Origin of the sequence: Rhizobium oryzicola (assembly GCF_030504645.1) — a bacterium.
Taxonomy (GTDB): domain Bacteria; phylum Pseudomonadota; class Alphaproteobacteria; order Rhizobiales; family Rhizobiaceae; genus Neorhizobium; species Neorhizobium oryzicola.
In genome coordinates, this window is the sequence record NZ_JAUKWQ010000006.1 from 166,578 (window position 1) to 215,713 (window position 49,136).

Annotated in this window: 44 protein-coding genes, 1 tRNA gene and 1 pseudogene; 27 read left to right on the forward strand and 19 right to left on the reverse strand. The window is 59.1% G+C overall.

Annotated elements, in window-relative coordinates; translation table 11 throughout:
* Window positions 1-89: 89 nt before the first annotated feature.
* The 3 genes from Q2T52_RS18640 to Q2T52_RS18650 all read left to right on the forward strand — a co-directional run bounded on the left by Q2T52_RS18640 (window position 90) and on the right by Q2T52_RS18650 (window position 1,843).
* The gene (locus Q2T52_RS18640; protein ID WP_302078324.1) at window positions 90-764 is read left to right on the forward strand and encodes a hypothetical protein; all 675 of its coding nucleotides are present in this window, start codon (window positions 90-92) and stop codon (window positions 762-764) included.
* A gap of 40 nt (window positions 765-804) precedes the next feature.
* Window positions 805-1,347, forward strand: coding sequence for a hypoxanthine phosphoribosyltransferase (gene hpt, locus Q2T52_RS18645; protein WP_302078325.1), 543 nt, complete (start codon window positions 805-807; stop codon window positions 1,345-1,347).
* A gap of 118 nt (window positions 1,348-1,465) precedes the next feature.
* Window positions 1,466-1,843 (forward strand): response regulator, encoded by a 378-nt coding sequence (locus tag Q2T52_RS18650; RefSeq protein WP_302078326.1) that lies wholly within the window; start codon window positions 1,466-1,468, stop codon window positions 1,841-1,843.
* A gap of 25 nt (window positions 1,844-1,868) precedes the next feature.
* Here Q2T52_RS18650 and Q2T52_RS18655 read toward each other — a convergent pair whose 3' ends face one another.
* From Q2T52_RS18655 to argH, 4 genes are all read right to left on the reverse strand, one after another.
* Window positions 1,869-4,565, reverse strand: coding sequence for a TIGR02302 family protein (locus Q2T52_RS18655; protein WP_302078327.1), 2,697 nt, complete (start codon window positions 4,563-4,565; stop codon window positions 1,869-1,871).
* Window positions 4,566-4,726: 161 nt separating this feature from the next.
* A complete protein-coding gene (lysA, locus tag Q2T52_RS18660; protein ID WP_302078328.1) occupies window positions 4,727-5,995 on the reverse strand; it encodes a diaminopimelate decarboxylase in 1,269 nt (422 codons plus the stop codon).
* 11 nt (window positions 5,996-6,006) lie between these two features.
* Window positions 6,007-6,231: a hypothetical protein gene (locus tag Q2T52_RS18665; RefSeq protein ID WP_302078330.1), complete on the reverse strand. Its 225-nt coding sequence runs from the start codon at window positions 6,229-6,231 to the stop codon at window positions 6,007-6,009.
* 59 nt (window positions 6,232-6,290) lie between these two features.
* Window positions 6,291-7,694: an argininosuccinate lyase gene (gene argH, locus Q2T52_RS18670; RefSeq protein ID WP_302078331.1), complete on the reverse strand. Its 1,404-nt coding sequence runs from the start codon at window positions 7,692-7,694 to the stop codon at window positions 6,291-6,293.
* A gap of 22 nt (window positions 7,695-7,716) precedes the next feature.
* On the opposite strand from argH, the gene tlpA reads away from it, so the two are divergent.
* The gene (gene tlpA / locus Q2T52_RS18675) at window positions 7,717-8,376 is read left to right on the forward strand and encodes a thiol:disulfide interchange protein TlpA (RefSeq protein ID WP_302078332.1); all 660 of its coding nucleotides are present in this window, start codon (window positions 7,717-7,719) and stop codon (window positions 8,374-8,376) included.
* A gap of 6 nt (window positions 8,377-8,382) precedes the next feature.
* Here tlpA and Q2T52_RS18680 read toward each other — a convergent pair whose 3' ends face one another.
* On the reverse strand, window positions 8,383-9,255 hold the full coding sequence (locus Q2T52_RS18680) for a 3-hydroxybutyryl-CoA dehydrogenase (RefSeq protein WP_302078333.1): 873 nt from the start codon (window positions 9,253-9,255) through the stop codon (window positions 8,383-8,385).
* Between the two features lie 294 nt (window positions 9,256-9,549).
* Between Q2T52_RS18680 and Q2T52_RS18685 the strand changes: the two genes are divergently transcribed.
* Entirely contained in the window at window positions 9,550-12,012 is a 2,463-nt protein-coding gene (locus Q2T52_RS18685) for a methyl-accepting chemotaxis protein (RefSeq protein WP_302078334.1), read from the forward strand.
* 77 nt (window positions 12,013-12,089) lie between these two features.
* On the opposite strand, the gene Q2T52_RS18690 is transcribed toward Q2T52_RS18685, so the two are convergent.
* The 5 genes from Q2T52_RS18690 to Q2T52_RS18710 all read right to left on the reverse strand — a co-directional run bounded on the left by Q2T52_RS18690 (window position 12,090) and on the right by Q2T52_RS18710 (window position 15,606).
* Window positions 12,090-13,019 (reverse strand): electron transfer flavoprotein subunit alpha/FixB family protein, encoded by a 930-nt coding sequence (locus tag Q2T52_RS18690; protein WP_302078335.1) that lies wholly within the window; start codon window positions 13,017-13,019, stop codon window positions 12,090-12,092.
* Between the two features lie 24 nt (window positions 13,020-13,043).
* The gene (locus Q2T52_RS18695; RefSeq protein ID WP_302078336.1) at window positions 13,044-13,790 is read right to left on the reverse strand and encodes an electron transfer flavoprotein subunit beta/FixA family protein; all 747 of its coding nucleotides are present in this window, start codon (window positions 13,788-13,790) and stop codon (window positions 13,044-13,046) included.
* 185 nt (window positions 13,791-13,975) lie between these two features.
* Window positions 13,976-14,554, reverse strand: a complete 579-nt coding sequence (locus Q2T52_RS18700) for a cob(I)yrinic acid a,c-diamide adenosyltransferase (protein WP_302078337.1) — start codon at window positions 14,552-14,554, stop codon at window positions 13,976-13,978.
* Window positions 14,555-14,556: 2 nt separating this feature from the next.
* Entirely contained in the window at window positions 14,557-14,754 is a 198-nt protein-coding gene (locus Q2T52_RS18705) for a twin transmembrane helix small protein (RefSeq protein ID WP_302078338.1), read from the reverse strand.
* Window positions 14,755-14,772: 18 nt separating this feature from the next.
* On the reverse strand, window positions 14,773-15,606 hold the full coding sequence (locus Q2T52_RS18710; protein WP_302078339.1) for an SDR family oxidoreductase: 834 nt from the start codon (window positions 15,604-15,606) through the stop codon (window positions 14,773-14,775).
* Between Q2T52_RS18710 and Q2T52_RS18715 the strand changes: the two genes are divergently transcribed.
* On the forward strand, window positions 15,587-16,618 hold the full coding sequence (locus tag Q2T52_RS18715) for a YihY/virulence factor BrkB family protein (RefSeq protein WP_436799554.1): 1,032 nt from the start codon (window positions 15,587-15,589) through the stop codon (window positions 16,616-16,618). The two genes, Q2T52_RS18710 and Q2T52_RS18715, sit on opposite strands and share 20 nt — an antisense overlap.
* Here Q2T52_RS18715 and gluQRS read toward each other — a convergent pair.
* The gene (gene gluQRS / locus Q2T52_RS18720) at window positions 16,583-17,464 is read right to left on the reverse strand and encodes a tRNA glutamyl-Q(34) synthetase GluQRS (protein ID WP_302078380.1); all 882 of its coding nucleotides are present in this window, start codon (window positions 17,462-17,464) and stop codon (window positions 16,583-16,585) included. The genes Q2T52_RS18715 and gluQRS overlap by 36 nt on opposite strands.
* On the opposite strand from gluQRS, the gene Q2T52_RS18725 reads away from it, so the two are divergent.
* A complete protein-coding gene (locus Q2T52_RS18725) occupies window positions 17,463-18,140 on the forward strand; it encodes a DNA-3-methyladenine glycosylase family protein (protein ID WP_302078341.1) in 678 nt (225 codons plus the stop codon). The two genes, gluQRS and Q2T52_RS18725, sit on opposite strands and share 2 nt — an antisense overlap.
* A 98-nt stretch (window positions 18,141-18,238) precedes the next feature.
* The gene (locus Q2T52_RS18730; protein WP_302078343.1) at window positions 18,239-18,796 is read left to right on the forward strand and encodes an HNH endonuclease; all 558 of its coding nucleotides are present in this window, start codon (window positions 18,239-18,241) and stop codon (window positions 18,794-18,796) included.
* A gap of 13 nt (window positions 18,797-18,809) precedes the next feature.
* Here the strand turns inward: Q2T52_RS18730 and Q2T52_RS18735 are convergent, their stop codons facing one another.
* Window positions 18,810-19,322 (reverse strand): disulfide bond formation protein B, encoded by a 513-nt coding sequence (locus Q2T52_RS18735; RefSeq protein ID WP_302078344.1) that lies wholly within the window; start codon window positions 19,320-19,322, stop codon window positions 18,810-18,812.
* Window positions 19,323-19,510: 188 nt separating this feature from the next.
* Between Q2T52_RS18735 and Q2T52_RS18740 the strand changes: the two genes are divergently transcribed.
* Both Q2T52_RS18740 and Q2T52_RS18745 read left to right on the forward strand, forming a co-directional pair.
* Window positions 19,511-19,595 (forward strand) — tRNA-Leu (locus Q2T52_RS18740).
* A gap of 401 nt (window positions 19,596-19,996) precedes the next feature.
* Complete coding sequence (locus Q2T52_RS18745; protein ID WP_302078345.1) at window positions 19,997-20,995, forward strand: DUF4214 domain-containing protein; 999 nt, start codon at window positions 19,997-19,999, stop codon at window positions 20,993-20,995.
* 87 nt (window positions 20,996-21,082) lie between these two features.
* Here Q2T52_RS18745 and Q2T52_RS18750 read toward each other — a convergent pair whose 3' ends face one another.
* The 4 genes from Q2T52_RS18750 to secA all read right to left on the reverse strand — a co-directional run bounded on the left by Q2T52_RS18750 (window position 21,083) and on the right by secA (window position 27,534).
* The gene (locus tag Q2T52_RS18750) at window positions 21,083-21,502 is read right to left on the reverse strand and encodes a helix-turn-helix transcriptional regulator (protein ID WP_367187336.1); all 420 of its coding nucleotides are present in this window, start codon (window positions 21,500-21,502) and stop codon (window positions 21,083-21,085) included.
* Between the two features lie 439 nt (window positions 21,503-21,941).
* The gene (locus Q2T52_RS18755; protein ID WP_302078346.1) at window positions 21,942-23,225 is read right to left on the reverse strand and encodes a GNAT family N-acetyltransferase; all 1,284 of its coding nucleotides are present in this window, start codon (window positions 23,223-23,225) and stop codon (window positions 21,942-21,944) included.
* Window positions 23,222-24,643 carry a lipopolysaccharide biosynthesis protein gene (locus Q2T52_RS18760; protein ID WP_302078347.1) on the reverse strand — a complete coding sequence of 474 codons (1,422 nt, stop codon included), beginning with the start codon at window positions 24,641-24,643 and terminating at the stop codon, window positions 23,222-23,224. Before Q2T52_RS18760 ends, Q2T52_RS18755 begins: the two co-directional genes overlap by 4 nt.
* Window positions 24,644-24,822: 179 nt before the next feature.
* Window positions 24,823-27,534 carry a preprotein translocase subunit SecA gene (gene secA, locus Q2T52_RS18765; RefSeq protein WP_302078348.1) on the reverse strand — a complete coding sequence of 904 codons (2,712 nt, stop codon included), beginning with the start codon at window positions 27,532-27,534 and terminating at the stop codon, window positions 24,823-24,825.
* Window positions 27,535-27,793: 259 nt separating this feature from the next.
* Between secA and Q2T52_RS18770 the strand changes: the two genes are divergently transcribed.
* The 6 genes and pseudogenes from Q2T52_RS18770 (at window position 27,794) to Q2T52_RS18795 (ending at window position 31,768) form a co-directional block, all read left to right on the forward strand.
* Window positions 27,794-28,636, forward strand: a complete 843-nt coding sequence (locus tag Q2T52_RS18770) for a peptidylprolyl isomerase (RefSeq protein WP_302078350.1) — start codon at window positions 27,794-27,796, stop codon at window positions 28,634-28,636.
* 66 nt (window positions 28,637-28,702) lie between these two features.
* Entirely contained in the window at window positions 28,703-29,944 is a 1,242-nt protein-coding gene (gene argJ / locus Q2T52_RS18775) for a bifunctional glutamate N-acetyltransferase/amino-acid acetyltransferase ArgJ (RefSeq protein ID WP_302078351.1), read from the forward strand.
* A pseudogene (locus Q2T52_RS18780) lies at window positions 29,925-30,732 on the forward strand (GNAT family N-acetyltransferase). The gene argJ and the pseudogene Q2T52_RS18780 overlap by 20 nt, the downstream one beginning before the upstream one ends.
* Entirely contained in the window at window positions 30,729-31,139 is a 411-nt protein-coding gene (gene mutT, locus Q2T52_RS18785) for an 8-oxo-dGTP diphosphatase MutT (protein WP_302078352.1), read from the forward strand. The pseudogene Q2T52_RS18780 and the gene mutT overlap by 4 nt, the downstream one beginning before the upstream one ends.
* 99 nt (window positions 31,140-31,238) lie before the next feature.
* Window positions 31,239-31,559, forward strand: coding sequence for a hypothetical protein (locus Q2T52_RS18790; RefSeq protein WP_302078353.1), 321 nt, complete (start codon window positions 31,239-31,241; stop codon window positions 31,557-31,559).
* Between the two features lie 44 nt (window positions 31,560-31,603).
* Entirely contained in the window at window positions 31,604-31,768 is a 165-nt protein-coding gene (locus Q2T52_RS18795; protein ID WP_302078354.1) for a Flp family type IVb pilin, read from the forward strand.
* 4 nt (window positions 31,769-31,772) lie between these two features.
* Here Q2T52_RS18795 and Q2T52_RS18800 read toward each other — a convergent pair whose 3' ends face one another.
* On the reverse strand, window positions 31,773-32,666 hold the full coding sequence (locus Q2T52_RS18800; RefSeq protein WP_302078355.1) for a methyltransferase domain-containing protein: 894 nt from the start codon (window positions 32,664-32,666) through the stop codon (window positions 31,773-31,775).
* Window positions 32,667-32,726: 60 nt separating this feature from the next.
* Between Q2T52_RS18800 and Q2T52_RS18805 the strand changes: the two genes are divergently transcribed.
* The 4 genes from Q2T52_RS18805 (at window position 32,727) to Q2T52_RS18820 (ending at window position 35,129) form a co-directional block, all read left to right on the forward strand.
* A complete protein-coding gene (locus Q2T52_RS18805) occupies window positions 32,727-33,506 on the forward strand; it encodes a ComF family protein (protein ID WP_302078356.1) in 780 nt (259 codons plus the stop codon).
* Window positions 33,507-33,579: 73 nt separating this feature from the next.
* Window positions 33,580-33,837 (forward strand): glutaredoxin 3, encoded by a 258-nt coding sequence (gene grxC, locus Q2T52_RS18810; protein WP_302078357.1) that lies wholly within the window; start codon window positions 33,580-33,582, stop codon window positions 33,835-33,837.
* Between the two features lie 12 nt (window positions 33,838-33,849).
* Entirely contained in the window at window positions 33,850-34,704 is an 855-nt protein-coding gene (locus Q2T52_RS18815; protein ID WP_302078358.1) for a carbon-nitrogen hydrolase family protein, read from the forward strand.
* Window positions 34,701-35,129, forward strand: a complete 429-nt coding sequence (locus tag Q2T52_RS18820) for a DUF1178 family protein (protein WP_302078359.1) — start codon at window positions 34,701-34,703, stop codon at window positions 35,127-35,129. Before Q2T52_RS18815 ends, Q2T52_RS18820 begins: the two co-directional genes overlap by 4 nt.
* Window positions 35,130-35,141: 12 nt before the next feature.
* Here the strand turns inward: Q2T52_RS18820 and ubiG are convergent, their stop codons facing one another.
* Window positions 35,142-35,888 carry a bifunctional 2-polyprenyl-6-hydroxyphenol methylase/3-demethylubiquinol 3-O-methyltransferase UbiG gene (gene ubiG / locus Q2T52_RS18825; RefSeq protein WP_302078360.1) on the reverse strand — a complete coding sequence of 249 codons (747 nt, stop codon included), beginning with the start codon at window positions 35,886-35,888 and terminating at the stop codon, window positions 35,142-35,144.
* Window positions 35,889-36,123: 235 nt separating this feature from the next.
* On the opposite strand from ubiG, the gene Q2T52_RS18830 reads away from it, so the two are divergent.
* The 7 genes from Q2T52_RS18830 to clpB all read left to right on the forward strand — a co-directional run bounded on the left by Q2T52_RS18830 (window position 36,124) and on the right by clpB (window position 46,645).
* Window positions 36,124-37,020, forward strand: coding sequence for an SH3 domain-containing protein (locus tag Q2T52_RS18830; protein ID WP_302078361.1), 897 nt, complete (start codon window positions 36,124-36,126; stop codon window positions 37,018-37,020).
* Between the two features lie 213 nt (window positions 37,021-37,233).
* A complete protein-coding gene (locus tag Q2T52_RS18835; RefSeq protein WP_302078362.1) occupies window positions 37,234-38,508 on the forward strand; it encodes an aspartate kinase in 1,275 nt (424 codons plus the stop codon).
* 85 nt (window positions 38,509-38,593) lie between these two features.
* Window positions 38,594-40,861 carry a phosphoenolpyruvate--protein phosphotransferase gene (ptsP, locus tag Q2T52_RS18840; protein ID WP_302078382.1) on the forward strand — a complete coding sequence of 756 codons (2,268 nt, stop codon included), beginning with the start codon at window positions 38,594-38,596 and terminating at the stop codon, window positions 40,859-40,861.
* A 30-nt stretch (window positions 40,862-40,891) separates the two neighbouring features.
* Entirely contained in the window at window positions 40,892-41,971 is a 1,080-nt protein-coding gene (prfA, locus tag Q2T52_RS18845; RefSeq protein WP_302078363.1) for a peptide chain release factor 1, read from the forward strand.
* Window positions 41,968-42,825 carry a peptide chain release factor N(5)-glutamine methyltransferase gene (gene prmC / locus Q2T52_RS18850; protein WP_302078364.1) on the forward strand — a complete coding sequence of 286 codons (858 nt, stop codon included), beginning with the start codon at window positions 41,968-41,970 and terminating at the stop codon, window positions 42,823-42,825. Before prfA ends, prmC begins: the two co-directional genes overlap by 4 nt.
* Window positions 42,826-43,161: 336 nt before the next feature.
* Window positions 43,162-43,812: a DUF4167 domain-containing protein gene (locus tag Q2T52_RS18855; RefSeq protein ID WP_302078383.1), complete on the forward strand. Its 651-nt coding sequence runs from the start codon at window positions 43,162-43,164 to the stop codon at window positions 43,810-43,812.
* 232 nt (window positions 43,813-44,044) lie between these two features.
* Entirely contained in the window at window positions 44,045-46,645 is a 2,601-nt protein-coding gene (clpB, locus tag Q2T52_RS18860; protein WP_302078365.1) for an ATP-dependent chaperone ClpB, read from the forward strand.
* Between the two features lie 70 nt (window positions 46,646-46,715).
* On the opposite strand, the gene Q2T52_RS18865 is transcribed toward clpB, so the two are convergent.
* A complete protein-coding gene (locus tag Q2T52_RS18865) occupies window positions 46,716-48,656 on the reverse strand; it encodes a M23 family metallopeptidase (protein WP_302078366.1) in 1,941 nt (646 codons plus the stop codon).
* Window positions 48,657-49,136 lie beyond the last annotated feature (480 nt).

A 49,136-nucleotide genomic window follows, 5' to 3' on the forward strand; every position in this document is an offset into this window, starting at 1 on the left:
GAAGCATTAACCAATTAATTTTACGACTGAGCGGGATTCGTTTCAATGCCTCACACGCGCCGCCGCGCAATTGAGGCGGGGAGAGCGCAATGAACGCATTCCGCAGCCGTGCCAGTTCCGCCGTTGCCTATGACATCCTGCCGCCGGAGGAGCCACGTGTTCGGGCGCGCAAGGCAGTCCCTGAAGTTATCGATGTCGATTTCGTGACCGTCGATGAGCGGCAGCCGAAAGCGGCGACCCGTGCTTCCACCCGGCAAGCCTACGGCCATCTGTTTGACAGACCGGCTCCTCCCTCCAAGGTTCCCCTTTACAGCCGCCTCGCATCAATGTTTCTGGATGGGGCAGAGCGTCGGCTGGCACGTCTTTCCGCCGATTCGTTTTCTGCTGTTGTCGCGCTGGTCTTTCTTCTGGTGTTCGGCTTTGCCGGCGGCTTTTCGATGTTTCTGCAGGACGGTCAGGCATCGGATGCACGCGGGCTGGATATCACGCATGTCAGCCTGACCCCGCAGGATGCTGACGGTATGAAGGTTCTTCTGATCAACGGTATCGTCGAAAATCGTGGGTCCACAGGCCTGAGCGTTCCACCCATCAAGGCGGATATTCTGGTAGGCGGACAGGTCGTCGCCTCGACGCTGATTGATCCGCCAGCGATGCAGATGCCGAAGGCACAGAGCCGCGGCTTTTCGGCTCGCGTACCGCACCCGGGTGGAAAAGCCCCGGAACTCAGGCTTTCCTTTGCAGAGGCGGGTGCCTCGCGCTCCTGATTGTGCTATCGCGGATCTTTGACTGATCCCGGAGTAGCCTATGCCTATCGTTCGCGGCAAGAACATTGAGCCGCTTTTTACCGCCGAGCAGATCGCCGAACGCAATCGAACCCTCGCGCAACAGATATCGAGTGGTCCGACCAAGGATCTATTGGTCATCGCCGTCTTGAAGGGCTCCTTCATCTTTGCGGCCGACCTGTTGCGCGCGCTTCACGAAACCGGCCTTGCGCCGGAAGTGGAGTTCATCACGCTTTCCAGCTACGGCACGGGAACGGTCTCGCAGGGTGTGCGTATCGTCAAGGACATCGATTCCGATGTGAAGGATCGCGATGTTCTCCTCATCGACGATATCCTTGAGTCCGGTCGTACGCTGAAGTTCGCCAAGGAACTTCTCTATGAGCGCGGCGCACGCAACGTCACTCTGGCCGTTCTCCTGGACAAGCGCGTGAAGCGTAAGGAAAGCCTGGAAGCGGATTATGTCGGCTTCGAGTGCCCCGATTACTTCGTCGTGGGCTATGGCATGGATGTGGCCTATGCCTTCCGTGAACTGCCCTTTGTCGGCGTGGTCACGGGCGACGCCTGACGGACGTGCCGAAGTGACAGAGCGTTAACCATCCACGCTCTGCTCCGGCGGATGTTTACCCCTCGAAAAGGAAATGCTGGTCATTTGGTCCCAAATTGAAGCATGGGAGAAACGACGAATGGCCAGAATCCTGATCACCGAGGACGAGGACTCCTTGCGCTCTTTCGTTGCCCGTGCGCTTCGACTGGATGGTCATGAAACGCAGGAAGCAGCCGATGGCGCCGAGGGTCTGGCGCTTCTTGGCGAGGATTCCTTCGACCTGCTTCTGTCGGATATCCGTATGCCTGTCATGGACGGGATCGAGCTGGCGCACCGCGCTGCGGAGCAGTTTCCGGCGCTGAAGATCCTGTTGATGACGGGCTATGCCGACCAGCGGGAGCGTGCCGACGATCTGATGACCAAGGTGATCGACGTGGTCGACAAGCCGTTCTCCCTGCCGGATATCCGCAAGGCCGTAGCAAAGGCCCTTTCGGTGCGCCGGACTGCCGCCTGCTGAGGTCAAACACTGTTGGTCTGGCTGCTCATTTCAGATTGAGCAGCCGCTCCAGATAATCACGTTCCATCAGGTTCGGTGTGGCATCTCCACCATCCCCTAGGAACTGGCGACCAAGCTTTTCCCGGATCGTTTCCAAAATTTCACGCGCGCGCTGGGCGTCGATAATTTCAGGCACCTTGGGGCCGTTCTGTTCGATGCCGTCGCCAGTATTATTGCCTTCCTGCAATTGGCGACCCAGCGGATCGCGGCCATTGCCCGGACCATAGCCCTGGCCCTGCTGGCCGGGCTGCCCTTCGCCCGGTTGTCCCTGGCCCTGGCGCATCGCCTGCATCATCTGGTTCATCATGTTCTGGGCGCCCTGCCGAAGAGCGTTCAGTGCATTGCCCTGGCCTTCGAGCGCCTGATCGCCACGTCCCTTGTCCAATGCCTTGCCGGCATTGCCCATTTCGCGCTCTGCCTCTCCAAAACCCGGGCTCGGTTGCATGCCGAGTTCCTTCAGGCCCTTCTGTAATTCCTGCAATTGCTTGCCCAGCGCTTCCTGGCGCTCCTTCAACTGCTTGAGTGCATCGCGCAATTGCTGCTGCGTCATCTGGTCGGTCGATGGCTGCTGGTTCTGCCCCTGTTGACCATTCTGGCCCTGCTGTTGCTGGCCATTGGGCCCAGTCGGGGGCTGTGTGGGCCGCTGGTCCTCGGGCCATTGATCCGGGTCGCCGCGCTGCATGCGATCACGAAGGGCCTGATCCAGCTTGAAGGTTTCGTCCAGCAGCTTCTGCTGGTCCTGCATGATCTGGCCGAGCTTGTCGATCTGCTGGCGCATCTTGCCGTTTTGCTGCTGCTGACCCTGCTGGCCGCGTTGCGGACGTCCCGCCTGCAGGCTGTTCATCATCTGCTGCAATTGTGAGAGCATCTGCTGGGCCGCAGACCTGTCGCCGGAGCGAGCGAGGTTCTCGATCTGGTCCATCATCTTCTGCAAGTCCTGCTGGCGAAGAATGTTCTGCGCCTGCATGGATTGCTGAGTCATCGGCGCGTTCTGCATCCGCTGTGCCAGCTCGGCCATATAGTTCTGCATCGCCTCGCGCAGTTCCTTCATCAGCTTGGCGATTTCCTGGTCCGTTGCGCCGTTTTCCAGCGCCTTGGAAAGCGCCTGCTGTGCGTCACGAAGGCGCTTTTCCGCTTGGGTCAGATTGCCCTCGTCGATGCCGAGCGCGATCTCCCAGAGATAGGCGGCGGTTTCCTTGAACTGCTCTTCCGTTCTCGCAAGCTTCATGCGTTCCAGCGCGGAGCGGATCAGCAGGAAGTGCTGCAGATTGGGGATCGTTTCATCCGGGCGTACGGCCAGTGCTTCGTTCAATGCGATCGACTTCGGCATCTGGCGTGTATCGAGGGCAAAGACCTGACGCTCTTCCGCAACGGCGGCGGCGAGAGGCTCGTTGAAGCGGCGCGCTGGTAGGATGATCTCCACCGGCGGGCTGCGCCCTTCCTGATTGGCGCCATCCTGTGCGACCAGCGTGATGCGCACGCGCTTGCCGGCCAGCGGATGCTCATTCAGGTTGCGGCTGGTTAGCCCCTTGAACTCACGGGCATTTTGCCGGGGAAGATCCAGTTTGAAATCGGGCAGGGGATAGAGCGGCTTGGCATCGGCTGCCTGCGGTTCCGCAGGCTCGATCAGCGCATAGGCTTTCTGGATGCCGTAGTCATCCTTGCCATTGAAGGCAATTTCCAGCGCACCATTCGGATTGCGGCGCGGCGGCTTGTCAAAGGCAATTTCCGGCGCCTTGTCCGGGATGACTGTCAACGTCCATTGCTGGCCTTCGACCTGGAGGCTGCCGCTTTCGGTTGCCTTCATCACGAAGGAGCGGGGGGCTGATGCACTGGCCTGCGCGGTTGCGGCAGGTGCCTGCTCGGCCTTTGGCGGCGCTATCTCCTGCTGGGCCAGAGGATGTGCCGTCCCGCCATTGGCGGGTGTGAAGGCTACTTTTTCGCCGCCTTCGCCGCCGCTGATGCGCACGGTCACTTCTGAATATTGTGGAATGCTGACCGGCTTGTCGCCCTGCGGATCGCGGCCGGCGAGCAGTACGGGTGCGCGGCCCGTATAACCGGGTGGTGTCACCCAGGCATCGATGCGCAGGCTTGGCCCCGTCCTGGAAGGCTCAGGCGTGGGTGCGAATGCATCCTTCAAGGAGCCACCACCGTTCGAATAGGAATAGCTGAAGGCAATCACGAACAGCACGACCGGGATGGCGCGCAGCGCATAGCGGTCATGGCGGGCGATGTCCGGCTGCGGCAGGCCTGCGTCAAGGGCGGCGATGCGCTTGGCCATGCGCAGCTGGTGCTCTTTCCAAAGGGCTCTTGCGAAAGGCGTATCAAATGCCGGTTCGTCTTTCTGCACCGTTACTGGCTGGTGCGGCAGGTTGTTGCGGTTTTCCAGCAGATGATCGCCTTCATCTGCTGAGGGCCAACGCATGCGGCCGAGTGGCAGCAGTGAAGACAGGAAGGCAAAGAGGAACAGGCCCACCACGATCCAGCGCGGTATCTCCGGCAGCGTCCGAAACAGGCCGAACCATGCAAACGCGAAGAACAGGCCGAGGGTACCGGCTGGAAGCAGCAGCTGCGGCAGAAGCCGCTCCATGAACAAAACGAACCGCGCGACAGACCGCTTCACCGCCACGCGGCGGGCCAGATTGGGATCGGCGTCGAAAGCGCCCTTTCGGTTGAGGCTCATGCGGTCCGTCTCCTCTATGGGGGCGTCCACCCATTGCAAGGGCGCATCGCGCAGCACATGCTTGAATGTAAGATACCAAGCTTTGTGGCGAAGACGAGAGCCGAGGGTTGCTTTGCCCTCGGCTTTTTAGCGATCTGCTGAAAATGTGAACGGAATGGTGGTCAGGCCAGCCAGCCGGGTATGGAATCCAGGCCCAGCAACTCCTCATAGGTGCCACGCGGGCGAATCACATGGAACTGATCGCCCTTGACGAGCACTTCCGGAATCAGCAGGCGCGTGTTGTAAGTGCTCGATTGCGTCGCGCCATAAGCACCGGCAGAACCGATCGCCAGAAGATCGCCCGGCTTGGGTGCCGCCATTTCCCGATCCAGCGCCAGATAATCGCCAGTTTCGCAGACCGGTCCAACCACATCGCCCTTGATGCGGGGCGTGTCTGCAGCCGGAAGCACGACGGGGCGTACACCGTGATAGGCCTCGTAAAGGGTCGGGCGGATCAGGTCGTTCATCGCGCCGTCGACGATGACGAAGGCCTTGTCCGTGGTGTCCTTCACATAGATCACTTCCGTGACCATGATGCCGGCATTGCCGACAATCAGGCGGCCGGGCTCCATCACGATGCGGCAATTCAGGCTTTTCAGCTGCGTCTTGACGATATCGGCATAGGCATCCGGCAAAGGCGGCGGCGAGTTATCCTCACGATAGGGAATGCCGAGACCGCCGCCGACATCGACATGCTCGATCTGATGTCCGTCTGCGCGCAGCGTTTCCACCAGTTCACGCATCAGACGGAAGGCGTCCTCAAAGGGCTGAAGGTCGCTGATCTGGCTGCCGATATGCATGTCGATGCCGCGCACGGCAATACCGGGCAGCGTTGCCGCACGCGCATAGACCTCACGGGCACGCTGATAGGAAATGCCGAATTTGTTTTCCTTCTTGCCGGTCGAGATCTTGGCGTGCGTCCGTGCATCGACATCCGGGTTGATGCGGAAGGAGACATGCGCCTTCTTACCCGCACGCTGCGCGCGCAGGTTCAGAACTTCCAGCTCCGGTTCGGACTCGACGTTGAAGCAGAAAATGCCCGCTTCCAGAGCCAGATCCATTTCAGCGACGGTCTTGCCGACGCCGGAGAACATGATCTTGCTGGCCGGAACGCCTGCGGCCAGCGCACGGCGCAGTTCACCGCCGGAAACCACGTCCATGCCGGCGCCGAGCTTTGCGAGCGTCTTCAGAACCGCCTGGTTGGAATTGGCCTTGACCGCATAGCAGACCAGCGCGTCCACATCGGCAAAGGCCTGCGAGAAGACCTTGTAATGGCGCTCTAGCGTGGCGGTGGAGTAGCAATAAAAAGGTGTGCCTACGGCCTTGGCGATTGCTGGGATAGCTACGTTCTCGGCGTGGAGCACGCCGTCAATATACTGAAAATGGTTCACGTCTGGCTCAATCAGAGAAGGGGGTCGAGGACGAAGGGCTTGTCCGGAACGGGTGGCGCCGCTTTCGACTTGTGGCGCTGGTTCTGTTCTTCCACCGGCGTGCTCGGTTTGTCCAGCGCGCCTTTGCGGCCGCAGCCGATCACGGCCACTCCCGCGATACAGATCACCAGTGTCACGCGGGCAAGCTTCAGCAGCATTGTCATTCCTTCGGCGTCAAAACGATCGGACATGTTCATAGCGAACTTCAGCGCCCTTGTGCAGTCAATTCTCGTGATCGATCAAGCCATCAGATCGATCAGTTGCGGGCGCGCCACCAGGCGATCTGCTTGCGAACCTCTGAAGGCGCCGTTCCGCCGAAGCTTGTGCGCGAGGCAACGGACGCGTCCACCGACAGGACATCGAAGATCTTGTCTGTAATGGCTTCATGGATCGACTGGAGATCGGCGAGCGTCAGATCAGCCAGATCGCAGCCCTTTTGTTCCGCCATGGCAACTGCACGGCCCGTGACATGGTGAGCATCGCGGAAGGGAAGGCCTGCTTCACGCACCAGCCAGTCGGCCAGATCGGTCGCGGTGGAGTAGCCGGAGCCGGCTGCAGCACGCATGCGGTCGGTTCGCACGGTCATGTCGCGCACCATGCCGGTCATGGCGGCAATCGCCAGTTCCAGGTTCTCGGCCGCGTCGAAGACCTGTTCCTTGTCTTCCTGCATATCCTTGGAATAGGCGAGCGGCAGCCCCTTCATGACGGTCAGCAGGGCCACCAGCGAGCCATTGATGCGGCCGGTCTTGGCGCGAACCAGTTCGGCAGCGTCCGGGTTCTTCTTCTGCGGCATGATGGAAGAGCCGGTCGAGAAGGCGTCCGAGAGGCGGATGAAGCCAAACTGCGGTGTCGACCAGATGACGATCTCTTCGGCGAAGCGTGACAGATGCACGGCGCAGATGGCGGCGACGGACAGGAACTCCAGCGCGAAGTCGCGGTCGGATACCGTGTCGATGGAATTGCGGGTGGGCTCGCGGAAGCCGAGCGACTGCGCCGTCATGTGGCGATCGATGGCAAAGCCGGTGCCGGCAAGGGCGGCGGCGCCGATCGGGCTTTCGTCCAGGTGATCGATTGCGTGGCGCACGCGGGCGCGGTCACGGCCGAACATTTCCACATAGGCCATGCAGTGGTGGCCGAAGGTGACGGGCTGTGCCGTCTGCAGATGGGTAAAGCCCGGCATGACGGATTCCGCATGCTGTTCGGCCTTGTCGAGCAGCGCGCCGATCAGGTTGGTCAGCAGGGCTTCCGTCTTGGCGAGCTCTTCCTTCACCCAGAGGCGGAAGTCGAGCGCTACTTGGTCGTTGCGCGAGCGAGCTGTGTGCAGGCGGCCGGCAGCAGGGCCGATCAGGGTTGCCAGGCGTGCTTCGACATTCATGTGAATGTCTTCCAGTTTGCGCGAGAACTCGAAACGTCCGGCTTCAATGTCTGACAGGATCGTGTTCAGGCCGTGTACGATCTTGTCTTTATCTTCGGCGGAAATGATGCCCTGCTTAGCCAGCATGGTTGCATGCGCGATTGAGCCGCGGATATCCTGGGCATAGAGCTTCTTGTCGAAATCGATCGAGGCATTTATCTCCTCCATGATCGCATCCGGCCCGGAAGCAAAGCGTCCGCCCCACATCTGGTTGGAGGAAACGTTATCCTTCGTGCCGTCTGCCATTTTGCCCGTCCTGGAGTCGTCGATGTCGAACAAGAGACCGTTGCGTCTACCGTCCGCCCGCCTGATCATGATTGCCGCCATCGCCGGAATTCTGGCGGGGGCCGTGGCGGTATACGTGAAGGAGGCCGGTTCTGGCAATGGTGCTGAACTCTCGGATGCGCAGTGTGCCGATAGCGGCAAGCGGGTCGCTTCCGTGGCTGCCCTGGCCAAGGGGGAAATTGCCGCGCTGACGGCGCCACAGAAGCCGCGCTTGCTTCAGCCGGTCAGCTTCCAGGCTGCCGATGGCCGCACGATCGGGCTTCAGGAATTCAAGGGCAAGACGGTGCTGGTCAACCTCTGGGCCACCTGGTGCATTCCCTGCCGGGAGGAAATGCCGGCGCTGAACCGCCTTCAGGCGGAAAAGGGCAATCGCAACTTCGAAGTCGTGGCCATCAATATCGATACCGGCTCGGACGAAAAGCCAAAGAATTTTCTGGCCGAGACCGGCGTCGACAGGCTCGGTTTCTACCGGGACAGTTCCATGGGCGTGTTCAACGCTTTCAAGAAGGAAGGGCTGGCTTTCGGTCTGCCGGTTACCCTCATCCTCGATAAACAGGGCTGCCTGATCGGTTCCATGAATGGCCCGGCCGCCTGGGACAGTCCCCAGGCGCAGGATTTCATGGCGCAGATTTCATCGCTCTGATCGAAATCAGCGGGTCGGAACCGGCGTTTCGCCGCGGTAGTCATAGAAGCCGCGGCCGGATTTCCGGCCGAGCCAACCAGCCTCGACATATTTGACCAGCAGCGGGCAGGGACGATACTTGCTGTCCGCCAAGCCATCATGCAGCACCTGCATGATGGAGAGACAGGTATCGAGCCCAATAAAATCAGCAAGCTGCAACGGCCCCATGGGATGGTTGGCTCCGAGCTTCATGGCGGTGTCGATGGCTTCCACCGATCCGACGCCTTCATAGAGCGTGTATATCGCCTCGTTGATCATCGGCAGCAGAATGCGGTTAACGATGAAGGCCGGGAAATCCTCGGCAACGGTGATCGTCTTGTCGAGAGACGCCACGAATTCCTTGGCGGCGCGGAAGGTGCCGTCCTCAGTTGCGATGCCGCGCACGAGTTCGACAAGCTTCATCACCGGTACTGGGTTCATGAAGTGGATGCCCATGAAGCGATCCGGGCGATCGGTCGCAGAAGCAAGCCGCGTGATCGACAGCGACGAGGTGTTGGTCGCCAGGATGGCTTCCGGCTTCAAGACCGGGCAAAGCTGGCTAAAGATCTTGCGCTTCACGCTTTCGTCTTCGGTCGCGGCTTCGATGACCAGATCCACCGGCGCCAGATCCTGCACATTATTCGTGCCGGAAATGCGGGAAAGGGCTGCCTTGCGATCCTCGTCGGAAAGCTTTCCGTTGGAGACCTGACGGGCAAGATTGCCGTTGATCGTTGCCAGCCCGGCCTCAATGCGCTCGTTCGAAATATCGTAAAGCGTAACCTTGTATCCGGAAAGGGAAGAGACATGCGCGATGCCGCAGCCCATTTGTCCCGCACCGACTATACCGACTGTCTTGATCATAATGAATTTTCCCGCCGCCAGGCTTGTTCGTGCATCAGGCGTCATATGGTTCGGCTGGCCCGAAGGGGCTTTGTGATGAACGCCGTGTCTACTGTGATAAAGTGCCGTGCAGCAATTTTCCAGCGTTTTTGCTGAGAGCTAAGGCACAAGTGTCCCCCAATGTGAGACAGTGTGCGTTTCCTTTAGGCATATCTTAAGCCCGCTATCGCACCATGCGCCTTCTGGCAGGGGGGACCTAGAGACTGCCTCCTGTTCAAGTTCTTGGATCGCTAGGATCGACTAGAGGAAAACGCGATGCGGATCGCAGGTAAACTACCGGTCTTCGTTACAGCCATTACAATCTTGTCCATTGCAGCGGCGAGTTTTGCCGGCTTGGTGAAAAGTGCTGACGTGGTTCGCGACGAGGTTATCCGCAAACTGGAGGCGACGGCGGATGGTCGCCGGAACGAGGCCGCTCTTTACTTCGAAAACATGGTGACGAACCTGCGTGCATTCGCAGGCGTCGCTTCGACGGGGGAAGCTCTCTACAAATTCCGTGGCGACTGGCGCTATCTGGGCGACAAGCCGAAGGAGACCCTGACGGGTCGCTACATCACCAATAATCCCAATCCGGCCGGCAAGCGGGCGCTTCTGGATACAGCCCGCGTCGATACCTATGACAGCAATCACGCGAAGTTCCATCCGGTCCTGCGCACGGCTCTCGACCAGTACGGCTATTCCGATATCTTCCTGATCGATGGCAAGGGCAACGTTCTCTATACCGTTCAAAAGAACGACGAATATGCCGCCAATATCGCCGACGCGCCCTTGAAGGATACGGCGATCGCAACGGTCTACAAGGCTGTTGCCGAAAGTGAAGACAAGCAGCTTTACGCCTTTTCGGATTACGTCCTCTACGGCTCCAGCAAGCAACTGACGGCTTTCCTGGCCACGCCGCTCTTCATGGGTGACATCAAGATGGGCGTGCTGGTGGTCGCCATTCCGGGCAGCCGCATCAATACCATCTTTGCCAACCGTACCGGCCTCGGGCAATCGGGTGAAACCATCCTGGTCAATGAAGCCAGCAAGGTCGTGACAACCTCACCGCTGGCGGGCGGGCCCGCGCCGCTTGGCAATCCACTGGATGCCGCGGCCATCAAGGATGGTTTGGCCGACAAGACGGCGGCCGGCACGATCACGGGCTATCGGGATACCAAGAGCTATGCGGCTGCAACGCCTCTGAAATTCGGCGGGCATAAATGGGCAGTCGTCGCGCTGATGGGTGAGGACGAAGCGCTGGCAAGCCTCGCAGATTTGCGGACAACGATCCTTATGCTCGCGGTTGCGATCGTGGCTGTTGCGGTCGGGGCAGCGATCTTTTTCTCCCGCAGCATCACCCGGCCGATCCACGATCTGGTCGATTCCATGATGCGTCTTGCCGGGGGTGATACGTCGATCACGTTGAACGGCGAAGCGCGCAAGGATGAGATCGGCGATATGGCCCGCTCCGTCGCCGTCTTCCGCGATGCCGCAATCGAAAAGGGTCGCCTGCAAAGCGAGGCAGAACACGACCGACACGAAGTGGAGCGCGAGCGCCGCGCCCGCGAGGCTGCAAGAAATGAGGAAACCGCGCGCCTCCAGCAGGCGGTCGATATTCTCGGTGCGGGTCTACAGCGGCTTGCGTCTGGCGATCTGACAACCACCATCGATACCCCCTTCATGGAGGGTCTCGACCGGTTGCGGACTGACTTCAACGAGTCCATCCGCAAGCTGGCCCATACGCTGCAGCAGGTTTCCGCCAATACGACGTCCATCAATGGTACAGCGGCTTCCATGAGCGGGGCCACGAGTGATCTGTCGCGCCGTTCCGAACAGCAGGCGGCGGCGATCGAAGAGACCTCGGCCGTCATCACGCAGATTATGGAGGCGATCCGTACCTCCACCGATCGCGCCGCCAATGCGCGCCAGATGGTGGCCGCAGCAAAGGATTCCACCGAACGTTCCGGCAAGATTGTCGGTTCCGCAGTCGATGCCATGAGCCGTATCGAGGCGGCGTCCAACGAGATCTCGCAGATCATCAACGTCATCGATGACATCGCCTTCCAGACCAACCTGCTCGCTCTTAACGCGGGCGTGGAGGCAGCCCGTGCCGGTGAAGCCGGCAAGGGCTTCGCAGTGGTGGCACAGGAAGTTCGGGAGCTTGCCCAACGTTCGGCCAAAGCCGCCAAGGAAATCAAGGAACTGATCAGCAAATCGGGTGAAGCGGTGAAGACCGGCGTCGGCCTGGTACAGAATACCGGTTCCGCACTCGGCGATATTGCGGGTCAGGTTCTGCAGATCAATGACCAGATTGCCCTGATTGCGGAAGCCTCGGGGGAACAGTCTGAAAGCGTGCGGGAAATCTCGTCTGCCATCCGCCAGATGGAAGATGTGACCCAGCAGAACTCGCAGATGGCCGAGCGCACGGATACAGACATGGCGCGGCTGACGCGCGATGCCCAGAACCTTTCCGTTCTCGTAGCTCAGTTCCGGCTGAATGATCAGGCGCCGGCGCCGACGCCGAACCTTCATCCGAATACGCCTCTGCCGGTCTCCGCGCCGAAGGTGACGTCACCATCGTCCTTCACGAAGAAGCCGGTGATCAAGCCTGCGGATCAGACGAATCGCGCTGCGGCATCACCCGCCCGAGCATTGATGGGCAAGCTGACCGCAGGCCTGAAGGCGTCGCCCGCACCGGCCTCCAACAACAGTTCCGATGCCAACTGGGAAGAATTCTAGCCTTTATTTGCTCGATGAAAAGCAGAAGGCCGGCGTCGCGAGACGCCGGCCTTCTTGCATCGATTCTTGTCGATCGCTCAGAGCGCCTTTTCGAGTTCCGGTACCAGCTGGAAGAGATCACCGACGAGGCCGTAGTCGGCCACCTGAAAGATCGGGGCTTCCTCGTCCTTGTTGATCGCGACGATGACCTTGGAGTCCTTCATGCCCGCGAGATGCTGGATCGCACCGGAAATGCCGACCGCCACGTAAAGATCGGGCGCCACCACCTTGCCGGTCTGGCCCACCTGCCAGTCGTTCGGGGCATAGCCCGCATCGACGGCCGCGCGCGAGGCACCAACGGCTGCGCCGAACTTGTCGGCCAGCGGCAGGATCACTTCCTGGAACTTCTCCGAAGAGCCCAGAGCACGCCCACCCGACACGATGATCTTGGCAGAGGTCAGTTCCGGCCGATCGGACGAGGAGAGTGCGTCTTCCACGAAGGCGGAGAGACCGGCATTGCCAGCCGACGAAACAGCTTCGATCGCTGCCGAGCCACCTTCCGGTGCCGCCGCGAAGGAAGCGGTACGCACGGTGATGACTTTCTTGGCATCGGTCGCCTGGACGGTCTGGATGGCATTGCCCGCATAGATCGGACGCTTGAATGTATCCGCCGACACAACCTCGATGATCTCCGACACCTGCATGACATCGAGCAGGGCGGCAACGCGCGGCATGACGTTCTTGGCGGAGGCGGTCGCCGGTGCAATGATCACGTCATAGGCGCCGGACAGCGATACGATCAGATCCGCCAGCGGCTCTGCCAGGCGGTTTGCATAGTCGGCGGCATCGGCCACAAGTACCTTGGCAACGCCGGACAGCTTTGCCGCCGCATCGGCAGCCCCTTGGACAGAGGCGCCTGCGACCAGCACATGCACATCGCCCCCGATCTTGGAGGCGGCCGTCAGGGCCTTGGCGGTCTGGTCGGACAGGCTTGCGCCGTCATGTTCTGCGAGAAGAAGAATAGCCATAATATGTGTTCTCCCTTCGTGACCTTACAGGATGCCGGCGGTCTTCAGAGAAGACACAAGCTCTGCAACTGAGCCAACCTTGATACCCGCCTTGCGGCCACCCGGCTCCTCGGTCTTCAGAACCTTCAGGCGCGGCGCGGTGTCGACGCCGAAATCGGCCGGAGCCTTCTTGTCCAGAGGCTTCTTCTTCGCCTTCATGATATTGGGCAGAGAGGCATAGCGCGGCTCGTTCAGGCGCAGGTCCGTCGTGACGATGGCGGGCAGCTTCACTTCGATGGTCTGCAGGCCGCCATCCACTTCGCGGGTGACCTTGGCGGACCCTTCGCCCAGCTCGAGCTTGGATGCGAAGGTGGCCTGGCCCCACTTCAGAAGGGCCGCCAGCATCTGGCCGGTCTGGTTCGAGTCGTCGTCGATCGCCTGCTTGCCGAGAATGACGAGGCCGGGATTTTCCGCCTCGACCACGCCCTTCAGGATCTTGGCAACAGCCAGCGGCTCGACGCTGTCTTCCGTCTCCACCAGGATGGCGCGATCGGCACCCATGGCCAACGCCGTGCGCAGCGTCTCTTCCGCCTTGGCCGGGCCGATTGAGACCACGACGATCTCCTCCGCCTTGCCCGCTTCCTTCTGGCGAAGAGCCTCCTCCACGGAGATCTCGTCGAACGGATTCATCGACATCTTCACATTGGCGAGTTCTACCCCCGTGCCGTCCGCCTTGACGCGGATCTTCACGTTGTAATCCACCACCCGCTTTACAGGCACCAGGATCTTCATGGCTTCCTTCCTCAGATTCAACCAACCGGAAAATGCGGCCTCTCCCACGCCGCCGATTGTCAATGGGCGACATGGATAAGCATTTTTCGACAGATTACAAAGCTATTTCCGTTTTACGACCGTGCGGATTTGTCATGGCGTCATTCCGAGCGCGCTTCACAAGGTCAGCTTTCCCGGTTGTTCGCTCAGCGATTCTTGCCTGGTACCCAGAGGATGTCAGCCTTGCCGCCGCCATTGGCGTAGCGCGCCGCGACGAACAGGAAGTCGGAGAGGCGGTTGATGTACTTCAACGCCGCTGGAGCGACAGTTTCACCGTCCTGCGTGGAGAGATCGACCATGACGCGCTCGGCGCGGCGAGAGATGGTGCGCGCCACATGCAGGTTCGCCGCCGCCGGAGAGCCGCCCGGCAGGATGAAGGATGTCAGCGGGTCGAGGTCGGCATTCAGGCGATCGATTTCCGTTTCCAACCGGTCGACCTGTGATTGAACGATGCGCAACGGCTCCCACTCCGGTTTTTCACCCGTGTCCGGGGTCGCGAGGTCGGCGCCCAGATCGAACAGGTCGTTCTGGATGCGCGAGAGCATGCCATCCAGTTCCGCCATGGAGCCGGTATGCAGGCGCGCGACGCCGATGACGGAATTGGTTTCATCCACGGTGCCATAGGCTTCCACGCGCAGATCGTGCTTCAGTCGACGCGGGCCCATGACCAGCGCTGTCGTACCGTCATCACCGGTGCGTGTGTAGATCTTGTTCAGTTTGACCACGTTCAGCGTCCTCCGCCCGTCAGCCACAGGGTGAGCATGATCAAGGCAATTGCGATTGCCTGAAGAAGAACGCGAAGCTGCATCAACTGGTTGGACCGGTTGGCATCGGTTCCCTTCAGCATGTTGAAAAGGCCCCGGATGAGGACCAGTACCACGAGTCCCATGACGACAAGGGCAAGAAGGGTAGTAAAGCTAGACATGGGTTTTATACTCGGTTTTTAGTCCAACTTACGCAAAAGCCGGTAGAACAGATCTGCGGGAAGAAGGCGTTTCAAAAGCGCGCCCTGCTTTGCGGGCTTCGTCACAAGATAATGTGGACGCGGTCGAGATGCGGTCAAGGCATGGGTGAGCACGGCGTGAACCGCGTCTGGACCCAGCTTGTGCTTGTTGACCGGCCCGCTGCCTTCCAGCCGGGCCAATTGGCGGCGATATTCTTCCGCATGCGGCGAATTGTCCGTATCGATGAATCGGCGAACGGCCTCCAGCGCATTGGCCGTGAAACGCGTCGCGATCGGCCCCGGCTCGATGAGGCTCACAAAAATGCCGCTGCCTTCCAATTCCATGCGCATGGTGACGCCCAGCGCCTCTATGGCATGCTTGGAGGCGTTGTAGGCGCCGCGATAGCGATAGGGCACGAGCCCCAGAATGGAGGAGCAATGGACGATCCTTCCGTGCCCCTGTCGCCGCATGACGGGCATGATCTGCCGCGTCAGCTCATGCCAACCAAACACATTGGTTTCGAACTGCAGGCGAAGCGCATCGGTCGGCAGGTCTTCCACCGCGCCCGGCTGCCCATAGGCGCCGTTGTTGAAGAGGGCATCCAGCGTGCCGCCGGTTCGGCGAAGCACGTCCTGAACGAGAGCGTCGATCGTGTCCTGCCGGGTGTAATCCAGGATCAGGGCTTCGAGACCGTCTGCTTGAAGCGGCGCGAGATCCTTCTCTTGCCGCACCGTGGCAAACACCCGCCACCCCTCGCGCTTCAATTCACGGGCGCAATAGGCGCCTATGCCAGACGAGCAGCCGGTAATAATAATGCTGCGAGGCTCCCCCACGGCGTTCCTCCCTGTACAATCCGTCTGCATTTCCCATATTTCGGTAAAGCTGACAACGGAGCGGACCTTGGCTGACGATAAACCGAAGTTTCGATGGTACGGTCTGGTCTACAAGGTCTTTTACGATGCCTATTGCCACTTCAACGAGGATGATGGTTGGGCGCTGGCAAGTCATGTTGCGTTGTCTGGTTTGCTGGCGCTGTTTCCGTTCCTGATTTTCGGCACAGCGCTGGCGGGCTTTCTGGGCGCGGATAGTTTCTCGAACACGGCGGTACATCTTCTGTTCGATACCTGGCCCTCCGAAATCGCCCAGCCCCTGGCGATCGAGATCCGCCGGGTGCTCGAAATCCCGCGCGGCGGCCTTCTGACGATCTCCGTTCTGGCGGCGGCTTACTTTGCATCTAATGGCGTTGAGGCGCTCAGGATATCGCTCAATCGCGCCTATCGTGTCGCGGAGAATCGGCCCTGGTACGTGACCCGGCTTGCAAGCCTGGGCTATGTGGTTGTGGCCGTGGTGATCTTTGCGGCGATCAGCATCGTGCTCGTGGCTGTGCCGATCTTTCTGACGTTTGCTGGCTCAAAGCTGCCTGTCCTCCAGCAATATCTCGCCAGCATTTCCAGCTTCGGCGTGCTCGGCACGATCATTGTTCTGTTTCTTGGGTTGATCGTTTGCCACAAATGGCTTGCCGCCGGCTATCGACGGGTGGTCGATATTCTTCCCGGCGTGGTGCTGACGATCCTGGTCTGGGCCGTTTTCGCCTATGCCTTCGCGTCCTATCTCTCGACATTTGCCAATTACGCCAGAACCTATGCGGGCTTGGCCTCGGTCATGATCGTTCTGGTGTTTCTCTATATGGTCGGCGTGATCTTTATGCTGGGGGCGGAGGTGAATGCCGCACTGATGAAATATCGCGTGCTTGCCCTGCTCTCCGGCCGCTTCACGTCCCTTCCTGCCCGTTCAAAGCGTGCGGCTGGTTCAGAGGCCCAGGAGGTGACGAAGGTCCTGCGGTGAATGGCCCGCCTCGCGCAAGGCGGCAATGCCCGTCGCACCTTCGCTCTTGGAAAGCTTTCGTCCATCGGGACCTGTGATCAGCCGATGATGGTGGTAGACCGGCTGCGGCAGGCCGAGCAGCACCTGAAGCAGGCGGTGCACGAAGGTAGCGTGAAACAGGTCCATCCCACGCACCACATGCGTGACCCCCTGCGCGGCATCATCGACGACGACCGAGAGATGATAGCTCGAGGGGGCATCCGAGCGGGACAGAATGACGTCTCCCCAGGCGGCCGGATCGGCGTGGATCGTGCCGCGCTCCCCATCGCCGGTCTCGTGCCATGTCAAACCTGCATCCAACAGTGTCAGCGCCTTTTGCATATCCAGGCGCAAGGCATGTTTTAGCCCACGTTCAAGCAGGTCCTGCCGTTCCTGGTGCGTCCGTGACCGGTCATCGGCAGGATAGAGCGGAGCGCCGTCAGGGTCGCGGGGCCAGATCCGACCTTCGCGTTCCGCTAAGGCGACGCGCTCCTTCACCTCGCCGCGGGTGAGGAAGGCCGGGTAGATCAACCCCATATCGTCAAGGCGGCCAAGGGCAGACCGATAAAGATCGAGCTGCTCCGATTGTCTCCGGACAGGCTGCTCCCAGCGAAAGCCGATCCATTCCAGATCCCGGTAGACGGCGGCCTCGAATTCGGGTGTACAGCGGGTGAGATCGATGTCTTCAATGCGCAAGAGGAGGCGCCCGTCGGCTACCTCCGCCATCTGCTGGTTGATGAGCGCCGAGAGCGCGTGGCCGAGATGCAGCAAGCCATTGGGGCTGGGAGCAAAGCGAAAGACCGGTTTCTGATGGGCGGGCGCGGGCATGTTCATGGTGGATCGAGGATTGGTTGGCAAAGGCCCTCAGTTGATACGCGATGAAACCGATGTTGCGGAAGGGCTTGCATGGCTTTCTGTCCGGGATCCTCGGCTTTCCTCCCTTATCGAAGTCGCCGGCCCGGTTCCCTTGCGGCTTGTCCCGGCAGGCTTCGGCGGGTTGGCGCAGATCATCGTCTCCCAGATGGTGTCAAAGGCGAGTGCCGCGGCCATCTGGCGGCGTATGGGCGAGCAGGGTGCCACAACGGCCGAGAGTTTTCTTGCGCAGCCGGAAGCGGTCCGCGCGACATTCGGGCTTTCTCGGGCGAAAACTGCGACGCTCTTGGCTCTGGCCGGGGCTGTCGCAGATGGTTCTCTTGACCTTGATGACCTTGCAAATGTGCCGCAAGCGGAGGCTTACACTCGCCTTGTTGCTATGAAGGGCATCGGACCCTGGACGGCAGAGGTTTATCTGATGTTCTGCCTTGGCCATTGCGATCTGTTTCCTGCGGGCGATGTGGCGCTTCGGATCGCAGTCGGACAGGCGTTTGATTTCTCGCAGCGGCCTACCGTTCAGCAAGTGTCTGATTTGGCAGCCGGTTGGTCGCCGTGGCGCTCTGTTGCTGCGCGTTTGTTCTGGGCTTATTATGCTGTTGTGATCAGGCGTGACGCGTCACCCACGTTATGAATGATCACAATTGGGTGCGTCATTAATGGGGCTTCACATTCCTGTAACAACGGACCTAATATAGAAAATACATAAGCCGAATCGGTGAGGAGCGTTCGTTGACGATTGCAGTCTCCCCGCAGGCCCTGCCGGCGCTCGTCCTGAACGCTGACTACCGGCCGCTGAGTTATTATCCCTTGTCGCTCTGGTCCTGGCAGGACGCGATCAAGGCGGTTTTTCTTGATCGTGTGAACATCATCGCGGAATATGATCACTCGGTATCCTCGCCCACCTTCTCGATGCGATTACCCAGTGTCGTCAGTCTGAAAACCTTTGTTCAGCCGACACGAAATCCGGCCTTCACCCGCTTCAATGTTTTCCTCCGCGATAAATTCGAATGTCAGTATTGCGGCTCTCATGATGATCTGACATTCGATCACGTCATACCCCGAGCCCATGGCGGGGAAACAACCTGGGAAAATGTGGTGGCTGCCTGCTCACCCTGCAATCTCAAAAAGGGTAGCAAGCTTCCCCGGCAGGCGGGCATGTTCCCCGCGCAGAAGCCCTATCAGCCCACCGTGCAGGACCTTCACAACAACGGACGTCTCTTCCCGCCGAACTACCTGCACGAAAGCTGGATGGACTATCTCTACTGGGATACCGAACTGCAGCCTTGATTGGCCGGTCAGTTCAGGCCTTCTTCAGCGCGCCGCGAAGAGCAATTGTCGCGAGGATCAGGCTTGCGATCACATTCCATCCGGCAAAGGACAGGCCCAGAACGCGAAGCGATGCTTCCGTGCAGGACGGTCCATGAACTGCATTCAAATCGCTTAGGAGATTTCCGGCATTGGTGGTCAGGCCGTTGGCTGTCGTCGAGCAGGTGGCCGGTCCCGGCCAGAAACCCCATTCCACACCGGAGTGATAGATGCCCATGCCGGCGCCGACGAGCATCATGATACCAACGATGCCGAGCAGAAGTCTCGCAACGCCAGTCGGCAGCTTGATACCAATGGCCGCAAGACCGGCGATCGCCACCGGAATACCGTAATAATAAGGCTGGCGTTGCAGCAGGCAGAGCGCGCAGGGAATGTAGCCGCCGATATACTGAAATCCAAGTGCACCACCCACCGTGGCTGCCATGCCAATCGCGACGAGCGCCGTATGGATCAGGAGGGGGCGGCGCGAATCGGCAGCGATCGACATGGTCTTTTCCTTGAAACACAAAGTCTGGTCCCTGCTGTAGTCAGCGAAGGCAGGGCTGTAAATGCAGCACGACAAGTCCGTGCTTCGCCGGGGCTGAAATTTTTCGTGATCTTGTCGCCGATCTCGTTTGCCGCCTGCTTGCATCTCACCTTTTGGCTATGCTAGACCCTCCACCATTCTACCGCAGTGCCCCGTTGGCGGAATTGGTAGACGCGCCTGACTCAAAATCAGGTTCCGAGAGGAGTGCTGGTTCGATTCCGGCACGGGGCACCATTCCTTCGAATATCGATCTTCTATCCTGTTGGACACAGCAGGTACTGATTTGGTGAGATTCGAAGTGAGAAATTTGCTTTTCTATTTCTTGGATGCAATCGCGGAGCAGTGGCGTGACAGAGCGGGAACCCAAGATGGAAATCTTCCCGCCAGGTCGCGATGAGCCGCTTCCGGACCCTGAAACCTCCCGACAAAGGCTCGTTCGTGTCTTTGGAATTTGGATTTTCTGGGTCGCATCCGCCGTCGTCTTTGTCAGTGAAGTTGCGCCATTCTTTCTGACTGCGATGCGCTAAGTTTTTTTTGGTATGAAAATGTCGGCGCCTCTTTAATTTTAAGGGGGTTCGCCGCAACTGTGTCTCAATCTGCAACGACAGTTTGTGGACAGAAACTGGAGGGACGCCATGGCAACTGTAACATCCTATGCACCGATCAATCTGGTCGATCCATCGACCTGGACAGGACAGCTTGTTTCCGCAAGCAGCACACAGTTTGTGGTAAGCGACGGGTATAATCAGGCGGTTTATTCAGGCTACGGCTTTTCCTTTTATGGCAACTATCTGGTCGGTGGGACGCTGACAGGATTTTCGCAGTATCAGGATGGGTATCAGATGGGGTCCATCACCGGCTTCTCCATGTCTGCCACCCAGGCTGCCGACTATATTCAGGCCAATAATCTGGCAGGCATGCTCTCGATCGCGTTGTCGCGAGGGGATAAGATCAACGGCTCCGACTATGCCGACAAGCTGGCTGGCTATGATGGCAATGATACTATTCGCGGTTACGGCGGTGACGACACCATCTATGGCGATGGCGGCAACGACTACATCGATCCGGGTACCGGCAGCAATTACGTCGATGGCGGCACTGGCACCGATACGGTCGATCTTGTTTCCAGCGTTTCAAACTTCCTGATCCGTCGTTCCGGGGGAACAATCGAGGTAAGGGATAACGCCGGTACGATCTATGACACTCTAGTTCGGGTTGAGCGTTTGCATTTCAGTGAGGGCACGCTCGCTTTCGACACGGATGGCACGGCTGGCCAGACCTATCGCCTGTATCAGGCTGCTTTCAACCGTACACCGGACAAGGGCGGTCTGAGCGCCTGGGTTAATGCGCTGGAAAATGGCGGCTGGAATTTCAGGGATGTTGCGGCCTACTTCGCTGCCTCTGACGAGTTCCGCTACCTTTACGGATCGAACCTCAGCAATTCCCAGTTTGTTGCTCGTCTCTACCAGAACGTCCTGCACCGCGACGGTGATCCGGGTGGCTTTGCCTATTGGGTTGGGCAGCTCGATTCCGGTATTAACAGCCGCGGCGATGTCTTGCTTCGTATGTCCGACAGTCCGGAAAACAAGGCAGGCGTTGCCGCTGCGATCAGTGACGGCATCTGGCTGACCTGATACGGTTCGATCATACACCATGAAGAAAGGCGGTAGATGCTTCCATCTACCGCCTTCTGTTTGATTGGATGTCGTTTGCCTTTGGGATCAGGCGTCCGTTGTTTTGCGGACATGGCGCCGGGGTGGTTCCCCATAGTAATCGCGATAGGCAGCGATCAAGTTGTTGGCATGACCGTAGCCGATTTCGAAGGCGATCTGCTTTAACGGCATATCCGTTTCCTCAACAAGACGCCTGACCGTCTGAAGACGGATCTGGCGGAGATGCCCAAAAATCGTCGTATTGCAGACCGTCCGGAAGGCCTGCACCAATCGGCGTTGGCTAACACCGGCGGCACGTGCGAGTTGGGCTTGCGAAGGTGGATTGGCCAAGCTCTTTGCCAGCATTGCGCTAGCGACGAGAACGGCGCTCCTGTCTTTGTCTGGCACCTCCGACGTGGATCGAACGAGAGATCCCGACCGGCGGTCAACGCTCACACCCTGCACACTGGCAGCAATCATCATATTCATATGGAAAACACCTCATGCAGTCATCGACCGCCCGAGAACCGCATCCAGTAGCGTGGGAGCTGGACACAAAGTCATCACGAGCGGACGATCGCAGCAGATTAAGCATTCAGATGATTGACGGGTGCAGCTTGATCTCTCAGAACCAGCGCAGGGGGCCGTTCAAGCTAAGCGATTGCATGGCAGGGGCCGCGTGCCAGCGGTCTTTTGCCCTGATGCGATCTTCTTAGCATGTGCCTTAATCGGCCCCCAAGTCTCCCATCTCACCTGTCAGGCCGTCAACCTGCCAACTATGAAACCCCGGGCAATTTGTTAGAACGAATTTAATGAAGTCGCTATGTCTCGGCGTCCGCCAAAGTTGGCTTTGCGTCCGGACATCTGGCAATGTCCCACCTCACCTAGAGCAAGAGAAGTATACTAGGGAGATTTAAGGGGCTTACGTTCAGCCGTGCTTGCCCGCGATTGACATAATCTTTTCGCGCAGAATACGGGCCATGTTGCGCGTATTTTTATACGCATGCAACTGGGTTGCCACTTGCCTTACATCCCGGTCGCTGGTTTCGGTCAATCCAATCACCAAAGTTCCCATTTCCTCGCGCTCCATCCAGAAGCGGCTCATGATGGGGTGGTCGGGCACGGCACAGGAATCAGAGCGAACGATATTGGCATCATCCAGATGCCATTCCGTCAGCTTCATCATCAGCAGCTTGCCCGGCGAATAGCGTGAGAAGCCCTCGTTATACGCGGTCTTCCAGGTGAAGGCTTCACCCGCCATCATGAACACGACGATGGAAGCGATAGCGCGACCGTTGAAGTCGATGGTGTGGATACGCACCGCATCCACTTCCGCCAGATTCCCGATCGCCTCACGGGCAAAGGCGGCGCGGTAACGGTCATTGATCAGAGCCGATTTCTTACGCCCCTTCCAGCCGCTGGCCTCCAGTGCCAGAAACTCCTCGGTGCGGCGGCGAATGTCGTCTGGCTGACGCGCGACTTCGTAAGTCAGTGTACCAGTGGCGGCAAGTGCCCGCCACTGTCTGCGCACGTCACGGAGATGATGGCCGGAAATGGCTCGCTTCAGATAGGTTTCGCCATCCTCGGAGCTTTGTAGCATCGGTCTTGAAAATGGACTGGTTACCGTGATGGGTAGATTGCGCGCAACAGCCACGGCTCTGGTCAATTGCGCAAAGCGGCCGTTCAATCGCAGTTCCGGCAGGACAAGCACCGTGGGCATGCGGGCATCCTTGCGACCGAAGGCCTCGAGCATGTTATCGACGGTTTCGGCGGCATCTTCGGCATCGACCAGCGGTGTGCCGAGAGGACCGAAGGGGTTGGCCCAGGCGCGGATGATGCTAGGGCCCATCGAGAAGCCAGGCTTTTCTGTCGAGAACGGCATCAGGAAGCGCATGCGACTTCTGCGTTCGTTCTCGTCCCGGATCAGCGCCAACTGGATTTGTCGGTCTTCGACGCGCGGCATGGCGGGTGCGAGCAGGCGCGCGCTGAAAAACACATTGGGTTCCATTACGCGGTTGGACAGGAAGTCCAACTCGTCCTGCAATTCATAGCCCATCGCCGCGGGATAGATGCTGAGCGTCCTTCCTGTTCTGCCAACGGAGATGGAGAGGCTTGCAGGTGGCGTCTTCGGCATGGGATTGCGAAGGTAACCGAGGTCACCAGGCTCTATGCTTGAGGAGGCGGGGTTTGGTAGTGGCGGCAGTTCGGTCATGCGCGCGTACCCCCCTCTTTATGCGTATGGGACGGTGTTCTCTTCAAGGCAAAGAGTGTTATTCCAAAAGTATGCCTGACGGCAATATGCAAGAGCACGGCTTCGATCATCATTGCAATGGCAGTTGCGCTCGCCGCGCCCACAAGGTCGAAACGCGGAACAAGAACCACATTCAATGTGACATTCGCGATCAGAACGATCGCATAGAGACCGACGCAAAGCTTCTGGTGCCCGGACATGTTCAATAACACTTCTCCTGGTCCGACAAGAGCCTTGGCCAGGATGCCTGCAAACAGGATGAACATCAGCGGATAACCGGCCGTGAAGGCTGGACCGAAGAGCGACAGCAGCAGCTTGCCGACAGCAAGCGCGGCAGCGCCCACCGCCAGTGCCGGCCAGAAACTCCATCGCGCGGCCTGGTGTGAAAAGGCTGCAAGCGCCTGGTGATCACCACGCGCGATGATGGATGAAAAGCGTGGCGCGGCCGCAGCCTTTACGGAAAAATACACGAACTGAACCAGCACAATGGTTTTCGCCGCAGCGTAGTAGATCGCGACCTGGTCCGGTGGAAGGTAGAAACCCACAACCACCACATCCGAATTGGTCAGCAGGAAGCCGATGCCATCGACCACGAACACGGGGAATGCAAACCGTAGCCACGGTATGAACTCGAAACGCAGGCTACCACGCCCCACAACGCGGCGCAGGCGGATCGTCAATCGAATGAACTGAAACAGAGTGGTGAGATAGGTGGCAGCGAGAGCCGCGGTCATCGCGGTAACGGCGCTGCGAGGTTCTCCCGCGGCAACAGCCAGCACCATCAGGATGAGGATCAGTAGTGGTCGTATGATGTAGGTGGGGCTGAGCGCCGTCACTGTCCAGCCATTGGCGCGCGCCGTTCCGTCCAGCACATCGCCCAGTGCAATCATCGGCAGGGTGAACAGCCCGAGGAAGACTGGAAGAAACCAATAGGCTTCCAGCGTCTCTCCCGCAAAACGGAGAACAGCAAAGCCGATGGTAGCGAGAATGCTGGCAGACAGCATCGCAAACACACGGGCTGTCCAGTTGAGCCCCCGCAACTCTGCTGTTTCATCCCGCTCCCGGTAATGGGGCAGGAAACGAATGACAACGGTGTGGAAGCCGAGGCAGGACAAATTGCCGAAGACGATGACGAGCACCCAAACGAAGGCGAAAATGCCATACTCGAATTCGCCCATTAGCCGGGCCTGGATGATCTGCGAAAGAAAGGCAATGCCGGCGCTGAAGATGCGGATCACGAAAGCGGTCAGCGCCATGCGCTGCGCGCGTGCAGTCTCGTCGGTTCCGGTCAGCATGGGCTGAAGCTTGCGCAACAGCGGTGCCAGCCGAATCCTGAGGCCTTGCGGCAGCATTCTCTCCGCAGTTTCGATGATCGTCATATGGGGCGCGCGCAATACTCGTCAGAAGCCGGACCGACACCCGAGACTATTGCGCTGTCGCAGTTAAGAAAGCATTGCCACATTGCCTTGAAGGCAGCGGATTTCCTCGCTGCTTCAATAGCCTGCGCAACAAAAAGGCCGCCCTCAGGCAGCCTTCTTGGCCGTCATTGATGTGTCGCTCAGGCCTGTTCGAACGCGCCGTGGCAGTGCTTGAACTTCTTGCCCGAGCCGCAAGGGCAGGCCTCGTTACGACCAACCTTACCCCAGGTGGAGGGGTCAGCGGGATCGCGATTTTCCGGCGCTACGGCCTGCATGAAGCCGCCCGTCTGGAATTCGTCCTGGCCGGTAGAGGCATCGATATGGTGGGCCTGCATGAAGGGCGGCGGTTCCGGTGCCGGTGACGGCTCCTGCATCAGTTCGACGCGCATCAGCTGTGCCGTCACGGCTTCGCGCAAGTTGGCGAGAAGCGCTTGGAACAGCTCGAAAGCTTCCGCCTTGTATTCCTGCAACGGATCGCGCTGCGCGTAACCGCGGAAGCCGACGACCGAGCGCAGGTGGTCGAGGTTGACGATATGCTCGCGCCACAGATGATCCAGCGTCTGCAACAGGATCGAGCGCTCCACATAGGTCATGATCTCGGGACCGAAGCGTTCTGCACGATCCTTGGCAGCGGCGTCCGCAGCCTCTGTGATGCGCTCGCGGATATCGTCTTCGGCAATGCCTTCTTCCTGTACCCAGTCGGCGATCGGGAGATCGAGGTTCAGCAGGCGTTCGACGCCTTCCTTCAGGCCTGCCGCATCCCACTGTTCGGCATAGGCGCGCTCCGGGATGTGCTTGGTGACAAGCATTTCGATGACTTCGTGGCGCATGTCGGCAACCGTCTCGCTGAGATCGGTCGCGTCCATCAACTCGATGCGCTGCTCGAAGATGACCTTGCGCTGGTCGTTGGTGACATCGTCGTATTTCAGAAGGTTCTTGCGGACGTCGAAGTTGCGGGCTTCCACCTTTTTCTGGGCGCGTTCCAGCGCCTTGTTGATCCAGGGGTGGACGATCGCCTCTCCATCCTTCAGTCCGAGCTTCTGCAGCATGCCGTCCATGCGGTCGGAGCCGAAGATGCGCATGAGGTCGTCCTGAAGCGACAGATAGAACTTCGAGCGGCCCGGGTCACCCTGACGGCCGGAGCGGCCGCGCAACTGGTTGTCGATGCGGCGGCTTTCGTGACGCTCGGTCGCGATCACGTAGAGACCGCCAGCGGCCAGGGCCTTTTCCTTGAGCTGCTTGACTTCGGCGCGGATCGCCTGCTCCTTGGCATCGCGTTCCGGGCCGGGCTCCATACCTTCCAGATCACGCTCCAGGCGCATGTCGATATTGCCGCCAAGCTGGATGTCGGTACCGCGGCCAGCCATGTTGGTAGCAATGGTCACAGCACCAGGCACGCCGGCCTGACTGACGATATAGGCTTCCTGCTCGTGGTAACGGGCGTTCAGAACGTTGAAGGAATTGAAGCCGACCTGCTTCAGCATGGCGGCCAGCAACTCCGACTTTTCAATGGAGGTCGTACCCACGAGAACCGGCTGGCCACGCTCATGGGCCGTCTTGATCTCTTCGATGATCGCCTTAAACTTTTCCTCCGCCGTCCGATAGACTTCGTCGCTTTCGTCGATGCGCTGGATCGGCAGGTTGGTCGGCACTTCAACAACGTCGAGGCCGTAGATGTTGGCGAATTCTTCCGCTTCCGTCGAGGCAGTACCGGTCATGCCGGCGAGCTTCGAATACATGCGGAAGTAATTCTGGAAGGTGATCGAAGCCAGCGTCTGGTTTTCCGGCTGGATCTGCACCTTTTCCTTTGCTTCGAGAGCCTGATGCTGACCTTCCGAATAGCGGCGGCCCGGCATCATGCGACCGGTGAACTCGTCAATGATGACGATTTCGCCGTTGCGGACGATGTAATCCTTGTCACGCTGGAAAAGCTTGTGCGCCTTCAAGGCGTTGTTGATGTGGTGAACGATTGCGACGTTCTCGACGTCGTAGAGAGATTCACCCTTCAGCAGGCCTGCCTGGCGCAGCAGGTTTTCGAGCTTCTCCGTGCCTTCTTCCGAGAAGTTGGCCGAGCGCTGCTTTTCATCGATCTCGTAATCTTCCGACGTTAGCAGCGGGATGAAGGCATCGATCGTGTTGTAGAGATCGGAGCGGTCATCGAGCGGACCGGAGATGATGAGCGGCGTGCGCGCCTCGTCGATCAGGATCGAGTCCACTTCGTCGACGATCGCGAAGTTATGGCCGCGCTGCACCATTTGGCTGCGGTCGTACTTCATATTGTCGCGCAGATAATCGAAGCCGAGTTCGTTGTTCGTCGCATAGGTAATGTCGCAGGCATAGGCTGCGCGGCGCTGTTCATCATCAAGTCCGTGGACGATGACGCCGGTGGTGAGGCCAAGGAAGCCGTAGAGGCGGCCCATGATGCCGGCATCGCGGCTGGCAAGGTAATCGTTGACGGTCACCACATGCACGCCCTTGCCGGACAGCGCATTGAGATAGACCGGCAATGTTGCGACCAGCGTCTTGCCTTCACCGGTCTTCATTTCGGCAATATTGCCGTCATGCAGGATCATGCCGCCGGTGAGCTGAACATCGAAGGGGCGCATGCCGAGAACGCGGCGAGACGCTTCGCGAACGACGGCGAAGGCCGGAATGATGATGTCATCCAGGGACTTGCCATTGGCGAGCTCCTGTTTGAACTCGACCGTCTTTGCGGCGAGTGCCTCGTCCGAAAGCCCCTTGATGCTTTCTTCGAGCTTGCCAATGGCCTCGATCCGCGAGCGATAGGAACGGACGCGGCGGTCGTTGGACGAACCGAATATCTTGCGGGCTAACCCACCGAAGCTGACCATACCGATGGCCCTTTCTGAACTGATGCAGCATCACTGATCAGTCTCCGGCGGACGCGACCTTCGTCGTGATTTTCACAGACAAAATCCTGCGATCGCCCGGAAACTCTTCTGGACGCGAAGTAGCGTGACAGATAAGAGGGGGTGCAATTGATGTCAACGGTTCCGGCCGATACAGAATGGCCACAATCCGGTGTTTGTGAAGCTTATCCGGCCGGGATCAGGCTTGCTGAGACCGGTGCCAAATCCGAAAGGTAGATCTATGTTGCGCCAAACCTTCATCGCAGCTGCCGCTCTGGCTGCCGCGGTTTCCTTCCAGATGCCTGCTTTCGCTCAGGACGATGCCCTGATCGCCAAGGTTGGTACTGTCGAAATTCACCAGTCCGACCTGGACATGGCGATCTCCAATCTGAGCGCGCAATATCAGCAGCTGCCGGATGAGCAGAAGAAGGCCGCCGCCCTTTCGCAGATCATCGACATCAAGCTGATTTCCAAGAAGGCCAATGAAGCCGGCCTGCAGAACGGTACCGATTTCAAGAAGCGCATGGCGTTCCTGCAGGATCGCGAACTGCACAATGCCTATCTGCGCAGCGAATTCGACAAGCTGACCTCTCAGGAAGTCAAGGCTCGCTACGACAAGGAAGTCGCAGCCATGCCGAAGGAAGAAGAAGTTCGCGCCCGCCACATTCTCGTGAAGACCGAGGATGAAGCCAAGGACATCATCAAGCAGCTCGATGCCGGCAAGGATTTCGTTGAACTCGCCAAGGCAAAGTCCGAGGACAGCAGCAAGTCTGATGGTGGTGATCTCGGCTACTTCACCAAGGGCCGCATGGTTCCGGAATTCGAAGAAGCAGCTTTTGCTCTTCAGAAGGGTACCTACACCAAGACCCCGGTGAAGTCGCAGTTCGGCTATCACGTCATCAAGGTCGAGGATAAGCGCGACGCCCAGCCGCCGGCATTCGACCAGGTGGAGCCGCAGGTTCGCCAGATCGTCATGCAGGAGAAGTATTCTCAGATCATCGACCAGGCCAAGGCCGCCCAGAAGGTCGAGATCGTGGACGAAACTCTGCGCAAGAGCTACGACGAGCTCACAAAGGGCGAGTAATCGTTCTCACATCACCAAGCCCGGCCCGCTTTTTGCGGGCCTTTTCTTGTTAGCAACGAGGAAACCATGTCCGTTACCGTCTCGCCGCTTGCCCCGAAAGCCTATCCCGAAATGCCTGCCCTGCGTGGCGTGCGAATGGCAACCGCTGCTGCCGGCATCAAGTACAAGAACCGTACTGATGTGCTGTTGATGGTATTCGATGATGGCGCCGACGTTGCGGGCGTGTTCACTCGCTCCAAGTGCCCTTCGGCGCCTGTCGACTTCTGCCGTGCGAACCTTCCCCACGGCAAGGCGCGCGCTGTCGTGGTCAATTCGGGCAATGCCAACGCCTTTACCGGTGTTAAGGGCAAGGCTGCCACGGAACTGACGGCGCAGTCCGCTTCCGAGGCTGTCGGCTGCGGTCTGAACGAAGTCTATCTTGCCTCGACGGGCGTAATCGGTGAGCCGCTGGATGCAACGAAATTCGCAGGCGTGCTGGGCGAGATGAACGGACGTGGCACGCCGGATTTCTGGCTGGAAGCCGCCAAGGCGATCATGACGACGGATACCTATCCGAAGGTTGCGACCCGCCAGGCTGAGCTCGGTGGCGTCACCGTCACCATCAACGGCATCGCCAAGGGTGCGGGCATGATCGCGCCTGACATGGCCACCATGTTGTCCTTCGTTGTCACCGATGCGGATATCGCGGCACCTGCACTGCAGGCGCTTCTGTCTGAAGGTGTTGGTCCGACCTTCAATTCCGTTACCGTCGACAGTGATACCTCGACCTCCGATACGTTGCTTCTATTTGCGACGGGGAAGGCTGCCGCGGATGGTCAGGCACGTATTGAAGCGGCTGACGATGCGCGTCTCGCTTCCTTCCGTGCTGCGCTGAACGACCTTTTGAAGGATCTCGCCTTGCAAGTGGTTCGTGACGGCGAAGGCGCTCGCAAGATGGTTGAAGTGCGCGTGACCGGTGCAGAAAGCGATGCCGCCGCCAAGCGGATCGCGCTTTCGATTGCGAACTCCCCGCTGGTCAAGACCGCTGTCGCCGGTGAAGATGCCAATTGGGGCCGTGTCGTCATGGCCGTCGGCAAGTCCGGCGAAGCTGCGGATCGCGATCGTCTGGCCATCTGGTTCGGTGATGTGCGCGTTGCCGTCAACGGCGAACGCGATGCTGGCTATTCCGAGGCTGCGGCCACGGCCGTCATGCAGAGGCAAGATATCGTCATCCGCGCCGATATCGGACTGGGTTCCGGCACGGCTACCGTCTGGACATGTGACCTGACGAAGGAATATGTGGCCATCAATGGTGACTACCGGAGCTGATCCTATTGATGCAGGCAATTTCTCCCCACGGCAATCTGCCGCTGGTTCGCCGCCTGGAGGCTGTTGGCTTCCGTGCATGGCCAGCGGCATCCGTGGTTTATGATGGCAGCTGGCAGGTGCGTTTGACGGGTGGGCATCCGTCGAAGCGCCTGAATTGCGTCGTTCCCCTGGACCCCTCTGATGATCGCGACGTGGTGATCCGCGTCGAAAAGGCGCGTAAGCGGTTTGAGCATTATGGTCGCCCGCTGGTGATCCGAGAAACGCCGCTTGCGCCGCTGGGCCTTCTCTCAACGCTCGAAGCTGACGGCTGGAAGCGCTTCGAGACGGTCAGCGTGATGACATCCGACCTGACAGGTCTGGAGCTGCCGGATACTCTGGATCATCTGCCAAGCCACGATATCGGTCGTTATATCGATGCGTCGCTTGCTGTCGAAGGGGAGGACAGTTCGCTGAAGCCTGCGCTTGCGGAAATCCTCAGTGCCATCAAGCCCAACTCCGGCCTTTTCATCGCGGAAAAGCCCGCTGAAGGGCCACAGGCAACCATGCTTTGCGTTCAGGACAATGATCTTGCCGGCATCCTGTCCTTTGCCGTGACTGAAGCGCGTCGCCGTCAGGGTATTGGCACGGAACTCTTTACCGCAGCCCTCCGCTGGGCCCGCATCAGCGGCGCCCGAACCGCTTGGCTGCAGGTGCATGCGGATAATGTTCCGGCACGTGCGCTTTATGCCAAGTTCGGCTTCCGGGATGTCTATCACTATCACTATTGGCGCCACGGAGAGGCCGCGTGAGCGAGAGCCGAAAGATTCTTCTCGTTGCGGCCTGTGCTCTGGTGGATGCCGATGGGCGTATTCTGTTGGCGCAGCGCCCGGAGGGCAAGAGCCTGGCAGGACTTTGGGAGTTTCCCGGCGGCAAGGTTGAGGCCGGCGAGACGCCAGAGGAAACTCTGGTGCGCGAGCTTTCCGAAGAGTTGGGGATCGTAACCAAGGTGCCTTGCCTGGCACCTCTCACCTTCGCCAGCCACACCTATGAAACCTTTCACCTCCTGATGCCGCTTTATGTCTGCCGTCGCTATGAGGGCATCCCCGTTGGTCGCGAAAGTCAGGCGATCAAGTGGGTTCGCCCATCGGCGTTGCGCGATTATCCGATGCCGCCTGCGGATGAGCCGCTGATCCCGTTCCTCCAAGACCTGTTGTAGGTTTTCCACAGGCGATCGCGGAGATGAAACTCCGTTAACAGATCCTTTAATGGATGCGGGCAATATTACGCATCGTGTAGATTGCGTAACGAGGCCCCGATGCAAGAGGATTCCTGGAAAACTGTACGCGCCCGTCAACGGGCAGCGCACAGCTCCGGTAAAACCGGCGCGCTGAATATCGCCCTGCTGTTTGGCACGGCCGCGATTGCCCTGTCCCTGATCGTGACCCCCATGCTCGCCAAGCGCGAGGATTCCAGACACCTTGCCCAGGTGCAGGAAGAATTTGACCTGATTACAACAGGCTCCATCAAGTCTCAGGACAAGAGCCCGAAACACTATACAATTCGACGCAGCGTTCTTCAGGAGTCGCCTGGGTCCGTCTGCATTGTTCAGGGTTACAATTCCGCATCGAATTGCTAGTGGTGATTTGAACAATACCTTTTGTCGGGATAAGGAATTTATCGATGTATGTATTGCGGCGATTATTTTCCAACCGCGAAGGTGCAACTGCCGTGGAATACGGAATCGTCGTAGCCATCATTTGCGGAATGCTGATTGCCGGCTTCACGCTTATGTCTGATAAACTGCTAGAAGTGTTCAATTATCTGGCAACTTTTCTGAAGGCCTGAGGCATCAGTTTTTGTCTGTTGCCGGATCGATCGGCGGCACCTTCAAGGCGTCCGCCAGCTTCATTTTCGCAGAGCCTGGTTTCAGCGGTTTTTGCTGGCTTTCATGCGGTGCCCACCCGGATGCGTAGATGAAGGAAAATGTGGCGCGGATGCGCCCATCCGGATCCGAGTAGCGTTCGGCATACATCTGAGCGGCGCGCATGAAGAATTGCCTATTCAGCGGCTGGCGGCTTCGGCCAATCAGGGGATTGGCCATGCCCATGGCGCGCAGATCGCGCATCAGGTCGAACAAGGTGTCATAGCGCACCGTCACGCTTTCGGCGTCCACGACCGGCAGGGCAAAGCCCGCGCGCTGCAGCAATGCACCAATATCGCGCACATCGGCAAAGGGAATGACCCGCGGGCTGGCGCCACCGGACAGCTCCGCCTCCGTTGCGAGCAAGACGTCGCGAAGTTCTTGAAGTGTCCCAGAACTTGGGATCGCTGCCAGCAGCAGCCCATCCGGTTTCAAGGCCTGGCGGATGCGGATGAGCACGCCGGGCGTATCATTGGTCAGGTGAAGTGCGAGCGGCGAGATGACAAGATTAACCGACTGGGTGCCAAGCGGCACGTCTTCCAGTGCTGCGATCTCCACCGGTTCGTTTGTCGCAGCGAAAGCCTTTGCCGTCTCCATTCGCCGAAGGCGCGTGATCTTGCCGGTTGCCAGAGAATGGGCAGCCGCATTGCCAATCCCGCCATGCAGTTCCACTGCTTCATCGAAATGCCGCTCGACCACCGAAAGCCGTTCTGCCAGTTCGCGTCCGGCCAGTTCCAGCAGGAAGTCAGCGCCCTGGGTCCGGTTCGCGGCTGCGCGCTCGCGCCTGCGGGTCACCAGGGGCAAATCGAAGAGAAGTTCCATCTCAATTTCCAATCAGTTTTGCCAGTCGCATGGACGCCCGGAAGGGGATAAAGTCAAGAGATGGAGAATGTTCCTGATGATTTCGAGAGGCGGCCTCTGCTTCGACACCGGTTGGGAGACTGGTGGCGCCGGATCTCCGAACTCGTCTATCCGCCTGTTTGCCCCGCCTGCGGGCGGACCGTGGCAAGGCATGCCGCACTCTGCATCCCCTGCTGGAGCCAGATGCGTTTCATCGAGCGCCCCTATTGCCAGGTGCTCGGTATTCCATTCTCTTACGACCCGGGACCGGGCATGCTTTCGGCCGAGGCTATTGCGGATCCGCCCGTCTTCGATCGGCTGCGCTCCGTCGCCCTGCACGAAGGGCCGGCCAAGGCCCTGGTTCATGCGCTTAAATATAAGGACCGCGTCGATCTTGCCCCGATGATGGCTTCGTGGATGCTGCGTGCCTCTGAAGGCTATGTCGGCGAGTGCGAGGGGATCATGCCGGTGCCATTGCATTGGACGCGTCTTGCCGCCCGCCGCTTCAATCAATCGGGTGAACTGGCGCGCCATATCGCCTCCCAATCCGGCGCGGTCTTTCTGCCATCGACGCTTGTTCGCCGCAAGAGGACGCAGCGGCAGGTGGGGCTGACGGCAAAGGCGCGCGAGAACAATGTGCGGGCTGCCTTTGCCATTGCCAAGGGTCATGAGCACGAGGTCTTCGGGAAAAGACTGGTTCTGGTGGATGACGTCTACACGACCGGTGCGACCATTGCCTCGGCTACCAAGGCTTTGCGGCGAGCCGGTGCTGCTGACGTCACTGTTTTGACCTTTGCAATGGCCTTGCGCCAAACTATATGACAGCAATACAAAGTCACGCTTTCAGGTGCTCGCCCGTCTCTTTGGTGAGCAGCCTCTTCCCACGGAGATGATCATGGCGGACGTCGTCATCTATACGCGCGAGTTCTGCGGCTACTGCGCACGCGCAAAATCGTTGTTGCAGTCGAAGGGTGTCGACTTCGTCGAGCACGACGCAACCTATTCCCCTGAAATCAGGCAGGAAATGATGAGCAAGGCGAATGGTCGCACGACCTTCCCGCAGATCTTCATCAACGGCACCCATATCGGCGGCTGCGATGATCTGCATGCACTGGACCGCGAAGGCAAGCTCGACCCTTTGCTGGCCGCCTGAGGATCTGACCCAATGACTGCCAGAATTGCCGCAATCCAGATGTGCTCCGGTGTTGACCCGGTAAGGAGTGCCGAGGCCATGGCTCGCCTGATCCGCGAGGCTGCAGCTCAGGGTGCTACCTACGTGCAGACGCCTGAAATGACGGGCATGCTGCAGAAGGATCGGGCAGCCCTGCGCGCTGTCCTGCGTGACGAGGCATCGGATGTGATCGTAGCCAAGGCATCGGCACTGGCGGCTGAGCTTGGCATCTACGTGCACGTGGGGTCGACGGCCATTGCACGCGAAGACGGGATGATTGCCAATCGCGGCTTTTTGTTTTCGCCCAAGGGCAAAAAGATCTGCTCCTATGACAAGATCCACATGTTCGACGTGGATCTGGACAATGGCGAAAGTTGGCGGGAAAGCTCCGCCTATCATCCGGGTGATCAGGCACGTGTGGCCGAAACGCCGTTCGGCGTTCTCGGCTTTGCGATCTGTTATGATGTGCGCTTTCCCCAGCTCTTCCGGGCTGAAGCACTGGCAGGCGCTGAAATCCTGACGGTGCCAGCCGCCTTCACCCGCCAGACAGGCGAAGCGCATTGGGAAATCCTCCTGCGCGCACGTGCCATCGAAAACGGTGCGTTTCTCGTGGCGGCCGCTCAGGCGGGAGTCCATGAAGATGGCCGAGAAACCTTCGGGCACTCGATGATCATCGACCCCTGGGGCAGGGTGCTGGGACAGGCTGGCGGTACCGGCGAAGCGGTTATCATCGCCGACATCAATGTGGCGGCTGTCCGTGCTGCCCGTTCCAAGATTCCGAACCTGAAGAATGCGCGCGAGTTTTCGCTCGACAGAACCGCTGCACCTGCCGGAGGGACAGCTGCGTGATCCGGTATTCCCTCATCTGCGATAGTGCCCACTCCTTCGAAGGGTGGTTTTCAGCGAGCGCGGATTTCGATCAGCAGGTCCAGAGTGGATTTCTGACCTGCCCCACCTGTGGGTCTTCAGCGATCACCAAGGGGTTGATGGCGCCATCCGTTACGACCGCTCGCAAGAAGGAAGAGCGCCAGCATGTGGCCATGGATGTGGCGCGCCAGGAGATGATCGTGAAGCTGAAAGAGGCCGTGGAAGCGATCAAGGCCAATGCCGAGGATGTCGGCGAGCGCTTCCCGGAAGAGGCCCGCAAGATCCATTATGGCGAGGCTGATGCTCGCGGCATTATTGGCCAGGCCAGCCTTTCCGAGGTACGCGAACTGGTCGAAGAGGGCATAGAAGTGGCGCCCTTGCCCGTCCTGCCTGAAGATGCGAACTGAGGGTGGAAACCGTCAGTCTGGGCGCTTCGTCAGCATCATATAGTTGACGTCCATGTCGTTCGAGAGGTTCCAGCGGTCCTGCAGGACATTGTAGAAGACGCCGGTGCGTTCGATCACGGTTAGCCCGGATCCTGTCAGAGGTGCTTCCAGTTCCTCTGGGCGCACCAGCTTCTCATACTGGTGGGTTCCCTTCGGCAGCCAGCGCAGGACGTTTTCCGCGGCAAAGATTGCAAGAGCGCGTGCCTTGAGCGTGCGGTTGATCGTGGCAATGAACATGAGCCCGCCGGGGCGCACCATGCCGGCACAGGTGGAAATGAAGAGATCCACATCCGCCACGTGCTCAACCACTTCCATGTTGAGAACAACGTCGAAGGTTTCCCCGGCTGCGGCCAGTTGCTCTGCGGTCACGGCGCGGTAGTCGACGCTCACCCCCGTTTCGGCGGCGTGTGTCTGGGCAATCCGCACATTCTTTTCGGAAGGATCGGCGCCGACGACCTCTGCTCCCATGCGCGCCATCGGCTCCGACAGAAGGCCGCCGCCGCAGCCGATATCGAGGAAGCGCAAGCCATCGAAGGCCTTGTGGCTGCGCACATCACGCCCGAAATTGCGGCAGACATGCTCGCGGATATAGTTCAACCGAACCGGGTTGAACTTGTGCAGGGGCTTGAACTTGCCGGTCGGGTTCCACCACTCTGCCGCCATCGCTGAAAAGCGATCGACTTCGGATTGATCAATGGTTCCGGTCAGAGTTTCGGCCATGCGTGGTTTCCTTGTTTTCCGACTTCGTGAAGTCGGCGCATGCGAGCAAATTGTCAAGTCTGCCGCAATGTCGCGGTACGCCTCCAAATACGATGGAGCCAAGTTGGTGGTTCAGTGGTTATTCAGAGCCCATTCATGTGGAATATTAATAGTCTGCGGCATCGGAACCAGTGAGTGCATCTCGACATTCACTGAAATCCCTGAAGAATAGGGCCGAGTGAATTAGGAGGAAACTTTGAAACATTTCCTTGTACAGGCTGCAGCAGTTAGCGCGCTCTTATTGGCGCCGAGCATCGCCGCGGCCGCGGCCAACGGCTACGCGACGGCCAATGTCAATATGCGTTCGGGACCAAGTACCCGCTATCCCGCCGTTGTCGTGGTACCTGCCGGCGCGCCGATCACCATCTACGGCTGCCTGAGCAATGTGAACTGGTGTGACGTCTCCTTTTCGCGAGGGCGTGGCTGGGTATCGGGGAATTACATCCAGACGACCTATCGCCAGAACCGCGTCTACGTTGCACCGGAATATTATCGTCCCCTCGGGATCCCGACGATCACCTTCGACGTCGATACCTATTGGAACCGTTACTACCGCGATCGCGATTTTTATAGCGAGCGTGGTCGTTGGCGGTCCTGGGACTATCGCCGTGATGTGCCTCCGCCGCCTCCGCCACGCTGGGAAGGTCGGGAGCCGGATCCCGTCTGGCGTCGTGATCGCGACCGCTACGATAACCGTTCCTGGGATAATGATTACGATCGTCGTCCCCCGCCGCCACGGTATGATCCTCCGCCACCGCGCTACGACAACCCGCCGCCGCGCTATGAGGATCGCCGCCCGCCGTCTGATTGGCAGCGCCCGCCGCAGCAGGATCGTCGCCCGCCACCCTCCGACTGGCAGCGTCCTCCGCAGCAACAGCCGGATCGTCGCCCGCCGCCGCAGTTCCAGCCGCCTCCGCAGGCTCAACCGCAGCAGCCGCCACGGCTCCCTCCGCCGCCTCCGCCTCCGGCACAACCGGCCCCGTCGAGGCAGCTTGGTGTTCCTTCGGGGGTTCCGCAGGGGACTCCGACTGGATGTGCTCCTCCGCAGCCCTGCTACTACAACCAGGAGCATCCGCGAGAGAAAAGCGATTGACTATATTCAGCAAGGCGCCCAACGGGCGCCTTGTCGTTTTTTATGTCCCAGTTCCTACATTTCAGGCGAACCGGAAACGCGATGGATGCCATTGCGCCGTGGGAGCCTTTCCGATATGACGACGCCGCAAAATCCGGGTCAGCCGGTAAGGATTGCGGATATTCATGTCGCGCCTCGTGTCGAGAAGCGCGGAAACGGTGGTACTGGTCAGCTATGGCACGCATTGTCATGAAGTTCGGCGGCACGTCGGTCGCCAATCTTGAACGAATTCATAACGTCGCGCGCCATGTCAAACGTGAAGTCGATGCAGGCCATGAAGTGGCGGTCGTCGTCTCTGCCATGTCCGGCAAGACCAATGAGCTTGTCGGTTGGGTGCAGGATACGCCGAAGACGACGGGTGCAAGCTCCCCCTTTTATGATGCGCGCGAATATGATGCGGTTGTCGCATCCGGCGAGCAGGTGACATCAGGCCTTCTCGCCATCGCTCTCCAGTCGATGGGCATCAATGCCCGTTCCTGGCAGGGTTGGCAGATCCCGATCCGTACCGATAACGCACATGGCGCGGCGCGCATCCTCGATATCGACGGTTCCGATATCATTCGTCGCATGGGTGAAGGTCAGGTTGCCGTTATCGCTGGCTTCCAGGGTATTGGTCCGGACAATCGTATTGCGACGCTTGGTCGTGGCGGCTCTGACACGTCAGCCGTTGCCATCGCTGCTGCCGTTAAGGCTGATCGTTGCGACATCTACACGGACGTCGACGGCGTTTATACGACCGACCCGCGCATCGTGCCCAAGGCGCGGCGCATGAAGAAGATTTCGTTTGAGGAAATGCTGGAAATGGCATCCCTCGGTGCGAAGGTGTTGCAGGTTCGCTCCGTCGAGCTTGCCATGGTGCACAAGGTGCGCACCTTTGTCCGCTCCAGTTTCGAGGACCCCGATGCGCCGGGCATGGGTGACCTCATCAATCCGCCCGGCACGTTGATTTGCGACGAGGAAGAAATCGTGGAACAGGAAGTCGTCACCGGCATCGCCTACGCCAAGGATGAAGCGCAAATTTCGCTGCGCCGTGTCTCCGACCGGCCGGGCGTTTCTGCGGCTATCTTCGGTCCTCTGGCAGAAGCACATATCAACGTGGACATGATCGTTCAGAACATTTCTGAAGACGGTTCCAAGACGGACATGACCTTCACGGTTCCGGCCGGTGATGTGGACAAGGCGATCAAGATCTTGAACGATAACAAGGAAAAGATCGGCTTCGACGTTGCACAGAGCGAACTTGGTCTCTGCAAGGTATCGGTTGTCGGCATCGGCATGCGCAGCCATGCGGGCGTTGCTGCCCAGGCCTTCAAGGCGTTGGCCGAGAAAAGCATCAATATTCGCGCCATCACCACGTCAGAGATCAAAATTTCTGTTCTCATTGATGGCGCATATTCAGAACTTGCGGTTCGCTCTTTGCATTCTGCTTACGGTCTGGATAAGACTTGAGTCTTGACCGGTTCGCTGCGCCGTTCGTTTTGAGCGGCGCGACGTCTTCCGGAGAGACAACCAGAATTCGGGAGAACACATGCCGATGCGAGACCTGTCGGCAGGCCCGCGCGTACTGCTGAAGCGGCTGCGGGAATTGATGGCGGAACCGCTCGAGCCGCAAGAGCGCCTCGACCGAATCGTGCGCCAGATTGCCAGCAATATGGTGGCGGAGGTTTGCTCCGTTTACGTGTTGCGTTCTGATGGCGTGCTCGAACTTTACGCCACCGAAGGTCTCAACAAGGATGCCGTCCACCTCGCCCAGCTGAAAATGGGGCAGGGTCTCGTCGGTACCATCGCCGCTTCCGCTCAGCCTCTCAATTTGTCTGATGCGCAGGCGCATCCTGCCTTCCGCTATCTCCCTGAAACGGGTGAGGAAATTTACCATTCCTTCCTCGGCGTGCCGATCTTGCGCGCCGGTCGCACTTTGGGCGTGCTCGTCGTCCAGAACAAGGCGCAGCGCAACTACCGCGAAGACGAGGTAGAGGCGATGGAAACCACCGCAATGGTGATCGCCGAAATGATTGCGACCGGAGAACTCAAGAAAATCACCCAGCCGGGGCTGGAGCTGGATCTCACGCGGGCGGTGACGATCGAGGCGGATGGTTACAGCGAAGGCATTGGCCTTGGACACGTCGTTCTGCATGAGCCGCGCGTCGTAGTCACCAATCTCCTGAACGAGGATGCCGACAAGGAGATCGAGCGGCTTGTTTCAGCCATTGGCTCCTTGCGCCTGTCGATTGATGACATGCTGTCGCGCCGCGAAGTGGCTCAGGAAGGCGAGCACCGCGAGGTGCTGGAAACCTACCGCATGTTCGCCCATGACCAGGGCTGGGTGCGCCGTATGGAAGAGGCGATCCGCAACGGTCTGACGGCGGAAGCGGCTGTCGAAAAGGTGCAGAGCGACACCAAGGCGCGCATGATGCGCCTGACAGACCCCTATCTGCGCGAGCGGATGCATGATTTCGATGACCTTGCAAATCGCCTCCTGCGCCAGTTGACCGGCTATTCCGGGCGCAGCATGGATGATGGTTTCCCGAACGATGCCATCATCTTTGCACGTGCCATGGGTGCGGCCGAACTTCTGGATTACCCACGCGCGAACCTGCGCGGTCTGGTTCTTGAAGACGGAGCGGTGACCAGTCACGTCGTGATCGTCGCGCGTGCCATGGGCATTCCGGTCATCGGTCAGGCATCGGGCGTTGTGGCCCTCGCTGAAAACGGCGATCCCGCCATTATCGATGGCGACGATGGTCAGGTTCATGTTCGGCCTATGCCGGATCTGGTCAAGGCGTATGAAGAAAAAGTGCGCCTGCGCGCCCGCCGCCAGGAGCAGTTCCGGGCGCTGCGCGATGTCGAATCCCGTACCAAGGATGGTCACCGCGTCACGATCCTGATGAATGCCGGTCTCATGGTGGATCTGCCGCAGCTGAGCGAATCAGGCGCTGAGGGCATCGGGCTTTTCCGTACCGAGCTTCAGTTCATGATCGCCTCCAACATGCCGAAGATGGAGGAGCAGGAAGCCTTCTATCGCAACGTTCTGCGTCAGGCCGCCGGTCGCCCGGTCACCTTCCGGACGCTGGATATCGGCGGTGACAAGGTCGTGTCCTATTTCCGTTCCCAGGAAGAAGAGAACCCGGCGCTTGGCTGGCGCGCTATCCGTTTGTCGCTCGATAAGCCTGGCCTGCTTCGCACGCAGCTTCGCGCGCTCTTGCGAGCCTCTGCCGGTGCCGAATTGAAAATGATGCTACCGATGGTGACCGAGGTCTCGGAAATCCGCGCCGTACGGGATCTGATGCAGAAGGAAGTCCAGCATCTCTCGAAGTTCGGTCACGCGCTACCGCGCAAGCTGCAGTTCGGGGCCATGCTGGAAGTGCCGGCGCTGCTGTGGCAGCTGGACGAGTTGATGGACGAAGTCGATTTCGTCTCCGTCGGCTCGAACGATCTGTTCCAGTTTTCCATGGCGGTCGATCGCGGCAATGCCCGCGTGTCGGATCGCTTCGACAATCTCGGCAAGCCTTTCCTGCGCATCCTTCGCGACATCGTGCGCGCTGCCGATCGCAACAAGACGCCGGTGACGCTTTGCGGGGAAATGGCCGGAAAGCCGCTTTCCGCCATGGCGCTGTTCGGTATCGGCTTCCGCTCCGTCTCGATGTCGCCGACGGCGATCGGTCCGGTCAAGGCCATGCTGCTCGGGCTTGAAGTGGAGAAACTGTCGGCGGAACTCAACCGGGTTCTGGACGATCATAAATCGACGGAAACGCCACGCGAATTGCTCGTCAACTTCGCGGCTGCGCACAATATTCCCGTCTAGCACATTTCCAAGAATCTGGAGTTTTGAAGGGTGGCTAAGCTTCCTGTCGACAAGATGCGTGAACTGGAGCGCCGTTTCGGCGAGATCGAAGCACGCATGTCCGAAGGGCCATCAGCGGATGTCTACGTAAAGCTCGCCTCCGAATATTCCGAGCTGCAGCCAGTCGTGCGCCAGATTCGAGAATACGAGAAGGCTGTTTCCGAAGAGGCGGACCTGCGGACGCTGCTCTCCGATAAGGCGACCGATCGTGAAATGCGTGAACTGGCGGAGCTTGAATTGCCGGGCGCGCAGGAGCGCATCGAGGAGCTGGAAAAGGAAATTCAGATCCTGCTTCTGCCGAAGGATGCGGCGGACGAGAAAAGCGCAATCGTTGAAATCCGCGCCGGGACCGGCGGCAACGAAGCAGCCCTTTTCGCAGGCGATCTTTTCCGCATGTACGAGCGCTACTCCTCCACCAAGGGGTGGAAGGTGGAAGTGCTGTCTGCCAGCGAGGGCGAGGCGGGTGGTTTCAAGGAAATCATCGCGACGATCACAGGCCGTGGCGTGTTCTCCAAGCTGAAATTCGAATCGGGTGTGCACCGCGTGCAGCGAGTGCCGGAAACGGAAGCAAGCGGCCGTATTCACACCTCTGCTGCGACAGTCGCAGTGCTCCCGGAAGCCGAAGAAATCGATATCGAAATTCGGCCCGAGGATATTCGTGTCGATACGATGCGCTCTTCGGGTGCCGGTGGCCAGCACGTCAACACCACCGATTCGGCCGTTCGCATCACGCACCTGCCGACCGGGCTGATCGTCACCAGTTCGGAAAAATCGCAGCACCAGAACCGCGCCAAGGCCATGCAGGTATTGCGCTCGCGGCTCTATGACATCGAGCGTCAGCGCGCTGAAAGCGAAAGATCGGCCGACCGCAAGAGCCAGGTCGGCTCGGGCGACCGATCCGAGCGCATCCGCACCTATAATTTTCCGCAGGGGCGTGTCACGGATCACCGGATCAATCTGACGCTCTACAAGCTTGACCGGATGATGGAAGGCGAGATCGACGAAGTCGTGGATGCTCTGATTTCCGATTATCAGGCGGGCCAGCTCGCGCAGCTTGGCGAACAGGCGTGAGCCGGCGTCTGGCGGATATCGTGATGGAGGCCCGGCAACGCATTGCTGCTGCCGGTCTGCCCGATGCTGCCATTGACGCACGGCATCTGGTGGCTGGACTTCTTGAGCTCAATCTGACTGATCTCGTTGTCAGCGGTGATCGAGCACTCACGCAGGATCAGATCGATATCATATCGGCAGCTGTCGCTCGCCGGATCGCGCGGGAGCCGGTTCATCGCATCCTGGGTCATCGTGATTTTCATGGTGTCCGTTTGCATCTTTCTCCAGCCACGCTTGAGCCGCGGCCGGATACCGAAGTACTGGTTGATGCTATTGTGCCGCATGCGCGACGAATGGCGGCGACGCAAGGGCGCGTCAGCTTGATCGACCTGGGCACGGGTACCGGTGCCATTGCGCTGGCGCTTTTGGCGGAAATACCTGAGATGCAGGCCGTTGGAGTGGATCTTTCGGCGGAAGCCCTTGAAACCGCTCGGCGCAATGCCGATGTGAATGGTGTGGGCGATCGCTTCAGGACTGTCGAAAGTCGATGGTTTGAAAAGATCAGCGGCAGCTTCGACATAATCGTGTCAAATCCGCCCTATATCAAAACGGAAGTCATCGGAGAACTTGAGCCGGATGTACGGCACTATGATCCGATGCTTGCTCTCGATGGAGGGCCGGATGGGCTTGATGCCTATCGTGAACTGGCGATGCACGCGCCGAAGTATCTTGCACCCCAAGGGATCATCGGACTTGAAATCGGATATGATCAAAGGGAAGCGGTAAGTGCACTCTTTCAAGAACAAAATTGTTCGCTGATAGAGGCGCTGCGTGATCTTGGTGGGCAGGACCGTGTGCTGCTCTTCGAGAAGTAAAGATGAAAATGCATCACAGCCAAAACCCCTTTTTGCACAAGCGAAAGAAAAGGCTTGGATTTCCAAATGAAGCGGGATAGGTTGCGGGCACGCAATGGGCGGCTGGAAATGAACGAGATTCGTTCACGTATAAGCGCAACCGGACTGCAGCTCATCATGAGGAGCTTCTCGGGTTGAACGGGTTCCATTTCGTGTATCAGATAAACTGACTTCCACTAGCGGCAGGACGGATGGCTCGACCTTGTCCGCGGCACGTGAAGACTTGTTCCGGCACGCCGGCATTTGGGCACGTGGCCCTTAATCAGTAAAGCACAGAAAAATTCAGGTGAAGAATCGATGAGGCCAGGACAGCAGAACAAGCGTGGTCGGGGGCGTGGTAATAACAACAACGGCGGCGGTGGTGGCGGTAATAACTTCAACCGCAAAGGCTCCAATCCGCTGACAAGGACCTACGACAGTTCTGGTCCCGATGTAAAAATCCGTGGTACGGCGCAGCATATCGCAGAAAAATATTCTGCTTTGGCACGAGATGCGCAAAGCGCTGGCGACCGAGTCATGGCTGAGAACTATCTCCAGCATGCCGAGCATTACAATCGCATCATTGCTGCTGCTCAGGCGCAGATGCAGGAACGCTTCCAGCGCGACGATCGCAACGACTTCAACGACCGCGATAGCGATGACATCGACATGAACGATGGCGATGATGTTGCAGTTGCTCAGCAGCCTGCTGTTCATCAGCCGGCGCCGATTGCAGCAGAACCGCAGCCCGTTATTGATGATGGCAGTGGCCCGCAGCCGGTTATCGAAGGAACGCCTGCAGAAGTCGCTATTGAGGAAGAGGGTGCTGCAACGGCTTCGCGCGAGCGCCAGCCGCGCCGCCGTAATGCCGGTAATCGTCCGCGTCGTCCACGCCGCAGTGCGGAAGGCGAAGGTGATGCCGCAGCGTCTGATGCCGCGCCAGCCTTGGTTGAGGCTGCTTCGGAGTAAGCGTCAAAAGGCGCGTGCCTGTTCATATCCAACAGTTCAGAAAGCCTCGGATCACGCATCCGAGGCTTTTTGTTTTCATCCTCTTTAAAGGCCGGATTGGCCAACCCATATCGAGGCCAAGATGTTGGACGGGAACAAGAACCGCCGGCACAAGGGCTCGCCTTTGAGGGAGCTCAATCTCAATCATCGGTCTGTGCCTTATAAAGGGCAGGGCGATTCATGGAGGTAGACTATGAATATCGAAAAATACTCGGAACGGGTGCGTGGCTTTCTGCAATCCGCTCAGACCCATGCCCTTTCGGAGGGACATCAGCAATTCACTGCTGAACATGTTCTGAAGGTGTTGCTGGATGACGAGCAGGGGATGGCGTCCTCGCTGATCGAGCGCGCGGGCGGCAATGCCAAGGAAGCAAAGCTTGCCAATGATGCAGCGCTTGCGAAGTTGCCCAAGGTGTCCGGCGGCAATGGCTCAGTCTATCTGTCGCAGCCCTTGGCAAAGGTTTTTTCCACGGCGGAAGATGCAGCCAAGAAGGCGGGTGACAGTTTTGTCACCGTCGAACGACTGCTTCTGGCTCTTGCCATTGAAAGCACGGCTTCTACCGCATCTTCGCTGAAGAAGGCGGGCGTATCTCCGCAGGCACTGAACCAGGTCATCAACGACATCCGCAAGGGCCGCACGGCAGATACCGCCAATGCAGAGCAGGGTTTTGACGCACTGAAAAAGTTTGCGCGTGACCTGACGACCGAAGCGCGCGAAGGCAAGCTGGACCCTGTCATCGGCCGCGACGACGAAATTCGCCGTACGATCCAGGTTCTGTCACGCCGCACCAAGAACAATCCGGTCCTGATCGGTGAACCCGGCGTCGGCAAGACGGCGATCGCCGAAGGCTTGGCGCTGCGTATCGTCAATGGAGACGTGCCGGAAAGCCTCAAAGACAAGAAATTGATGGCGCTCGACATGGGTGCGCTGATCGCCGGTGCGAAGTATCGCGGCGAATTCGAAGAGCGCCTCAAGAGCGTGCTGAACGAGGTGCAGTCGGAAAACGGCGAGATCATTCTGTTCATCGATGAGATGCATACGCTTGTTGGTGCCGGCAAGGCGGATGGGGCCATGGATGCCTCCAACCTGCTGAAGCCTGCATTGGCCCGTGGCGAACTGCATTGCGTGGGCGCGACCACGCTCGATGAATATCGCAAGCATGTGGAAAAGGACCCGGCGCTTGCCCGTCGTTTCCAGCCGGTCATGGTGGACGAGCCGACCGTGGAGGACACGATTTCAATCCTGCGCGGCTTGAAGGAAAAGTATGAGCAGCATCACAAGGTACGGATCTCGGATTCCGCGCTTGTTGCGGCTGCGACGCTTTCCAACCGTTACATCACCGACCGCTTCCTGCCGGACAAGGCCATCGATCTGATGGATGAGGCGGCATCGCGCCTGCGCATGCAGGTCGATTCGAAACCGGAAGAACTGGACGAGCTGGATCGCCGCATCATTCAGTTGAAGATTGAGCGGGAAGCGCTGAAGAAGGAAACCGATTCGGCTTCCGCCGATCGTTTGCTACGCCTCGAAAGCGAGTTGACCTCGCTGGAGGAGCAGGCAGATGCCCTGACGGCTCGGTGGCAGGCTGAAAAACAGAAGCTTGGCCTCGCTGCTGATTTGAAGCGTCAGCTGGATGAAGCACGCAATGACCTAGCGATCGCCCAGCGTTCTGGTGAATACCAGCGCGCCGGCGAGTTGACCTATGGCGTCATTCCGAACCTGGAAAAAGCGCTGAAGGATGCCGAAGAGCGTGATGGCGCCGGCGCCTCCATGGTGCAGGAGGTCGTCACTCCGGATGCGATTGCCCATGTGGTATCACGCTGGACGGGTATCCCGGTCGACAAGATGCTGGAAGGCGAGCGGGAAAAATTGCTGCGTATGGAAGACGAGCTGGCCAAGTCCGTTGTCGGCCAAGGCGATGCAGTCCAAGCCGTTTCGCGGGCGGTGCGCCGCTCGCGTGCCGGTCTGCAGGACCCGAACCGTCCGATCGGCTCGTTCATCTTCTTAGGTCCCACCGGCGTCGGCAAGACGGAGCTCACCAAGTCCCTGGCGCGCTTCCTGTTCGATGACGAAACTGCGATGGTTCGCCTGGACATGTCCGAATACATGGAGAAGCATTCCGTCTCGCGTCTCATCGGCGCGCCTCCCGGCTATGTCGGGTATGACGAAGGTGGTGCGTTGACGGAAGCGATCCGTCGCAAGCCCTATCAGGTCGTGCTGTTCGACGAGATCGAGAAGGCGCATCCTGACGTGTTCAACGTTCTTCTGCAGGTGCTCGATGACGGGCGCTTGACGGACGGGCAGGGGCGCACGGTCGACTTCAAGAACACGATCATCATCATGACCTCGAACCTCGGTGCGGAATATCTGACGAGCCTCGGCGAGAACCAGGATGTCGACAGTGTTCGCGATCAGGTGATGGATGTGGTCAAGGCGTCTTTCCGGCCGGAATTCCTCAACCGGGTGGACGAGATCATCCTGTTCCATCGTCTGCGTCGCAGCGAAATGGGCGCGATCGTCGATATTCAGATGAAGCGGTTGGTGGCTCTTCTGGCAGAGCGTAAGGTCACGATCGAGCTCGGCGACGATGCGCGGGAATGGCTCGCCGACAAGGGCTACGATCCGGTCTATGGCGCGCGTCCCCTCAAGCGCGTCATCCAGAAATATGTCCAGGATCCGTTGGCCGAACAGATCCTAGGGGGGCAGATCTCTGACGGCTCGACCGTCAAGGTCAGCTCCGGCTCAGATCGCCTCCTGTTCTATGTGAAGAAGGATGTGGCCGAAGCTGCATAAGCGAAGCGACAACCAAAGAAGAAACGGCGGTCGAAAGGCCGCCGTTTGCGTTTGGAAGGTTATTGAACAGTCATTTGCTGGCGACCTGATCCGGTCCTGTCGGTACCAGCAGGGCATCGATGCGCTTGCGTTCATCCTGAAATCTTGCGAGCGCGGAGCCAGTCAGTGATTTGCCGCCCGGCAGGCGCACTTTCATGGCATCCACCTTGGTGCCGTTGACGATCAATTCGTAATGCAGGTGGGCACCGGTGGATGAACCGGTCGATCCCACATAGCCGATCACCTGACCTTGCGTGATCTTGGCACCTTCGCGCACGGTTTTCACGATGGCGCTCTGGTGGTTGTAGGAGCTTTCATAGCCGTTGGCGTGGCGAATGATCGTCTGGTTGCCATAGCCGGATGCCCAGCCGGCGCGTTCCACCACGCCATTGCCTGTCGCGATGATCGGCGTTCCAACAGATGCAGCCCAGTCGGTGCCGGTGTGCATGCGCGAATAGCCAAGGATCGGGTGACGGCGCATGCCAAAACCGGAGGTCATGCGGCCGTTCGGAACCGGGTTGCGCAGCAGAAACTGGCGGATGCTCTTGCCGTCCTGATCGAAATAGTCGACCGAACCGTCGTCGGCATTCTGGAAGCGGTAGAAGCGCGTAAATGTATCGCCGAAGCGGGCGTTCACATACAGAAGTTCAGAATTGGGACCTGCGCGCCCTTTTTCGTCCGCAGCGGAAAAGAAGGCCTCTATCGTGTCGTTGGGCTTCACTTGCGCTTGCAGATCAACGGTACTTGCCAGCAGCTTGACCATCAGAGACGTCATATCGGTGGTCATGCCGTAGGAAATAGAGGCGCGATAGATCGCATCATAGACGCTGGGCAGGTCACGTCCCTGAATGATCGGAACGGAACTGTCGCTGAAAGCGGTGGCCACCGCGTCCAGATGGATTGGTTCCTGACCCGTGACGAAGCGCTTGCGGTCATCAAGGGCTATCGTTGCCTGATGTAGCCCGCGGCGGTAGAGGCTCGTGCGGATGATGGAAACGAGCTCACCTTCCTGGATCAGGCCAACGCGCAGGACATCCCCCTGCTGTAGATCGGATGAGCCGATCTGCTCCGAAAGATGGCTGGCGATTTCCTCTGCCTGTGGCTTGGGATAACCGACTGCCACCATCGCATCGACGATCGAAGCCGCACGGCGGATCGGGATGACGTCCTCCGCATAATCGCGTGTCTTTGGTGTCACCGGCTCCGGCTCGGAGACTGACATGTTCTCCTCGACCACGCGTGCGGAGATGCCATTGCCGGTTTGAATGTTCGGATCGGTCGCCTCGAAGCGCTGCGGATCGACATAGTAGAGCGATGAAACTTGGGAATTTCCGTCGGTGAGAACGGAGCCGTTGCTACGAACGTTCTCTTCAACCTCTTCCAGCGTCATTCCCGGCGCATAGGCGAGATTGGCATTGCCGTTCGGGAACGGCGTCATCTGCAGGCTGACCTCGGATTCCACATTGGAGCCGTAGATTACACCTGTATTGGCCGCGGCATCCGGGTCCGGCTGGATATCGCCGTTGGAAAAAATCGTCAGAGGATCGAAGGGAGGGTAGGTATCCTGCGCGACATGATTGGCCGCGAGCGTCATCTTCACATGCGAAAAGGGTTGGCGACGCACGACTTCCTTCACGCCATCCTTCACGATGGTTGAAACCTCCATCACCTTGCGATCCGTCGGCATGGCGATGATGGTATTGGCAAGCAAGCGTTTCCCGCGGCTGACATGATCCTTGTCGGCGTGGCTCGGAAGAGCGCCGAAGGCTTCGGCAGGAATGGCCAGTTGCTGGCGACCGTCCAGCGCCGCAAACAGGGCAACACCCATAAGAATGGACGAGGTGATGCCGGTCAGGAATGTACCGGACAACCAGCGCAGCGATATTTCCCGCCTGTCGGGAGCGCGCCGACCATCCGCAAGGATGGGCGCGTCGTTCCCCAAAGAGGGCAACATGCTGCGTGCGGTCATCATACCCTAAGTGTCATCCCTATATGCGCTTCTCCATCATACGAAAGAAGCGTTGCGTGAAGATGTGCCGAAACATTGCGGTAGAGTCAAACGCCCGTCACCGAATCGCGGCGACCTCTCCACATAAGCACGCTGCCATGCCTGCAAATCTGGGAGATTTCCGGGCAGTACCATCAAATCCGGTCTCCGTTTCTCGCATAAATGTTGGCTGCTTGAGGAGCAGATCGTTATGGCCCTCTAATCTCTTCATATAGAAATCGGCTCACACACGCAGAAATATCCTTTTTAAAATCAGACACTTATGATTTTTGTGACTGATTTGTGAGGATGCGGTGTTGACGAGTTGGGGCGAGGTCCGTATAAGCCGGGTCACTGACGAGGGCGGCGGCGCTGCTGGCGACGAAGTTCTTCGTTCTAGTGAAATCTCTGGAAATTGGCTGAATGCTGATTGGTGGGCCGGGTTACGGTTTGGCTCTGAGGGGT

Bases quoted from the DNA above. Each gene is read 5' to 3' on its own strand.
- Q2T52_RS18640 (WP_302078324.1), top strand. From the start codon at position 90: ATGAACGCATTCCGCAGCCGTGCCAGTTCCGCCGTTGCCTATGACATC.
- hpt (WP_302078325.1), top strand. From the start codon at position 805: ATGCCTATCGTTCGCGGCAAGAACATTGAGCCGCTTTTTACCGCCGAG.
- Q2T52_RS18650 (WP_302078326.1), top strand. From the start codon at position 1,466: ATGGCCAGAATCCTGATCACCGAGGACGAGGACTCCTTGCGCTCTTTC.
- Q2T52_RS18655 (WP_302078327.1), bottom strand. From the start codon at position 4,565: ATGAGCCTCAACCGAAAGGGCGCTTTCGACGCCGATCCCAATCTGGCC.
- Q2T52_RS18665 (WP_302078330.1), bottom strand. From the start codon at position 6,231: ATGAACATGTCCGATCGTTTTGACGCCGAAGGAATGACAATGCTGCTG.
- argH (WP_302078331.1), bottom strand. From the start codon at position 7,694: ATGGCAGACGGCACGAAGGATAACGTTTCCTCCAACCAGATGTGGGGC.
- tlpA (WP_302078332.1), top strand. From the start codon at position 7,717: ATGTCGAACAAGAGACCGTTGCGTCTACCGTCCGCCCGCCTGATCATG.
- Q2T52_RS18680 (WP_302078333.1), bottom strand. From the start codon at position 9,255: ATGATCAAGACAGTCGGTATAGTCGGTGCGGGACAAATGGGCTGCGGC.
- Q2T52_RS18685 (WP_302078334.1), top strand. From the start codon at position 9,550: ATGCGGATCGCAGGTAAACTACCGGTCTTCGTTACAGCCATTACAATC.
- Q2T52_RS18690 (WP_302078335.1), bottom strand. From the start codon at position 13,019: ATGGCTATTCTTCTTCTCGCAGAACATGACGGCGCAAGCCTGTCCGAC.
- Q2T52_RS18695 (WP_302078336.1), bottom strand. From the start codon at position 13,790: ATGAAGATCCTGGTGCCTGTAAAGCGGGTGGTGGATTACAACGTGAAG.
- Q2T52_RS18705 (WP_302078338.1), bottom strand. From the start codon at position 14,754: ATGTCTAGCTTTACTACCCTTCTTGCCCTTGTCGTCATGGGACTCGTG.
- Q2T52_RS18715 (WP_436799554.1), top strand. From the start codon at position 15,587: ATGCTGCGAGGCTCCCCCACGGCGTTCCTCCCTGTACAATCCGTCTGC.
- Q2T52_RS18725 (WP_302078341.1), top strand. From the start codon at position 17,463: ATGTTCATGGTGGATCGAGGATTGGTTGGCAAAGGCCCTCAGTTGATA.
- gluQRS (WP_302078380.1), bottom strand. From the start codon at position 17,464: ATGCCCGCGCCCGCCCATCAGAAACCGGTCTTTCGCTTTGCTCCCAGC.
- Q2T52_RS18735 (WP_302078344.1), bottom strand. From the start codon at position 19,322: ATGTCGATCGCTGCCGATTCGCGCCGCCCCCTCCTGATCCATACGGCG.
- Q2T52_RS18745 (WP_302078345.1), top strand. From the start codon at position 19,997: ATGGCAACTGTAACATCCTATGCACCGATCAATCTGGTCGATCCATCG.
- Q2T52_RS18750 (WP_367187336.1), bottom strand. From the start codon at position 21,502: ATGAATATGATGATTGCTGCCAGTGTGCAGGGTGTGAGCGTTGACCGC.
- Q2T52_RS18755 (WP_302078346.1), bottom strand. From the start codon at position 23,225: ATGACCGAACTGCCGCCACTACCAAACCCCGCCTCCTCAAGCATAGAG.
- Q2T52_RS18760 (WP_302078347.1), bottom strand. From the start codon at position 24,643: ATGACGATCATCGAAACTGCGGAGAGAATGCTGCCGCAAGGCCTCAGG.
- secA (WP_302078348.1), bottom strand. From the start codon at position 27,534: ATGGTCAGCTTCGGTGGGTTAGCCCGCAAGATATTCGGTTCGTCCAAC.
- Q2T52_RS18770 (WP_302078350.1), top strand. From the start codon at position 27,794: ATGTTGCGCCAAACCTTCATCGCAGCTGCCGCTCTGGCTGCCGCGGTT.
- argJ (WP_302078351.1), top strand. From the start codon at position 28,703: ATGTCCGTTACCGTCTCGCCGCTTGCCCCGAAAGCCTATCCCGAAATG.
- Q2T52_RS18790 (WP_302078353.1), top strand. From the start codon at position 31,239: ATGCAAGAGGATTCCTGGAAAACTGTACGCGCCCGTCAACGGGCAGCG.
- Q2T52_RS18795 (WP_302078354.1), top strand. From the start codon at position 31,604: ATGTATGTATTGCGGCGATTATTTTCCAACCGCGAAGGTGCAACTGCC.
- Q2T52_RS18800 (WP_302078355.1), bottom strand. From the start codon at position 32,666: ATGGAACTTCTCTTCGATTTGCCCCTGGTGACCCGCAGGCGCGAGCGC.
- Q2T52_RS18805 (WP_302078356.1), top strand. From the start codon at position 32,727: ATGGAGAATGTTCCTGATGATTTCGAGAGGCGGCCTCTGCTTCGACAC.
- grxC (WP_302078357.1), top strand. From the start codon at position 33,580: ATGGCGGACGTCGTCATCTATACGCGCGAGTTCTGCGGCTACTGCGCA.
- Q2T52_RS18815 (WP_302078358.1), top strand. From the start codon at position 33,850: ATGACTGCCAGAATTGCCGCAATCCAGATGTGCTCCGGTGTTGACCCG.
- ubiG (WP_302078360.1), bottom strand. From the start codon at position 35,888: ATGGCCGAAACTCTGACCGGAACCATTGATCAATCCGAAGTCGATCGC.
- Q2T52_RS18835 (WP_302078362.1), top strand. From the start codon at position 37,234: ATGGCACGCATTGTCATGAAGTTCGGCGGCACGTCGGTCGCCAATCTT.
- ptsP (WP_302078382.1), top strand. From the start codon at position 38,594: ATGCGAGACCTGTCGGCAGGCCCGCGCGTACTGCTGAAGCGGCTGCGG.
- Q2T52_RS18855 (WP_302078383.1), top strand. From the start codon at position 43,162: ATGAGGCCAGGACAGCAGAACAAGCGTGGTCGGGGGCGTGGTAATAAC.
- clpB (WP_302078365.1), top strand. From the start codon at position 44,045: ATGAATATCGAAAAATACTCGGAACGGGTGCGTGGCTTTCTGCAATCC.
- Q2T52_RS18865 (WP_302078366.1), bottom strand. From the start codon at position 48,656: ATGATGACCGCACGCAGCATGTTGCCCTCTTTGGGGAACGACGCGCCC.